Origin of the sequence: Mycobacterium sp. E1747 (assembly GCF_001667775.1) — a bacterium.
Classification (GTDB): Bacteria; Actinomycetota; Actinomycetes; order Mycobacteriales; family Mycobacteriaceae; genus Mycobacterium.
On the sequence record NZ_LZJI01000183.1, the window covers coordinates 57672 to 113541 of the forward strand.

Sequence of the window (55870 nt, forward strand, 5' to 3'; positions counted from 1 at the left end):
CTGCGCCTGACGGTATCGGCCTTGGACACACGTTGACGCGATCATGATCTTCACCGATTACGGCCGCAAGTTGCGCTAGCCGGGACCGAGCCGGCGGGCGCCAGGTGACGGGGGGATAACAATTCGCCCGTCAAGCTGGCGCGACGCGCTGAGCAAATCCCGGGGAAATCGCCGGGAAAATTTATGGTCACATCGTGCAACGACGAACGGCCCTCAAGCTGCCGCTTTTGCTGGCAGCAAGCACCGCGCTCACCCGGGTGCCACGCGCCTCGGCGGAGGAGGCGGGCCGATGGCCCGCCGAACGCGCCAACCGTTGGTATCAGGCGCAGGGCTTCCTGGTCGGGTCCAACTACATCACCTCGAACGCGATCAACCAGCTGGAGATGTTTCAGCCCGACACTTTCGATCCCCGGCGGATCGACGCCGAACTCGGCTGGGCCAGGTTCTACGGACACAACACCGCCCGGGTGTTCCTGCACGATCAGCTCTGGGCGCAGGATCAGCGGGGTTTTCAGACGCGGCTGGCTCAGTTCGTCGACATCGCCGCGCGGCATCGCATCAAGCCGCTGTTCGTCTTCTTCGATTCGTGTTGGGATCCGGCGCCGAGGGCGGGCCGGCAGCGCGCGCCGAGGCCCGGCGTGCACAACTCGGGCTGGGTACAAAGCCCGGGCGCCGAACGCCTCGGCGATCCCCGTTATGCGCCCGTCATGCGCGACTATGTCACCGGTGTGTTGACGCAGTTCCGCACCGACGACCGCATCCTGGGGTGGGACCTGTGGAACGAGCCCGACAATCCGGCGAAGGTGTACCGGAGCACCGAGCGCAGCGATAAGGAACAGCTCGTCGGTAACCTGCTCCCCCAGGTGTTCCGGTGGGCGCGCGCCGTCGATCCCAGCCAGCCACTTACCAGTGGTGTGTGGCGCGGCGACTGGGGACAACCCCAGGGGCGCAGCGCCATCAGCGACATCCAGCTCGCCAATTCCGACGTGGTCACGTTCCATTCCTATGCCGAACCCGGCGGCTTCGAGTCCCGAATCGGCGAGCTTGCCCCGCTGGGCAGGCCGATGCTGTGCACCGAGTACATGGCCAGGCCCCGGGGCAGCACCGTGGAGGGAATTCTGCCAATCGCCAAGCGCCACAACGTCGGCGCCATCAACTGGGGCCTGGTGGCAGGGAAAACCCAGACCTACTTCCCGTGGGAATCGTGGGACCACCCATACACCGCGATTCCGAAGGTCTGGTTCCACGACCTGCTCCGCCCCGACGGCCGGCCCTTCCAGGACACCGAAGCGCTGACGACACGGAAGCTTGCCGGGAGCCAGGCCTAGAGACTGGCGCCGTCGGGCCTAGCCGGATTTGTGGTTGACCGCCCCTTCTGCGTTAGTAGCGTTGAGCCGCAGAAGGGGGCGGCGATGACTCTGACTCATCTGAGCGAACCAGAGCTGATCGCCTCGGCTGGGGGCGACCCGTGGGCCATCAATATGAGCCTGCAGGCGGGTAGCCCGTTTCAAATCTCACGCCTGGCCGAAGCGTTTTATGCCGCGGGCCGACACACCGCCGAAGCCGACCATGCCTTCCAGATAGCCCAGAAGCGCTTCGGTGAGTCGTGGAACCACCAAAACGGCGACAACCCGATCAACGACTCTGCAGAAGTGCAGCGGCTGACGAAATCCCTTGGGGCGCAATCGGAGCAATTGCCCAAGATCGGCGCTGACTTGGAAAGCATCGCGGCCGCACTGGCCGACGCGCAGAAGCAGGGTGCCGCTGAGATCGCGACCTTGGACCATCAGTTGCATTGGCTCGACGAACTTTATGGCGCCGCGCAAGCGGACCTGCGGGATCCCACCCTGCAGCCGAAGGAGGTAGCGAAACTGCACATGATCATGGACGCTGCCCACGCCGACGCCGTGGACGACGTCCGCGACGCGGTGAAGCAGATGAATTCGATCCGCAACGCCTACTCCGACACCCTGCACAAAGCGCTGGGCTCTTTGCACACCGACGGGTACGACCCACCCCCGAACGTCGACGACACGTTGGAACAGCCATTACGCGGGTCGGTGAGGAATCTCGGCCCGATCGCCGGGACCGGAGCGATTCCGGGTATTCCGGGTACTGGGGCCGCGGATCTGGGGGAGGTCGTCGAGGTGCCGGGCCAGCCCGGAAGATTCCTTGCGATCTTCGGAGATTCGTTCACTGGCAACAAAGTCGGCGAGGGGCAGCATTACCGCTCCGTCGCCGTGCCGGTGACTTTCGACGCCGACGGACGCCCGCACTGCGGAGCCCCGCTGACCGGACCCAAAGACAGTGGTAACGAGCTCTTCCCCATCCCCAAAGAGGCGCAGGGCGTCACAGACACGCTGCCCGCGGGCACTATCACCGCGGGCGGCAAAACATACATGATGGTGACGGGCACCAAGGACAATCTTCAACCCGTAGCGTCGTGGCTGGTGGAGATCAATGGGGACCCGGGCAAGGGATGGAACATGGTGGGGGGCTCATACCGCTCGGCGGGAGACGCGCCCAGTCAGGTCAGCGGTTACAAGGGCTCAGACGGCAAGGTTTACATTGCCGCTGATTCCTTCGACCGCAGCCAAGGGGTCACCATGTACCGCGCAGATCCTGACCAAGTGTGGGATCGCAAGAGTTGGCAGCCGTGGACCGGGACTGATTGGGGAAAAGCCGGGGAAATCGCCACTACTACAGTTACCGGCCCGGCAACTCGGTTCGGCGAACTTAGTTTCCGCGAGATTGGTGGACAGCCGGTCTTCTCAGGGTTCAATGCGACTGCCGGTCCAGGAGCAGTCCAGCTCTACATGGGTGGGCCTGATGGGAATCCGACTGACATCTTCAACAATAGTCCGGTCACCGTCGCCCGTAACGACCTGAACCAAACTCCCATTTCGGTCTTCCAACCCTACGGAGGATACATCCTGCCGAATTCAACGTTGAACGGCGTCAACCTTTTCGTCAGCCAATGGAACACCGACTTAAACGTTCCGTACGATGTTCAGCAGGTCCAGGTCAATCCGGCGCCGTAGCCGACCTACACACAATGAACTCGCATGACAGGCTGCCCATGATCCCGAAAGTATTCGTCGCGTCGGCCGTAGTCACGGCGATGGTCAGCGCTTGCAACGCTCAAGCCGATCCGCCATCGTTTCCCGATTTAAGCGGCTACGCACCCGTTAACCCTGCCGACTATGCGATCACTTATCCGAACTCCGGCAGGCCGACGCCGATCCAGGTGGTCGCATTCCTAACCCCGGACGGCGTGGCATGTGCGTTCGGAAACCCGCTATCAGCAGGCTGCACTGGCAACAATCTTCCGGGCTTGCCCCCGGCGGCTCCCTCATCTAGCGGAGTGCCGCGACTCATTTCCATAAGTACCGGCTTGGCACCGCGACCGACGGGGACGCGCATCGATACGAATGGACAATCGCCGAGGACCTTACCGCCGTTTCACACCATTACGGTAAACGGCGTTATTTGCGGAGTGGATGACTCCGGGATGACCGCGTGCAAAGACCCGCAAGGACGCGGATTCGTGCTCTCTCCGCACGGGTCCGCCTGGCTGCCCCACGTGTAGGGGCAGATGGATCGAGGCATATGCGCCCCAAACCCGCACCGTGCAGATCATTTCGGCGACTCCGTCATCGCCGGTGTGGCTGGAATTTTCGCATTTATTGCGGGGCGCTGTCATGTGCTTACCCATCTCGGCCGCCGACTCGCCCACATTTCCCGACATCAACAGCTTCACGCCAGTCAATGTCGCAGACTACACAATAGGGCTCCCTAACACGGGCCGAACACCTCTCAACACCGTATATTTCCTGACGCCCGACGGTAGAACGTGTGACTTTTTCTCCGGCCAGGCTCAATGCACTGGTAACAATTTTCCCGGTGTACCGGCTGCCACCGAATCAGGCACGGTGAATGCAATTGGAACCACATCTGGGCTCAGTCAAACCAACGACCCGATTGCTGCTAACGGCCGCGTTTACGGGCATCCACTCAAGACGCTGCCGCCATTTCACTCCATCACTGTCGACGGTGTGATTTGCGGCGTCGACAATTCAGGGATGACCGCACGCAAAGACCCACAGGGGCGTGGCTTTGTGCTGTCGCCGAAGGGCTCCGGCTGGTTGCCGCATGTGTGAAGGGCCGGCGGATATCGGTTCTCATACGGCCTTGATCCTGCGAACCGTTTCGGCGACGAGCTCGTCGAGGGTGCTGAGCGGCAGGGGCGGCGTGTCCCCCTTGAACAGCCACCCGCCAGCGCTCGAGCTGCTGACGACGATCAGTCCCCGTACCTGGGTGACCCTCAGCGCCTCGACGCCCTCACCACACATGCCGTGTCCGCGGACGTCAACCTCGCGCATCCACCGGTGGGTTAACCGCACGGTGTCCTCGCCTTCGGCGAAAGCCGAATCCGCCTGGAGGGTTTGGCGGTTCTCCCGGTCCCCGCAGACTGCCGGCTTCTCTGCCAAATGCGCGGTGCACGTGTCGATTTCGCGCCGGAGATCGGCCAGGAAGTCGTCGCCGGCATGCGCCCGGCCGATCGTGACTTTGGGCCGGGGCGGTTTCCCCGGCGTGTCCCATTTTGACTGGTCGAAGTCCTGCCAGCCCGCCAGAGGGTCGTAGCGCGGGGCGGGGACGTGGCCACCGGAGGGGCAGAGCGACCACAACGCGCCGCCCGGCTCGTCGGTGAGGCGGCCGTTGCCAACGGATTCGGTATCGATGCCGGCCTCCGTGCGCAGCGCCGGAAGGAGCGCCGAGACTTGGGCCTGCGTCCAATCGGAAAGCAGCGGCGGCAACGCCGAGCGCGGGCGCGGTCGTCCTGCCGCGCCGATCAGTTGCGACAGAACGTGGTTACGCGAGGCCGCCGACGGATCGGGGCTGCTATACCACGCCTGCACGGTTACCCCGCTGGGAAGCAGCGTCGCTGCCATATTGACGATGGAGGGCCATTGCAGGCTGGTGTCGCCCGACTGATATTGCGTCAGCTTTTCGCGGGATGCCCCGATCAGCCAGCCTTGGATGCCGTCGCTGTCCATCGAGTTGGCAGTCGCCCACATGGGGCATCGACGAACCCAAGCGGCCATGGCAGCCGATATGTCGTCACCAGCGCTCGCGACGGCGAACCGCATCCGAACGAAATCTCCGCCGTTTCCGGCGAATTGACCGCTCGCGGAATGGCCATTGGCGCCTCTGGCAGGGCTGTATTCGACATCCAGTTCCGGCTTGTCAATCGCTCCAAACCTCGGGAGACGTTGGCACTCTTCGGGGGTGGACGCTCGACCCCAAAAGGGGGGCTCGGCCCCGAAGCCGGGACGGGGCTGGTAGACGGCGACGTCGCCGAAGGGGTTGTCCTGAACGTCGGCCAGCCCGGGGACGCAGCGCGCCAGCCGATCCGCTGCGCAATCCCCGCCTTCCGTCGGTGCGGCCGTGAGCGTCGCCCGACTCGAGGTCGAATCCCGCTTGTGGTGGATGCAGGCACTCGAGGCGGTCAGGAGCACCGCGACCACGCCAAGCCTCGCGGCGGCCCGAACGAAACCCCCAACAGCCGGCGCCACGGGCCGCACTTTACGTCACTGGTGTGGTCGAGACGGTCTGCCGCGCACGGCATGCTCATTCGGGGGATGGAACGCGCGGAGCGGCCCTCCCCCGCCGTAGCAGGTGAAGGTCTTTGGCGGTGGCGGAGGTGTGTGGTTTCAGGACATGCGAATAGGGTGTCTCATGAGATCGGAATAGGTTGATGGGCCGACGTTGGGCGGGTGTCCAAGGCTCGCCTGGTTATCACCGCAGTCATCGTCGAGGGTCGTAGCCAATCTGAGGTCTCACGCGAGTATGGGGTCTCGCAAGGGTGGATCTCGCGGCTGGTGGCGCGTTATCACCGCGAGGGCGAGGCGGCTTTCGCCCCGCGCTCACGTCGGCCGCACTCCAGCCCGACACGGTTGCCGCAGTCGACCATTGACTTGATCGTGGCGTTGCGTGGGCAACTCTTGGACCAAGGGCTCGACCACGGTCCGCACACCATCGCCTGGCACCTACACCACCACCACGCGCTGGCGGTGTCGGTGGCCTCGATCCACCGGCACCTACGCGCTGCCGGCCTGATCACCCCCACCCCGCAGAAGCGACCCAAATCCTCCTACCTACGCTTTGCCGCCGAACAACCCAACGAACGCTGGCAAGCCGACTTCACCCACTGGTGGCTCGCTGAGGGCACCCATGTCGAAATCCTCAACTGGCTCGACGACCACGCCCGCTACGCACTCTCTGTCACCGCACACCGCCGCGTCACCGGCCCCATCGTGGCCTCCACATTCCGCAAAGCCTGCGCCACCCACGGCATTCCGGCCTCCACCTTGACCGACAACGGCATGGTGTTCACCACCCGCTTCTCCGGCGGCAAAGGCGGACGCAACCACCTCGAACACGAACTACACAACCTCGGGGTCCTCCAGATCAACTCCACCCCAGGCCATCCGACCACCTGCGGAAAAGTGGAGCGCTTCCACCAGACCCTCAAGAAATGGCTCACCGGCCAACCCCGAGCCACCACCCTCAACCACCTGCAGACCCAACTCAACGCCTTCGTCGAGATCTACAACCGCCACCGCCCACACCGCGAACTACCCCACCGAGCCACCCCGGCCACCGCCTACAGCGCCCGCCCCAAAGCCACCCCCGGCAAACGCCTCGACACCCACAACCGGGTACGCACCGACCGCATCGACCAATTCGGAAAACTCACCCTGCGCCACGCCGGCCGACTCCACCACATCGGCATCGGCCGAACCCACGCCCGCACCCGCGTCCTGGTGCTCGTCCAAGACCTCAACATCAAAATCATCAACGCCGCCACCGGCGACACCCTCCGCCAGCTAACCCTCGACCCCACCAGGGACTACCAACCCCGCGGCACCCCCACCGGCCACCCAAAAAACAAGCCCGAACCCTAAACGAGGGTTCGGACCTATTCCGATGTCTTGAGACATCACATGGCGGTGGCGGAGGGATTTGAACCCTCGGACGGTGTTAGCCGTCACACGCTTTCGAGGCGTGCTCCTTAGGCCGCTCGGACACGCCACCGCGGAGCAGCTTACCGAACCGTCGGCCCCTTACCCCAATCGTTGGCGGGCGAAGAAGGCCTCCAGCGGTGCGGCGCACTCTTCGGCCAGTACGCCGCCGCGCACTTCCGGCCGATGGTTGAGCCGCCGATCGCGAACCACGTCCCACAGCGATCCGACCGCGCCCGTCTTGGGTTCCCACGCGCCGAACACCAGCCGGCGGACGCGGGCCAGGACCAACGCGCCTGCGCACATGGTGCAGGGTTCGACGGTGACGGCCAGGGTGGCGCCCTCCAGCCGCCAGCCGTCGCCGAGCGCGCCGGCCGCCGCCCGCAGCGCCAAGATCTCGGCGTGCGCGGTGGGATCGCCGAGGGCCTCCCGGGCGTTGACCGCGCGGGCCAGTTCGGTTCCGTCGGCGTCGATGACCACCGCGCCGATGGGCACGTCGCGAGGTCCCGCCGTGGCGGCCACCGCCAACGCGGCGCGGATCAGGGCCTCGTCAGCGATCACCGGCGCCTCCGATGGCGGCGACCCGCAGCGCCCGGCAGCCTCATTAGTGGCGACCCGCAGCGCCCGACTCCGCGATCGCCACGGCCGCGCTCGCGATCACCGACCGATGCGGTCGATCACGGCCGACAGCTGGTCGGCGAAGCCCATCTCCCGGGCGATGCGGCCGAGCTGCTCGTCCGCGTACAGGTCGGCCTCGTCGAGGATGACGCCCAGCACCGCCTCCGGCAGCCCGATGTCGGACAGCAACCCCAGGTCGCCCTCCTCGAACGGGTCGGAATCTTCCAGGTCTTCTGGGTCGATGTCGGCGTCCAGCTTGTCGAGCACTTCGGCGGCGATGTCGTAGTCCAGGGCGGCGGTGGCGTCCGACAGCAGCAGCCGGGTCCCCGACGGCGCGGGCCGCACGATCACGAAGAACTCGTCATCCACGTCGAGGAGCCCGAACACGGCGCCGGCGCTGCGCAATTCCCGCAGCTCCGTCTCGGCGGCCTTGAGGCTCATCAGGGATTTACGCGCCATCGGAGAACACCGCCACTGGCCCTCTTCGCGCACGACCGCCACGCCGAAACCGTCCGGCGTGTCGGCCGACAGGCCTTGGGCTGGGGCCCGTTGTGCTCCCATGGCCGCTTACGGTAGTCGCAGACCAGGCCGCCTGACCAGACGGAGCCCGACGCGCCATCATCTGGACGCACCGCCGCCGCCGGATTGTGCCAACCTTGGTCTGTGGCTAGCCCTCTTTCTCAAACACCGGTCTGTGTGCTCGGTCTGGGGCTGATCGGGGGCTCGATCATGCGGGCCGCCACGGCGGCGGGCCGGGAAGTGTTCGGCTACAACCGGTCGGTGGAGGGCGCAAAGATGGCCGCCGCCGACGGGTTCGACGCCACCACCGATCTCACCGCGACGCTGACTCGCGCCGCGGACACCGGGGCGCTGATCGTCCTGGCGGTGCCCATGCCGGCGATGGCCGGCATGCTGGCCCACATCGGCGAACTGGCCGCGGGCTGCCCGTTGACCGACGTCACCAGCGTCAAACGGGCGGTGCTCGACGAGGTCGTCGCGGCCGGTCTGCAGGAACGTTTCGTCGGGGGCCACCCGATGGCGGGCACCGCCCACTCGGGGTGGGCCGCCGGCGACCCCGGCCTGTTCGCCAGGGCGCCGTGGGTGGTCAGCGTGGACGACGACGTCGACCCCGGGGTGTGGTCGCTGGTGATGACGCTGGCGCTGGACTGCGGCGCGGTGGTGGTGCCGGCCAAGTCCGACGACCACGACGCCGCGGCCGCCGCCATCTCGCACCTGCCGCACCTGCTCGCCGAGGCCCTGGCGGTCATCGCCGGGGAGGTGCCGCTGGCATTCGCGCTGGCCGCCGGGTCTTTTAGGGACGGGACGCGGGTGGCGGCGACCGCCCCCGACCTGGTACGGGCGATGTGCGAGAGCAACACCGACCAGCTGATACCGGCGGCCGACCGCGTGATCGAGCTCCTGAGCCGGGCCCGCGAGTCGCTGGTCGCGAACAATACGGTGGCCGAACTCGTCGAGGCCGGCCACGCCGCCCGCACGCGCTACGACAGCTTCCCGCGTTCGGACATCTTCCATGTCGTCATCGGCGCCGAGAACTGGCGCGAGGAATTGGCCGCCGCCGGCCGGGCGGGCGGGGTGATCAGATCCGCTCTGCCAAGCCTGGATAGTCGACGATGAACCCCTCTTCGTCGACACTGACGACGGTGTCGGCGACCGGCGAGCGCAGCTTGATGCCTTCGAGGCTGCCGGAGCTGGTGTAGCTCACGATGTCCGGCGTGATGGACATGTCGGGCAGGTTGACATAGACCACCGGCAACGTCACCGAGTCCGCCTGTTCGTGCAGGCTGCGCCGCCGGATGGGCAACGCGTTGAAGAACGGGCTGAACACCACGTCGCAGTCGAGTGCACCGTTGTACGCCGCGCGGTGCTCACCCTGATGGTCGGTGACCAGCCACATGTTCTCTTCGTCGCGGGCGATGGACAACACCCGTTCGCGTTCGGCCAGCGTGACCGTCATGCCGAGGCGCTTGGTGGCGCCGGTCTCGTCGGTCTGCAGGTCGTAATACGCGCCGAACGCCGGGTTGGTTTCGGTGGCTGCCGCGACGATGCGGCCGTTGGCCTTGATCCTCTTGCCGGACACCTGGACTCGTACCGATTCCATCCGCGATACGTCCTGTGCACGCCAAGTGAGCATCGCCTGCCACACGCGCCGAGTCGAATCAGAGGAATCTGCGTTCACTCACCTACCGTAAATCGTGCCGGCGAAGCGCGATGAAAGTGTCCGATAAGTGTGGCGCAGTCGACCGCTGCCCGGCACCGAGACCCACACTGCCCACGCCAACAGCCCGTCGAGCGCGAGCGCCAAGGCGGCCACCATCAAGGCGCCGACCAGGGCGAGGTGGAATTCGCGCTCCTTGATGCCGTCGATGAGGTAGCGGCCCAGCCCGCCGAGGCTGGCGTAGGCCGCGACGGTTGCGGTGGCGACCACCTGCAGCGTCGCGTTGCGCAGGCCGCCCAGGATCAGGGGCAGCGCGTTGCGCGTCTCCACCCACAGCACCTGGGCCTCCGTCATGCCCATCGCGCGGGCGGCGTCGACCACGATCGGCTCGACGTTGGCGATGCCCGCGTAGGTGCCGGCCAGCAGCGCCGGCACACCCAGCAGCATCAGGGCGACCAGAGGCGGACCGATGCCCAACCCGAACAGCAGCGTGCCGAGCAGCAGCACGCCCAGCGTCGGCAGTGCGCGCAGGCCGTTGACCGCGCCCACCACCAGCAGCGTGCCGCGGCCGGTGTGCCCGATGATCAGCCCGACGGGGACGGCGATCAGGGCCGAGGCGCCGATCGCGACGACTGTGTACTCCAGATGCTCCAGGATGCGCGCCGCGAGCCCGACCGGCCCGGTCCAGTTCTCGGCGGTCAACAGAAACGAGACGGCCCGCGCCAGGAAGTTCATCGCGCGCCCCCCACGATCGGAGCGACCACCGACCGGCGGCGCGACGCCCGCCCGGCGCGTTCCCACGGCGTGATCAGCCGACCCGCCACCATGATCAGCGCGTCGATGACGACCGCCAGCACCAAGAGCGCGATGATGCCGGCCAGGATCTGGTCGCTCTTGTTGGTCTGATAGCCCTCGGTGAACCACGTACCCAGGCCGCCGATGCCGATCACCGAGCCCACCGAGACCATCGCGATGTTGGTGACCACCACCACCCGCAACCCGGCCACAAGAACCGGAACAGACAGCGGCAGTTCAACTTTCAGCAAGCGGCTCAGCGGCGCGTACCCGACCGCGGTGGCGGCGTCACGCACCTGCGCCGGCACCGCGTCGAGCGCCTCGAGGACCGCGCGCACCAACAGCGCGGCGGTGTAGGCCGACAGCGCGACGATGACGTTGGCCTCGTCGAGGATGCGGGTGCCGATGATCATCGGCAAGACCACGAACAAAGCGAGCGACGGGATGGTGAACACGACGCTCGCGGTCGCCGTCGTCAGCCGACGCGCACCCGGCGCACGCTGCACCCCCGCCCCCAGCGGGACGGCGATCGCCAATCCGATCAGCACCGGCACCAACGACAGCCGCAGATGAACGATGGTCAGGGCCCAGGCGTCGTCGAGGTGGGTGAGCAGGTAGTGCATGCGTCACTCCCGCCGCCGGGCTTCCGCCGCGGCAAATACGTCACCGGCCCGCACGCCGCCGATGACGCTGCCGGCGTCGTCCACGGCGAGGCCCACCCCCGACGGCGACGACAGCGCGGCATCCAGCGCGTGGCTGAGATTCCCACCCGGACGAAACAGTGAGCCGACGGCGCTCATGCTCTCCGACAACGACGCGCCGGCACGATGCCGGCGCAGGCCGTTGGTGTCGATCCAGCCCATCGGTGCGTGTGCGCTGTCCACCACCACCGCCCAACCGTCGGCAGGGGTCTCGGGCAGATCGGCCGCGGGGATGCACTGCACACCGTGCAGCGGCAGGCCGGCCGCGTCGATGAGTTGCAGCCATCGATAGCCGCGGCCGAGGCCGATGAACCTCGCGACGAAGTCGTTGGCAGGCCGCGACAGCAGGCGCGCGGGTTCGTCGTACTGCTGCAGCGTGCCGGCCCGGAAGACGGCTACCTGGTCGGCTAGCTTGAGCGCTTCGTCAATGTCGTGGGTGACGAACACGATCGTCTTGCGCAATTCGCTTTGCAGACGCAGGATTTCGTTCTGCAGGTCAAGGCGCACCACCGGGTCGACCGCCGAGAATGGCTCGTCCATCAACAAGATGGGCGGGTCGGCGGCCAGTGCACGCGCCACGCCGACGCGTTGTTGCTCACCGCCGGACAGTTGCGCGGGATAGCGGGTGGCGAGCTTGGTGTCCAGCCCGACGCGTTCGAGCACCCCGTAGGCGGCGTCCCGGGCCAACCGCCGGGGCTTCCCCTTCAGCACCGGAACCGTTGCGACGTTGTCGATCACCCGCAGATGCGGCATCAGGCCGGCGTGCTGCATCACATAGCCGATTCCGAGGCGCAGCCGCACCGGGTCCAGGGTGGACACGTCCACCCCGTCCACGGTGATGGCGCCGGAAGTCGGCTCGATCATGCGGTTGACCATGCGCAGGGCGGTGGTTTTACCGCTGCCCGACGAACCGACGAACACGGTCAGCTTTCCGGTGGGGATCACCAGGCTGAGCTGGTCCACCGCGGTGGTTCCGTCGGCGAATGCCTTGCTGACGTTATCGAAGACGATCATTGTCCGACCGGATGGTTGAAGCCATTGTCCCGCAACCAGTTCCGCGCGGCCTGGTCGGGGTCGATCCCGGCGTTTCCCGACACCGCGGCGTTGAGGCCGGCCACCCCCGTGGTGGTCAGCTTCGCCGACACCGCGTCCAGCACCTGCTTGAGCCGATCCGACTTCTTCTGCGAATTGACCAGCGGCACAATGTTGCCGGCGATGAAATTGTGTTCCGGATCCTCGAGCACCACCAGATGGTTTTGCGGGATTGCGGGGGATGTGGTGAACACGTTGGCGGCGTTGACCCTTCCTTCCACCAGAGCGCGCACCGTCACCGCGCCGCCACCGTCGTTGATCGCGACGAAGCTACCAGGCCTGATGTCGAGGCCGTATTTCTGCCGCAGCCCCGGCAGGCCGGCCGGTCGGCTGGCGAACGCGGACGGCGCCCCGAACCTCACGTCCGACGAGTGCGCCGCCAGGTCGGCGATTGTCTTCAGCTTCCACGAATTAGCGGTCCCGTCGGTCACGGTCACCGTGTCGGTGTCGGCGGCGGGTGACGGGGTGAGGATGGCGAGGTCGCCGGGAAGTTTGCGGTCGAGCTCCAACTCGACGGCATCGAGCACGGTCGCCGGCGACTCCGGCTCGAAGTAGAGCAGCAGGTTGCCGATGTACTCCGGCACCAGGTCGATGGAATGGTCTTTGAGCGCGGGGATATAGGTCTCCCGGCTGCCGATGCCCATCCGTCGGCCGACCTCGAAACCGTTGGCCTGCAATGCTTGTGCGTATATCTCGGCGATGATGTGTGATTCCGGGAAGTCGCCGGATCCCACCACGATGGATTTCGGGCTGCCGACCTCGGCACCCAGCGGGTCGGAGCTGCTACACGCGGCGAGAACACCGATCGCCGTGAGCAACACCGCCGCTTGGACGGTCGCGCGGTGCGTGCGCGACGGCATCCTCATACCGCCGACAGTAACGTCAGAATCCGTCCTGCGCTGGAACCAATCGGGCCGGTTGCGCTGCGTGGTTTCATTCTGTGCCGGATCGGACAAAGATGACCCTATGAGCAGCCCCAACCCTGCCTCGCCCGGCCAGCCGCCCGCCAAGTCCGCCGCGGTGCCCAGGCCCGGCGCGACGCCCAAGGAACCGGCCATCGGGTTCACCCGCGCCGGTGCGCTGTGGTCGTCCCTGATCGCCGGATTCCTGATCCTGATCTTGTTGCTGATTTTCATCACCCAGAACACGACATCGACGCCGTTCCAGTTCTTAGGCTGGCACTGGACCTTGCCGCTGGGGGTCGCCATTTTGCTGGCCGCGGTGGTCGGCGGGCTGATCACGGTGGCCGTAGGCACCGCTCGCATCCTGCAACTGCGCCGGGCCGCCAAGAAGCACCACGCCGCTTCGCTAAACGACTAGCCGGTCCATCGAGTGTGCACCCCGGGTTTCGGGTGTGCGTCCTGGGCTTCGCGTGTGCGCCCACGGCTGTGAGTGTGCATCCTCGGCTTTGACTGTGCGTCCTGGGCGGGAAAACGCGGGTTTTCGCGCCGTCAGCGCACGCACGACGCCGTCAGCGCACGCTCGAAGCCGTCAGCTCACCCGGGGCGCCGTGGTCGCACGCTCAACCGGGCAGCCTGGCCAGCTCCGCCAACCCGCGCGAAATGAGCGGCGCGACGACCTCCGGCATGTTGTCGGAGTCCACCCCACGCGCCTGATCCGACATCCGCCTGCGGAAATCGATCCCGGCCGCGATGATGGCGAGCTTGAAGTAGGCCAGCGCCATGTAGAACTCCCAATGCGCCAGCGGCAGACCGGCGACCAGCGAATAGCGATCGGCCAGCTCGTCGGCCGTCGGCAGCAGGGGTGACGTCCAGGCGGCCTGCGCGTTGACGATCAGGTCGAGCGCGGGGTCGCGGTACACGCACATCAGGGCCGCGTCGGAGAGCGGGTCCCCGAGGGTGGACAGCTCCCAGTCGACGACGGCACGCACCTTCGTCGGGTCGTCGGCGTCCAGGATCGTGTTGTCGATCCGGTAGTCGCCGTGCACGATCGACGTCCGGCTCTGCTGCGGGATGGCGTCCTGCAGACCGGAATGCAGGCGCTCGACGTCGGCGTCGCGGCGGTCGTCGGGCAGCCGCACCAGTGCCCATTGCGAACCCCACCGCCGCACCTGGCGCTCCAGGTAACCGTGGGGCTTGCCGAAGTCGGCCAGGCCAACGGCCGCGGGGTCGACGGAGTGCAGGTCGACGAGGACCCGGATCAGCGAGTCGACGCAGCCTTCGATCACGGTGTGGCTCAACGCTTCCAGCTGGGCGCGGCGGCGCACCACCTGGCCGGCGACGAATTCGACGATTTGGAAGGGCGCCCCCAGCACCGAGTCGTCCTGGCACAACGCGATTGCACGCGCCACCGGAACGGGCGTGTCCCGCAGCGCGGCGACGACCCGGTACTCGCGGGCCATGTCATGCGCCGACGGGGTCAGCCCGTGCAGCGGCGGGCGCCGCACCAGCCAGCTGGTCGCGTCGTCGTAGACGCGGAACGTGAGATTGGAACGGCCACCGGAGATGAAATCCGCGCGCAACTCGCCGACACGTCCGATATCCAGCGAACGCAGGTAGGAGTCCAGCGAGGCCAGGTCTAGCCCCTCGAGTTGGTCAGCTGAAGTCACCGGACCTGTTTACCACCTCTGATTTCGCGGCAGCAGGTCCCACACGTGCTCGACGCCGTTGACCCCCGCGACCGTCGCCTGACCGGATCGCGAGAACAGCAGCCGGGTGACCGAGGCGTAGTCGACGGGAAACGACAACAGCCGGGACGTGCCCAGGATCTGATGTAGCAGCACGTTGATCACCCCGCCGTGGCTGAACACCGCGACGGTGTCCTCGGGATCGGCGGAGGCGACGAGATCGTCCACCGCCGCGCGCACCCGGGCGAGGAACGCATCCTCGTCGACCGCGCTGGGCAGATGCCCCTGCGCCAGGCGTGCCCACTCTTCGGGCATCTCCTCACGGATCTGCTCGACGGGGATGTACAGCGGAAGGTCGCGGTCGTATTCGGCGAATCGGTCATCGATTTCGACGGTCAGCTCGCGCGCCGCTGCGACCGGCTCGGCGGTCTGGATGGCACGCCGCTGCGGGCTGCTGACCACCCGGGAAATCGGAAACCTGTCCAGCGCCTTGGGTAGTCGCTCGATCTGCGCCAATCCCTCATCCGACAGGTCCGGGTCGGAGCCCTCGCCGTGTTCGCTGCGCAGCGGCAGCGCGTGCCGGACCAGAAGCAATTGCATGAGTTTGTTCCTGTCTATGGTTCAGCGCGACGTGTTCATTCAAAGCATGCAGACCTGCCCCCGCAAAATAGGGGTGAGGCAAGGCCGATCTCGAGGAGGACGAATGACCGAGCCGAGCATGGATTGGGACGCCGCCTACCGGCAGGAAACACCACCGCCGTGGAGCATCGGCCGACCGCAACCCGAGCTGGCGGCCCTGATCGACGACGGCAGGATTCGAAGCGACGTGCTGGACGCCGGGTGCGGCCACGCCGCCCTGTCGCTGGCCCTGGCCGAGCGGGGCTACACCGTCGTCGGCCTGGACAGCAGCGCGACCGCGATCGAGGCCGCTTCGGTGGCGGCCTCCGAACGCGGCCTGACGACGGCGACCTTCGCGCAGGCCGACGTCACGAATTTCCGCGGCTATGACGGCCGCTTCTCAACCGTCCTGGATAGCGGGCTGCTGCACGCGCTGCCGCCGGAGAAGCGTCAGGACTACCTGCAGTCGACCCTTCGGGCGGCCGCCCCCGGCGCATCGCTCTACATCCTGGCCTTTGCGGCCGGCGCGCTCGGCGACGCCGACAACGGCGGGCCGCGCGGCTTTGCCGAGGCCGAGCTGCGCGACGCCGTCTCGGCGGTCTGGCACGTCGACGATCTGCGCCCGGCCAAGGTCTACGGCAACGCCTCTCCCGATTTCCCGCTGCCACACCTGGAGCACGACGGCGAAGGACACTTCATGGCGCCCGGGTTTCTGGTCAGCGCCCACAAGCCGGCCTGAGCCGATCGACCCGCACCGCTGCGCGGAGAATAACATTCTCCGCGCAGAGAGTGGGGTGTGCGAATGGCAACGGCAGGTCAGACCCAACTGGATGCGGGTGTCCTGGCCCGCTGGCTGGACTCCAACGGCACCCCGGGAAACGGTGCGGAATCGCGCGTAGAGCAGCTGAAGGGCGGTTCGCAGAACGCGCTGTACCTGCTCGACCGCGGCGGCGAGCGGATGGTGTTGCGGATGCCCGGCGCCCGCGCCGACGCCGCCCGCATCGACGGGCTGCTGCGCGAGATCCGCTTGGTCCGCGCGCTGTCCGGCACCGACGTCCCGCATGCGGCGCTGATCGCCGCTGACGACACCGGCACCGTGCTCGGCATGCCGTTCTACGTCATGCAGGCCATCGACGGGTGGAGCCCGATGGACGGCGGGTGGCAGCCACCGTTCGACACCGACTTGACGGCCCGGCGCGGGCTGGCTTTCGAGCTCGTCGAGGGCGCGGCCAAGCTGGGCCGGGTGGATTGGCGGACCCGGGGCCTCGACGGCTTCGGCCGCCCGGACGGGTTCCACGAGCGCCAGGTCGACCGCTGGCTGGCCTTCCTCGACGCCCACAAGGTGCGCGAGTTGCCCGGACTCGACGAGGCCGCCGACTGGCTACGCAACAACCGGCCCGCGCAGTACCGGCCCGGGATCATGCACGGCGACTACCAGTTCGCCAACGTGATGTTCGCGCACGGGGCGCCGGCGCGACTGGCCGCGATCGTGGACTGGGAGATGACGACAGTCGGCGACCCACTGCTCGATCTTGCTTGGTGTCTGCTGGGCTACGACGGCGAAGAACCCAGGGCAGACGGGTTCTACCTGGACATGGCCGGCATGCCCACGCGCAGTGACCTGCTGGCGCACTACGAGGCGATCAGCGGCCTGTCCACCGAAAACATCGACTACTACCTGGTCCTGGCCAACTGGAAGCTCGGCATCGTGCTGGAAAAGACTTACGCTGCCGGAGTGCGCACCGGAAAGGTGGATTCCAAGATCCAGGACGCCTTCGGGGCGATGATCCCGCAGCTGATCGCCACGGCCGCCAGGCTCGCGCGGTCACTGCCATCGGGGAGTCGCTGAAATGGGTTACGCCGACCGGCTTTTCGACCTCACCGACCGGGTCGTGCTGGTCACCGGCGGCAGCCGCGGGCTGGGTCGCGAGATGGCCTTCGCGGCCGCCCGCTGTGGCGCCGATGTGGTGATCGCCAGCCGCAACATGGACAACTGCGTGGCGACGGCCAAGGACATCGAGGCCGAAACCGGGCGCACGGCTTTGCCGCATCAGGTGCACGTCGGTCGTTGGGATCAGCTCGACGGATTGGTCGAGGCGACCTACGACCGGTTCGGGAAGGTCGACACGCTGATCAACAACGCCGGAATGTCACCGCTGTACGACAAGCTGACCGACGTCACGGAGAAACTGTTCGACGCCGTGGTCAACCTGAACCTCAAGGGCCCGTTCCGGTTGTCGGCCTTGGTGGGCGAGCGGATGGTGGCGGCCGGCCGTGGATCGATCATCAACGTGAGCACGGCCGGCTCGTTGCGCCCGACACCCGACATCATTCCCTACGCCGCCGCCAAAGCCGGGCTCAACGCCATGACCGAGGCGCTGGCGAAGGCGTTCGGGCCGTCGGTGCGGGTCAACACCTTGATGGCCGGGCCGTTCCTGACGGATGTGAGCAAGGCATGGAACCTCGACGCCGCCCCCGGCAAGCCGTTCGGGCACCTGGCCCTGCAGCGCGCCGGCGACCCGAGCGAAATCGTCGGCGCCGCACTGTTTCTCGCGTCGGACGCGTCCAGCTTCACCACCGGCTCCATCCTGCGCGCCGACGGTGGAATTCCCTAGGGCGGCGAGCGCCGTCCACAACGAGTAGGAGCATTCGAATGTCGTGGGACTTCTCCACCGAACCGGAATTTCAGGAGAAAATCGACTGGGTCCGCGAGTTCGTCCACCACGAAGTGGAACCCCTCGAGGTGCTCTTCCCCGGTTGCGAGTTCCTGCCACTGGGCGACGAGCGCCGCCGCATCGTCGATCCGCTCAAGCAACAGGTCCGCGACCGCGGACTGTGGGCACCGCATCTAGGCCCCGAGCTGGGCGGGCAGGGATTCGGCGCGGTGAAGCTGACCTTGATCAACGAGATCCTGGGCCGCAGCCCGTGGGCGCCGATCGTCTTCGGCACGCAGGCGCCCGACACCGGCAACGCCGAGATCATCGCGCGCTTCGGGACCCATGAGCAGAAGGACCGCTATCTGGCGGGACTGCTGTCCGGGGAGATCTTCTCGTGCTTCTCGATGACGGAGCCACAGGGCGGCGCCGATCCGCGCGTCTTTCGAACACGCGCCTTCCGCGACGGTGACGACTGGGTGATCACCGGGCGAAAGTACTTCTCCTCCAACGCCTCCGTCGCATCCTTTTTCATCGTCGTCGCGATCACCGACCCGGACGTGCCGGTCCATCGCGGCGCTTCGACGTTCCTGGTGCCCGCCGACACCGACGGCCTCACCATCGAAGCCACCCATCACCTGGTCGGCGCGCTGCCGCACGAGCCCGGGCACTCCCTGGTCCACTACGACGGTGTCCGAGTGCCGGCGGACGCGATGCTGGGCGAACCCGGCCAGGGCTTCATGATCCTGCAGACTCGACTCGCCGGCGGACGGCTGCATCACGCGATGCGCTCGATCGGGGTGGCTCAACGGGCGGTGGAGATGATGGCCCGCCGCGCGAAAAGCCGTTTCACACAAGGAAGTTCATTGGCCGATAAGCAACTGGTGCAGGCTTTCATCGCCGATTCGTACACCGAGCTGATGCCGTTCCGGCTGGCGGTCCTGCACGCGGCCTGGCTCATCGACACCGCCGGGGAACACGCGGCCCGCGCCGAGATCGGCGCCTGCAAGATCCTTGCCTCACAGGTGCTCAAATCCATTGGCTTGCGCGCGATCCAGGTACACGGCGCGCTCGGCACCACCGATCAGCTGCCGCTCGTCAACGTGCTGCTCGGCGGCGTGGCGCTCGGCCTGGCCGACGGACCGACCGAAGCCCATAAGGTGAACCTGGCCCGGCTGCTGCTCAAGGGATACGAGGCCGAGGATGCCGAGTGGCCGAGCGAACTGCTCGACATCCGCCGGGAGGCCGCGCGCACCAAGTACGGCGACCTGATCGATCGGGTTCCGGCACTGCCCGATTCGCCATGAGCGGCAGGGTGACGGCGGCCGTCCAACGGGCGCTCGACGAGCGCCAGCGCGAGGCGACCGAAGAGGTAGAGCGGATCCTGGCCGCCGCGGTCCGCGTCATGGAACGGGTTGCGCCCGAACCGCCGCGGGTGAGCGACATCGTCACCGAGGCCGGCTCGTCGAACAAGGCGTTCTACCGCTATTTCGCCGGTAAGGACGACCTCATCCTGGCCGTCATGGAGCGCGGCGTCGCCATCGTCGTGTCCTACCTCGAGCACCAGATGGCCAAGGAGCGAGAGCCCCGCGGCCAGGTCGCCCGCTGGATCGAAGGCACGCTCGCGCAGGTGGCCGACCCGCACCTGATCAGCATGAGCCGGGCGGCCGCGGGGCAGATGTCGGCCGGCGCGAATTGGCGAGCGACGGATCAGGAGATGCTGCGGCCGCTGCGCGATCTGCTCGTCGAACCCGTTGCGGCTCTGGGCAGTACGGACGTCGAGCGCGACGTCGAGGCCGTCTTCAGTTGCACCGCGGCGACCATGCGCCGCTACGTGGGGTCTGCCGAGCGGCCCGGGTCGGCGGACATCACACACCTGGTGGAGTTCTGTCTACGCGGTCTGGGGGTTTGATGCGCGCCATCGTCTGTCGTTCCTACGGCACTCCGGAAGATCTGGTTCTCGAGGATGTCGACGAGCCAGTGCCGGGGCCCGGGCAGCTGCTGGTACGGGTGCACGCCGCGGCGGTCAACTTTCCCGATGTCCTGTTCATCGCCGGCAAGTACCAGATCAAGATTCCGCCACCGTTCGTCCCGGGCAACGAGATCGCCGGCGAGGTGATCGCCGCCGGTGAGGGCACCCGATTCGAACCGGGACAGCGGGTGTCCGGCACCACCTTTGGAGCGTTCGCCGAGCAGGCGCTATTGGACGCCAGCCAGGCGGTGCCGATACCCGACGACGTAGACTTTGCGTCGGCCGCCGCCTTCGGAGTAACCTACCGCACCGCCTACCACGCGCTGCGTTCGACGGCCGCAGTGGCAGAAGGGGATTGGGTCGTCGTGCTGGGCGCCGCGGGCGGCGTCGGGCTGGCCGCCGTCGACTTGGCCGTCGCCATGAAGGCGCGGGTACTGGCAGCGGCGTCCAGCCGCGAGAAACTCGAGTTGTGCCGGCAACGGGGCGCCGAAGCGACCGTCGACTACGACCGGGAGGACCTCAAGTCACGCATCCGCGAGTTGACCGGCGACAGCGCGCGGGCGGTCCTCGACCCCGTCGGCGGGCCATACGCGGAACCCGCGCTGCGTGCGTTGGCGCGCGGCGGCACCTTCGTCACCCTGGGCTACGCCGCGGGAACGATCCCGGCGATTCCGCTCAACCTCATTCTGCTCAAGGACATCTGCGTGCGCGGCATGGAGATCCGGACCTTCGCGACCGACCACCCCGACGAGTCGGCCCGCGACTTGCGGGAGCTGTCGGAGCTGTTCGCCGCCGGCACGATCCGGCCATACATCGGGGCACGGTTCCCGCTGGCCGAAACGGCGGCGGCGTTACGGTACGTGGCCGACCGCAAGGTGTTGGGCAAGGTCGTCATCGACATCTGACCGTCACGGCGTGACGATGTCGAAGCTCGGGTCCGGCTGATCGAGCACCCCGAGGAGGGCCTGCAGCGCCGCCTGATTGCCCGATACCCGCAACCCGGGCGAGGAGAAGTCACCCATCGCCGCGGATAGGAGCCGAAACTTGCTGTCCAGCTGGACCGTGACCGATGCCGTCGCCGGTTCGGCCGGCACCTTGCGGTAGACGAGCACCCCGTTGCGCAGGGTGAGCCGGTAGTTGGTGGCCAGATCGGCGAAGGCGAGGTCGATGGCCAGGTCGAGATCCCAGCTGCGTGGACCGTCGACCCGGATGGCGAGGCTGTCGAAGATCTGCTCGGGAGTCAGCTGGGAGAGCATGGTGGGCGAGGCGACCTGCGCCGCCGTGCCGAAGTTTCCGCCCCGCAATTCCGTTGCGCCACTGAGGAAGAAGTTGCGCCAAGTGGCGTTCTCGGCGCCATAGGCCAGCTGCTCCAGCGTTTCGGCGTACAGCGTGCGGGCGCCCTCGTGCGCACTGTCGGTGAACATCGCATGATCGAGTAGCGTCGCCGCCCAACGGAAGTCGCCCGAGTCAAAGGCCGATTGGGCCAGGCCGACAACCCGTTCGATGCCGCCCATCGCCTCGACGTAGCGAGGTGCGAGGGCTTCCGGGGGATGCGGCCACAACCGCGCCGGGTTGCCGTCGAACCAGCCCATGTAGCGCTGATAGACGGCCTTCACGTTGTGGCTGACCGACCCGTAGTACCCGTGGGTGTGCCACGCACGCTCGAGCGCCGGCGGCATCCGGAACATCTCCGCGATCTCGATCCCGGTGTAGCCCTGGTTGAGCAAGCGCAGCGTCTGGTCGTGCAAATAGGCGTACATGTCGCGCTGCAGCGACAGGAACCCGACGATGTTCTCCCGCCCCCAGGTGGGCCAGTGGTGAGAGGCGAACACCACGTCGGCGCGGTCGGCGAAGGTGTCGATCGCCTCGGTGAGATAGCCCGACCATGCGTGCGGGTCCCGCACCAGCGCTCCGCGCAGGGTCAGGAGGTTGTGCAGGTTGTGGGTGGCGTTCTCGGCCATGCACAGCGCGCGAAACCGCGGGAAGTAGAAGTGCATTTCGGCGGGCGCCTCGGTGCCGGGCGCCATCTGGAACTCGATGTCCACCCCGTCGATGGTGTGCTTCTCACCGGTCTCGCGGATGTCGACGGTCGGCACAATGATCGCCACCTCCCCGGTCGACGGGGCCTGGCCCAGGCCGCAGCCCACCTGGTCGCGGGGTCCGCGGGACAGCATGCTGCCGTACATGTACGTCGCCCGCCGCGTCATGGCCGGGCCCGCATACACGTTCTCCCGGACCGCATGCTCGACGAAGCCGTCCGGCGCCAAGACGGCCACGGCGCCGGCGTCGACCTCCGCCTGCGAGGTGACGCCGAGAACGCCACCAAAGTGGTCGACATGGCTGTGGGTGTAGATCACCGCGACGACGGGCCGGTCACCCCCGCGGTGGGTGCGATACAGCCCCAGCGCGGCGGCCGCGACCTCGGTGGACACCAGCGGGTCGATGACGATGATCCCGGTGTCGGTCTCGACGAATGTGACGTTGGAAATGTCGAGGCCACGGACCTGGTAAATCCCCGGGACCACTTCATAGAGGCCCTGTTTGGCGGTCAGCGTCGACTGCCGCCACAGGCTGGGGTGCACGGATGTCGGCGCTGGACCGCCGAGGAAGGAGTAGGCGTCGTTGTCCCACACCACCCGCCCGTCGGCCGCCTTGATGACGCACGGGGACAGCGCGGCGATGAATCCGCGATCGGCGTTGTGAAAGTCCGTGTCGTCACCGAATGGCAGCGCGTGTGCGCGATGCGCCGCCTCGATGGCTTCGGTGGGGGGTTTGCGTTGCACCGGCAATACATTGCCACCGATGCGGCCCCGAACGGCCGGAGAATTTTTGATCAATCTTGGCCTACACCGCCCGGCAAACACGCATACTGCCTTGACGGCCCTCAACGACGAGGGCCGCAACGATCGGGTGAAGGAGAACAGGTGAAGCGTGGACTGACTGTTGCGGCGACAGGAGCGGCAATTCTGGCCGCCGCACTATCGGGGTGTTCGAGCAACAAGTCGGGTGGCGTTTCGACGTCAGTGCCGGGAGGCTCGGTGTCGGCCGGCGGCAACAACTCGACGAAGGTCATCATCGACGGCAAAGACCAAAACGTCCAGGGCACCACAATCTGCACCAAGGCCGGCGGTGACATCTCGATCGCGGTCGGCGGCAACACCACCGGCATTAGCGTCGTGCTCGGCGACGCCAACCCGCTCACCGTCAAGGCGGTCCAACTCGGCAACGTCAACGGCGTGACCCTGCAGTACGCGCAGGGCGGTCAGGGCAACGCGTCGGTGTCCAAGGACGGCAATACCTACAAGGTCACCGGCACGGCCACCGGCATCGACATGGCCAACCCGATGCAGCCGGTGAACAAGCCGTTCGAAATCGACGCGACTTGCTCCTGACTCGATGAGTTAAGAGGTCCGTGCGGGCGGTTGCCACCCGTTGAGTGGCAACCGCACCGTGAACTCGGTATGGCCGGGTGAGCTGTCCACGGTGATCGTGCCGTGGTGGGCCTTGACCACCGCGGACACGATCGCCAGCCCCAGCCCGGTGCTGCCGCCCTTGCGGGACCGTGAGGTGTCGCCGCGGGCGAAGCGCTCGAACACTTCGGATTGAAGCGGCGCCGGGATCCCGGGCCCATTGTCGACGACCTGCAGCACGGTGTGCGCCGGCTCGGTGCTTAATCGTGTGGTCACGACCGTGCCCGCGCCGGTGTGTAGGCGAGCGTTGGCGAGCAGGTTGGCCAGGACCTGGTGCAGGCGGGCCGCGTCGCCCGTGACCATCACGGGCTCCTCGGGCAGGTCGAGTTCCCACTGATGGTCCGGCCCGGCGACATGCGCGTCGTTGACGGCGTCGACCGCGACCCGCGACAGATCGACCGGTTCGCGTTCCAAGGGCCGGCCGGAGTCCAGCCGGGCCAGCAGCAGCAAGTCCTCCACCAGGCGCGTCATCCGTTCGGTCTCGGAGGCCACCCGGCTCATCGCGTGCGCCATTGCCTCCCGGTCCCCCCCTTCTCGGTCCATGCGCTGGGTGAGTTCGGTGTAGCCGCGGATCGCGGCGAGCGGCGTGCGCAGTTCGTGACTGGCGTCGGCGACGAACTGGCGGACCCGGGTCTCGCTGGCCTGCCGGGCTGACAGCGCGGCCGCGATGTGGTCGAGCATCCGGTTGAGAGCCGAGCCCAGCTGGCCCACCTCGGTTGCGGGATTCGCGTCGGATTCGCCGACCCGGAGCGGCAGCTCGACCTCACCGCGATCCAGCGGTAGGTCGGCCACCCTGCTGGCAGTCTGCGCGACGCGGCGCAGCGGCGCCAGCGCGCGCCGGATGATGATGGCCCCGGCGATCGTCGCGGCGGCAAGCGCGACCGCGGTGACGATCGCGAAAATCACCAGCATCCGGATCAGGGTGGCGTCGACGTTGGCCATCGAGAGGCCGGTGACGATCGTGTCGCCCCCATTGCGGCTCGGGGCCGCCACCACCCGGTACCGGCCGAGCCCGTCCAGGTTCACGGTGACCGGTGCGCGGCTGCCCGCGATTTGCTCCAGTTGCGCCTGGGCGGTCGGGGTCAGCGCGGCCCTGGTGCCGCTGCTGGTCAGATAGCCGGCGTCGACGGTCTTGCCGTGGTTGACCACGGCGGCCACCATGCCCGCCGGCTGACCCGGGGCGTCCAGGAAGCGCGGGCCCGGGCCGGGGCGGGGATAGAACGAGTGCTCGCGCCGCGGGCGATTTGGCTCGGGGTACATCAGCGCCGAGCGGAAAGAGGTGCCGGCGAGTTGCCCGTCGAGTTGCTTCACCAGGTGGTGATTGAGCGCCAGCTCGGTCACCGCGGTGATGCCGACGCACACGATGGCCAACACGACGATCTGCCCGACCAACAGCCGCAGCCGCAGGGACCAGGCCCGCCGTGCGCTGGCCAACGGTCGCGACCCGCAGCGCCCGGCTTCGCCGCGCTTGCGATCGCTCCTACCCACCAGTCGCGACCCGCAGCGCCCGGCTTCGCCGCGCTTGCGATCGCTCCTAGCGCGCCGGCTTGAGGACATAACCCGCGCCACGCAGCGTGTGGATCATGGGGTCGCGACCGCTGTCGATCTTCTTGCGCAGATACGAGATGTAGAGCTCGACGATGTTGGATCGGCCGCCGAAGTCATAGCTCCACACCCGGTCGAGGATTTGCGCCTTGCTCAGCACACGCTTGGAGTTGCGCATCATGAACCGCAGCAATTCGAACTCGGTGGACGTCAACGAGATCGGCTCGCCGCCGCGGGTGACCTCGTGACTGTCCTCATCGAGGACCAGATCGCCGACCACCAGTTGCGCGCCGCTGTCCAGCGTCGTCACTCCGGTGCGCCGCAGCAATGCCCGCAGGCGCAGCACCACCTCTTCGATGCTGAACGGTTTGGTGACGTAGTCGTCGCCGCCGGCGGTCAGCCCGGCGATCCGATCCTCCACGGCATCCTTGGCCGTCAAAAGCAGCACCGGCAGCTGGGGGTTTTCCTCGCGCAACTTGTGCAGGACGTCGAGCCCGCTCATGTCGGGAAGCATCACATCGAGGACGACCACGTCCGGACGCTGGGAGCGGGCGGCGGCGATGGCCGATGCACCGTCGCTGGCCGTCGCGATGTTCCAGCCCTCGTAGCGCAGCGCCATCGATACCATCTCGGCCAGGACTGACTCGTCGTCCACGACCAACACATTGATCGGATTGCCGTCAGCTCGACACATGATTACCCGCTCGACGGACGCTCGAGGCTGGGTCACACGTTCCAGTATGCGCACCGCGCTGAGCCGCCGCTATGGCCTAGCTTTGCGTGCCCTGTGAAAGGGATCGCGCGACTGCTGAGCAGTCGCGCGATCTTCTCCCGGCGAAGTGGTTAATACCAGTAGCGCCGGCCGGCGACCGGGCGGCCAATCGAGCCCATGATCCACAACACGGCGCCGATAACGAGTACGACGACGCCGATCTCCCACAGCAATGGGATGCTGAACACAAAGCCGAGAATAAGCAGGATTACGCCGAGGGCAATCATGACGACTCCTTTAGGTAAGGGGCACTAGGACACCAGGCATTGAACTGGGTTGCGGAACATGGCAGTCCTTGACTTTCGGGTTAACGCCCCCGTAATTCAAAGGCCCCGCGATGACGGTCAACGCGATGTTTCCCGCCGTGACACAACTGGTTGAGTCACCCTTGAAGTAATCGCGTTGCCATGCCGCGAAAACCCCAATGAGCAGCCATACCAGGGCAATCGTGCCGATGATTCCGCTGCCACGCATGGTGCCCTCCAATGTGGTCGAGAAAAATTTCTCGTGGACGATAGTTACCCATTCGACTTGTGTCTAAACATTGCGCGCGGGCGAATTCGACGCTGCGCCAGGACAGCCCGTCGCACTAAGACCGGCCGGCGAGCCACACCGATGCCCGCCTCTTCGACGCCCGGGAAATCCACGCGTCTTGGATCAGCTCGGTCAACTCCGACTTGCCGATTTCCGACAATCGGGCGGCCCGCACCAGCACCGATGGATGCCCGTCGAAATGGTCGGTGGTGAAGAACGGCGAACCGGGATCCTGGGTCAGCGCCAGCTTGTCACTCTCCGATTCCACCCAGAGCATGATCACGTCGGCATAGCGCTCGCCGGTTTCCGGATCCGAGGCGTCCGGCTGGGGCGTACGGAAGAACACGAACGACTTGCCGCCCACCTGATAGATGGCGTTGCCCTTCGGCCCCTCCAGACGCTGGACGTGCGGCATCGATGCGGCGATCTCGTGCACGTCGCTCACTCGGGCGGGTCGATCAGCCACACCGGCGAGCGTAGCGACCTTGCGGGCGTTGGCGATTCAGCGGTCGAGCGCCCTGAGCATGAGCGGCGACCGACCAGCGGGTCGTGTTCTAGCCGCGTCGCTGCGCGGAGATGTAGAGAGTGGGCGGCATCATGCCGTCGGCCTCCTGCGGAATGCTGCGTCCGTAGCGGGCCATCAACTCGGCGAACGTCGCGGTGGTGACGTCCCAGCCGTGTTCGCGCAGCCACCCGTCGACCGCGATGCGCTCTTCGGGGTACCAGAGGTCGTCGAAATCGGTGATCTCCGAGTCGACCAGCTTGGCGGCCGCGGCACGCATGCGCTGCATGTCCTCCCGCTGGCGCCGGACGATCTCGGGATCGTTGAAACCGGCAGCCGGCACGTTCGAGGCCAGCCAACTCCCGTCCGCGCTCAGCGCATGGATCCGCTCGAACAGCAGGTCCTGCGCCTGCGCCGGCAGGTACCGCACCAAACCCTCGGCCGACCACGCGGCCGGCTTCGACGGGTCGAAGCCCGCCTCCTGCAGCGCCTTCGGCCAATCCTGGCGCAGGTCTATCGGCACGTTGATCAGGCGCGCCTTTGGCTCGGCCCCGTGCTCGTGCAGCGTGTTGGACTTGAATTCCAGAACCCTGGGCTGGTCCAGCTCGTAGACGACCGTGCCGTCGGGCCACGGCAGCCGCCAGGCGCGAGCGTCCAGGCCGGCGGCCAGAATCACCACCTGCCGCACACCGGAGTCGGCTGCACCCAGGAAGAACTCGTCGAAAAACGCTGTCCGCGTGGCCATGAAGTCGACCATCAGCTGGATCCGCGTGCTCACCGCGGGCTCCAGCTCTACAGCCTTGGCCAGCAGTGCGGGATCGGCGTAGATGCTCCACATGCCTTCACCGGCCGCGTCGACGAACACCCGCGCGAACGGGTCGTTGATGAGGGGGTCGGCGCTCTCTGTCTCGGCGGCGCGCGCCGCTGCCACGCCGAGCGCGGTGGCTCCCACGCTTTGGGTGATGTCCCAGGAATCGTTGTCGGTACGCGGCATCGCCAGTCCCTTTCGAGGGCAGGTCAGTTAGTTGCGCACACTATTCTTCCAGGCCTCCGCCGGCCAGAGCCGCTTCCAAGCGGTCACCTACGCTTTTCCCAGACGCCCCACAGGGTTGCAGAGGAGCGCTGGCATGACCGAAGTGTTCGCCCGGATCGGTGCGGGTCGCGCGTGGACGCTGTGAACCTGGACGCCGTCGCGGCGTGGATGTCCGAGCAGGGACTCGGCGAGGGTCCGTTGGAGGACGTCTCCCCCGTCACCGGTGGCACCCAGAACGTCATGCTGCGGTTCACCCGGGCCGGCCGGCCTTACGTCTTGCGCCGCGGGCCGCGCCACCTGCGTCCGCGGAGCAACAACGTGATCCTGCGGGAGACGAAAGTACTTGCCGCCCTGGCCGGTTCCGATGTGCCGCACCCGCACCTGATCGCCGCCTGCGCGGACACCGGCGTGCTGGGTGACGCCGTCTTCTATCTGATGGACCCGGTCGACGGATTCAACGCCGGCGAGGGACTGCCGCCGTTGCATGCCGGCGATCCCGGGGTGCGGCACGGCATGGGCCTGTCGATGGCCGATGCGCTGGCCAGGCTGGGCGCCGTCGACCACGTCGCGGTGGGTCTCGCCAATTTCGGGAAGCCCGAGGGCTTCCTGGAACGCCAGGTGCCGCGCTGGCTTTCGGAGTTGGACTCCTACAGCGAGTACGCGGGCTACCCGGGGCCGGACATTCCCGGCATCGACGAGGTGGCGGGCTGGCTCCAACGCCACCGGCCGACCGCCTGGAGCCCGGGCATCATGCACGGCGACTACCACGCCGCCAACGTGATGTTCTCCCGGACCGGCCCGGACGTGGTCGCCATCGTCGACTGGGAGATGTGCACGGTCGGCGACCCGCTGCTGGACCTGGGCTGGCTGCTGGCCACGTGGCGCCAGCCCGACGGTTCCAGCGTGTTCAGCCACGCCCTCGGCGGGCAGGACGGGCTGGCCAGCACCGGCGAGCTGTTCGAGCGCTACGCGGCCAACACCACCCGCGACCTGACGCACATCGCCTGGTACACCGTGCTGGCCTGCTTCAAGCTGGGCATCGTCATCGAGGGGACGCTCGCCCGGGCCTGCGCGGGCAAGGCCGAAAAAGAGGTCGGCGATCAACTGCACGCGGCCACCGTCCACCTGTTCGAGCGCGCGCTGGGGCTCATCGCGGGCGCGCGCTGATCCACTACCATCCCCCTCGTGCCGCCTTATCCCGAGGAACCCGACTACTACTCCGAGCCCACCCAGGCCGCGTATGGCGGGTATTACGACGACCCGGCGCCCGAGCCCGAGCCGCCGACGCCGTGGTATCGCCGTCCGGCGGCGTTGGTGGCGGCCGGCGCGGTCGGGGCGATCGTGCTGGCGCTGGTGGCGTTCGCCGTCGTCAAGCTGGTGGGCGGTTCGCCCGCGCACAGCCCCGCGGCGACGACGACCACCACGACGACCACGATTCCGTCCACCGCCGTGACCACCACCACGACGGAGCCGCCCCGGCACCACGGCGGTGGCGGCGGCGCGCCGACCGAGACGGTCACCGAGACAGCGCCGCCACCGAGCACCGACACTGCCACGCCCACCACGACGGAGCCGCCGAGCACCGTCACGGTTTCGCCGAGCACCGAGACCAGCACCGTCACGCAAACCGTGACCGTCCCGCCGCGGCGCGGGCCGTTCGGCGGACGCTAGCGACCGGCGCGCGTCACAGTTTCGCGCTCAAGCCGGCGACCAGGTTGATGGTGACGGCCAGGATTACCGCGCCAAAAAGGTACGACAGCAGCGCATGGCGTAAGACCGTCGCCCGCAGCCGAGAGGCGTTGATCTCGGTGTCGGAAACCTGGAAGGTCATCCCGACGGTGAACGCTATGTAGGCGAAGTCGAGGTAGCGCGGCGGGTGTGGATCGTGGAAATCGATGCCCCCGACCTCGTCCGAGTAATAGAGGCGCGCGTAGTGCGCCGTGAAAAGCGTATGCACGGCGAACCACGAGGCCGCCACCGCCAGCACGCCGACGCCCGCCGCCGCGAGGGATTCCCTGCCCGAATGCGCGCCCGCGGCAACGACGTATCCCACACCGCCGAGACTGCTCAGGCTCGCCGAGATGACGACGATGTCGGCGAGCAATCGGGTGGCGTCCTCGCGTGTGGCGTGCCGAGCGGTGCGGTCGGCATCCATCGGGCCGATGATCAGCCAACTCCACGCGACGTACACCGCTGCGGCGACGATCCAGCCGAGGAGAGCGAACCTCCAACTGAGTGCACCGGCGATGACAACTGCCACCGCCATTCCGGCCAGTAAGGCGACGAAGAGCCGCACCGCGACTGTGTCGCGGACAAGGCGAACATAGGACGTCACAGCGTCGACTTTAAAGAGATGTCGACTTTGGAGAGATGAGGCAGCCGAACCGAGCTTTCAAGAGCGCGCCCGAAGGGATTCGACCCCCTAACCCGGGCGGATCGCGCGCGCAGACACGATACGAGTTCAATTGCCGTCTACGTGGTGTCTGGAAGCGTGACTGTCGCCGTCGTTGTCGTCGGAACGGTCATCAGCTCGCGCTATGGCGCCGGACGCACCGCGTGGCTCGGGGCGGGCAGAAGCAGGACAGGCAGATCCGATCGGGTATGGTTAACACACCGGTAATCTCGCCGGTCCTCAGGGAAGACCGTTGGAGGTTGGGCTTACGGCCCGCCACAATCCCGTCGCCTTCTGAGACTTCTCAGAGGATCTTATGTCTTCTCTCGCCTGCGGTACCCCTTCTCTCGGCGCGTCCGAACAGAGCGAGCGGATCCTCCCAGCGGCTCCCTTCGCGCTGCCTGGTGGTTCGACCGCGATCGTCTACTGCGAGGGCGTGTTCGGCGAACAGGACGGTAAGACCGCCAACGGCCTGGTCAGGCATTCGAAGAAGTACGAGATCCTCAGTGTCATCGACAGCATCCGGGCGGGAGTCGATGCCGGGAAGTTCCTCGACGGCATAGCGAACGGCATCCCGGTGCTGGCGTCGCTCGCCGAGTCCATCTCTCACGCCGGCCGCGTACCTGACTACCTGATCTGTGGGCTGGCGCCTGCCGACGGCCTACTGTCGGAGGAGCAGCGGGTCGTGATGCTCGAAGGCATCGCCCGCGGGATGCACATCATCAACGGCCTGCATGAGTTCCTCAACGACGACGCCGAGTTCGACGCGGCAGCCGCGGACGCCGGCGTCACCATCACCGATGTACGCCGACCGAAGGCCAAGCGCGACCTGCACCTGTTCTCCGGCCGGATCTTCGACGTCACATGTCCAAGGATCGCGATCCTGGGCACGGACGGGGCGATTGGGAAGCGCACCACCGCCACGTTGCTGGTCCAGGCGCTGAACGCACGCGGCGTCAAGGCGGTCATGGTCGGCACCGGTCAGACCACCTTGATCCAGGGCGGCAAGTACGGCGTCGCGCTGGATGCGCTGGTCCCCCAGTTCTGCTCGGGCGAGGTCGAGCATCAGGTCGTCGCCGCGTTCGAGGGTGAGGACCCTGACGTGATCGTGGTCGAGGGCCAGGGCGCGCTCAGCCACCCCGCGTACCTGACGTCAGCTCACATCCTGCGTGGCAGCCGCCCAGCCGGCGTGATCGTGCAGCACGCGCCGAAACGCGAAGTCCTCGGCGACTTTCCGATGGTCTCGATGCCGACCGCGGCCAGCGAGATCGCACTGATCGAGGCGTTCGCCGACACCCGCGTCATCGGGATCACGATCAACCACGAAGAGATGACCGAAGACGAGCTGACCAACGCGATCTCCGAGCATCATTCGCAGCTCGGCCTCCCGGTCACCGACCCGCTGACGCGCCCGGCGTCGGATCTGGTCGATATGGTGCTGGCGGCCTTCCCCTCCCTCGCGGTCGTGGCCGACACGTCCACCCCGGTGTGACGCTGCGGATCGCGACCGATCTCGACAAGGTCGAGCAGAACACACGGATCCTGGTTGACCGGCTTGCCTCAACGGGCATCCGAGTCACCGGGATAACCAAGGCCGTGTTGGGCTCGCCGGGAGTCGGCGCGGCGATGCTGCGCGGCGGCGCCGGCGGCCTCGGCGATTCCCGGGTGACGAACCTCGCTCGACTGGCCGGGCTCGACGGATCACGGTTACGCACGTTGATCCGCTCACCCATGCTCAGCCAGGTGGCACGGGTCGTTGAGTTCGCCGACGTCAGTTTGAACACTCAAGCCGTCGTCTTGGCGGCGCTCGATCAGGCCGCGTCCGAGCAGAAGCGCATGCACGCCGTCGTGCTTATGGTCGAGCTGGGCGACCTACGCGAGGGCATCGCGCTCGCCGACGTCGGCGAGGTCGCGCGGACTGTCCTCGGTTACTCTTTCCTCCGGCTGGTAGGGGTCGGCGCCAACCTCGCTTGTCAGAACGGTGTCACGCCCGACGACCGGAACATGGGCATCCTCTCCGGCCTCGCCAACGACATCGAGGCACTGCACGGGATCTCGCTCGACGTCGTCTCGGGTGGCAATTCGGCGAACCTGAACTGGGCTCTGCACACCCACGATGTAGGCCGGATCGACGAGCTCCGGCTCGGCGAAGCCATCCTTCTCGGCGTCGATCCGCTGTACCGCACACCGATCCCGGGCCTGCACACGGACGCCTTCACCTTGACCGCCGAAGTCATCGAGGTCGCCATGAAACCGGCTCAACCCTGGGGAGATCGTGCTCAGGCGGCCTTCGGCGAGGCGCCGGTCCGCACCGGCAGCGGGACCGTGCACCAAGCAATCCTGGCCCTCGGTCGCCAGGACGTGGACCCGGACGGTCTGCAGCCACCCGAGGGCATCACAGTCCTCGGGACGAGCAGCGATCACCTGATTGTTGACCTCGGCGATCACCCCGTCGCGGTCGGCGACGAGATCGACTTCGGTGTCGCCTACGGCGCACTCGTGCGGGCGATGACGTCGCCCTTCGTTACCAAGGTCGAGCACTTCCGCCGTTCCGTCACACCCGAGGTGACCCAGGTGCCAACACCGATCCAAGTGTCGACCCCCCGCTCAGCGCCGGACGCCCATGCCGGTGGCGACCTGCCTTACCTAGCTTGAGTGCCTGCTTGACAGCGACGAGCTCACTCGCTGTCCTGGGCGGGTGTTAGCGGGCAATTGATCGAAGAACGAATCCTAAAGAAGGAGGGCGGCCGCTACAGCCGACGTCATACATGAATTGAGCGCGCCCGAAGGGATTCGAACCCCTAACCTTCTGATCCGTAGTCAGATGCTCTATCCGTTGAGCTACGGGCGCCAGTCTTCAATTGTCTTGCGTCGTGTTCCTTGGCGGAGGCGAGAGGATTTGAACCTCCGGTCCCCTTTGAGGGGGACAACTCATTAGCAGTGAGCCCCATTCGGCCGCTCTGGCACGCCTCCCTTGGACTGTTTGAGGGTACCCGACCCCTTCCTGGTCTCACGGAACCGGCCATAGCGTACACATTTGCGGCATAAACTGTCGAAGTGACTGCTCGCTTGCGTCCCGAACTTGCCGGACTGCCAGTCTATGTGCCCGGCAAGAACGTGCCCGGCTCCATCAAACTGGCCAGCAACGAGACGGTGCACGGCCCGCTGCCCAGCGTGCACGCGGCGATCGAGCGCGCTGTTGCCGTCGTCAACCGCTACCCGGACAACGCCAGCGTCGACCTCAAGGCGGCGTTGGCCATGCACCTGGGATCCGACGTCGCCCCCGAGCACATCGCGGTCGGCAGCGGTTCGGTCACCCTGTGCCAGCAGCTGGTGCAAATCACCGCCGCTGCCGGCGACGAGGTGATGATGGGGTGGCGCAGCTTCGAGTGCTACCTGCCGATCGTTCAGGTGTCCGGCGCGATCGCGGTTAAGGTGCCGTTGACCGACCACACGCACGATCTCGGCGCGATGCTCGCGGCGGTCACCGATCGCACCCGGCTGATCTTCGTGTGCAACCCCAACAACCCGACGTCCACCGTCGTCGACCCCGACGACCTGGCCCGCTTCGTCGAGGCGGTGCCGCCGCACATTCTGATCGCGATCGACGAGGCCTACGTCGAATACATCCGTGACGGCATGCTGCCCAACAGCTTGGAGCTGGCACTGTCCCGCAGCAATGTCGTTGTGCTGCGGACATTTTCGAAGGCCTACGGGTTGGCGGGCCTGCGCGTCGGTTATGCGGTCGGCCACCCCGACCTGATCACCGCGCTGGACAAGGTCGTCATGCCGTTCGCGGTGACCAACGTCGGCCAGGCGGCCGCGATCGCGTCGCTGGAGGCGTCCGACGAATTGGCGGCCCGCACCGACGCGCTGGTCGCCGAGCGCACCCGCGTGAGCGCCGCGCTGCGCGATGCGGGGTTCACGCTGCCGCCGTCGCAGGCCAACTTCGTCTGGCTGCCGCTGGGCGCTCGCACCGAGGACTTCACCGAGCAGGCCGCCGACGCGCGCCTGGTGGTGCGGCCGTTCGCGGGCGAGGGTGTGCGCGTCACCATCGGTGCGGTGGAGGAGAATGACGCCCTGTTGCACTTCGCCTGCGACTGGATTTCCCGCACCGAACCATAGAGGAGTGGTCCGTTGGACTTGGCGCGCAAGCTGTTCACCGAGTTCAAGGAGCGCGGCGGCGAGATTCCCGATAGCGAGCTCGACGACTTCTGGGCCAGCCTGGAGCCGGCCACGATCGAGGGGATGCTGGGCGAGTGGAAGGGCGGCGAGTTCCGCACCGGCCACCGGATGAACGGCCAGCTCGAGAAGGCCGGCTGGTTCGGCAAGACGTTCTCCTCGCCCCGCGACGTTCAGCCGCTGGTCTGCCTCGACGCCGACGGCAACAAGTTCTCCAATGTCGAGATGGGCAAGGGCGAGGCCAGCCTGTGGCTCGAAGAGTTCCGCGGTGAGGTCACCGCGACGATGGTGTACGACGGCCAGCCCGTGCACGACCACTTCAAGAAGATCGACGACGACGCCGTCATGGGCATCATGAACGGCAAGGGCGTTCGCGATAACGGGCGGTATTACTACTTCTACCTCGAACGGGTCTAGCGGCACGCGCTTCGAGTGTGCGGCTGGCCGCGCACTCGACCAGTGTGCGCTGACGGCTTTGCGCGTGCGGCCAGGGCGGGAACACGGGCGCGGCCGCCATGGCCGCGCACTCGGCCGACAACCTAGGACCTAACGGGCCGGGTTGCGGCCGGTGAACGCGACCAACCGCTCGAGGGCGGCCGCATCCTCGGACACCTCCACCGGATCGTCGAACCCCGCACCACCGCGAAACTCCGGCCTGATGACCTCACGGGCGAGCCCCAACACGTACTCGGACAGCGGTTCGGGCGCGTCGATCTGGTGTTCGACGGCGGCGGCGTAATCCCAGGCGTGGACCAGGAATTCGATCGACAGGACGGCGCACGCGCTCTTGGCGGGCATCTCGCCCTTGCCGAACGGCACCGACCCGTCCAGGCCGTGCCGATGCCAGGCATCCAGCGCCGGCCGAGCCGCGGTGACCACCTGCCGTTCCACCGAATCGCCTTCGTCGCGCTCGGGAATCTCCGCGCCGACCATGCCGCCCAGCGCCGTGATCGAGCCCAGCAGGTGACCGGTCAACTGCGCGATGTCGAACTCCGTGCACGGCGTCTGCCGGGACAAGTCGTCGGCGGCGATCGTGTGCAACACCCGCTGCAACACCCCAAACGTGTCCTCGGCGCTGTGCAGCTCGTCGGTGGGCGGGGAATCGGGGCCGGGCCGCAAATCAGGAGCCATATTTGCCACGCTACGGTCTCGATATGGCGCAAGCATACGAATCCGTCACGGTGGAGACGAAAGATCACGTCGCGCAGGTGACGCTGATCGGACCGGGCAAGGGCAACGCGATGGGTCCGGCGTTCTGGTCCGAGATGCCCGAGCTGTTCGCGGCGCTGGACGCCGACCCCGAGGTGCGGGCGATCGTGCTCACCGGTTCGGGCAAGAACTTCAGTTACGGCCTGGACCTGCCCGCGATGGGCGGCTCGTTCACCCCGCTGTTGTCCGGGGATGCGCTGGCCGGCCCGCGAGCGGTCTTCCACCGCGAGGTCAAGCGCTTGCAGGGCGCGATCACCGCAGTCGCGGATTGCCGCACCCCGACCGTTGCGTCGGTGCACGGCTGGTGCGTCGGCGGCGGGGTCGACCTGATCTCCGCGGCAGACATCCGCTACGCGAGCGCCGACGCCAAATTCTCGGTGCGCGAGGTCAAGCTGGCCATCGTCGCCGACGTCGGCAGCCTGGCCCGCCTCCCGTACATCCTGAGCGACGGGCACCTGCGTGAACTCGCGCTGACCGGTAAGGACATCGACGCGGCCCGGGCCGAGAAGATCGGCCTGGTCAACGACGTGTACGACGACGCCGAGGCGACCTTGGCCGCCGCGCACGCCACCGCCGCCGAAATCGCCGCCAACCCGCCGCTGACCGTCCATGGGGTCAAGGACGTTCTCGACCAACAGCGCGTCGCCGCCGTCTCGGAGAGCCTGCGCTACGTCGCCGCGTGGAACGCCGCCTTCCTGCCGTCGAAGGACCTGACCGAGGGCATCGCGGCGACATTCGAGAAGCGGCCGCCGCAGTTCACGGGCGAGTGAGGCACGTACCCTCGCTGGGGTGACGACGACACCAGACGGCAGGATCCGCCTCCCGGCCGACTTGGACGCCGTGACGGCGATCGGTGCCGAAGACCACTCCGAATTCGACAGCGCCGCCGTCGACCGCATCTGGGCTGCCGCCCGGCACTGGTACCGGGGCGGCTTCCACCCCGCCATCCAGCTGTGCATCCGCCGACACGGGCGCGTCGTGCTCAACCGCGCGATCGGCCACGGCTGGGGCAACGCCCCGAGCGACCCGCCCGACGCCGAGAAGATCCCCGTCACGCCCGACACGCCGTTCTGCGTGTACTCGGCGGCCAAGGGCATGGCGGCGACCGTCATCCACATGCTCGTGGAGCGCGGCGTCTTCTCGCTCGACGACCGGGTGTGCGACTACATCCCCACGTTCACCAGTCACGGCAAGCACCGCATCACCATCCGGCACGTCATGACGCACAGCGCGGGACTGCCCTTCCCGACCGGCGCCAAGCCGGACGTCAAACGAGCCGACGACCACGAGTACGCACAGCAGAAGCTGGGCGAGCTGCGCCCGCTCTACCGGCCGGGACTGGTGCACATCTATCACGCGCTGACGTGGGGCCCGCTGGTGCGTGAGCTCGTTTATGCGGCCACCGGCAAGGAGATTCGCGAAATCCTCGCCACCGAGATTCTCGACCCACTCGGCTTTCGCTGGACCAACTTCGGCGTCTCCCATGAAGACCTGCCGTTGGTCGCGCCGAGCCACGCAACGGGCCGCCCGTTGCCACCGGTGGTCGCCCAGATCTTCCGCAAGGCGATCGGCGGAACCGTGCACGAGATGATTCCGATCACGAACACGCCGTTGTTTCTCACCACGATCATCCCGTCCTCCAACACGGTTTCGACCGCGCACGAGATGTCCCGGTTCGCCGAAATCTGGCGCCGCGGAGGCAATCTCGACGGGGTGCGGGTGATGAGCCCGGAGACGATGTACGGCGCCATCAGGCAATGCCGCCGACTGCGACCGGATTTCGCCGTCGGGTTGCAGCCCGCCCGGTGGGGCACCGGCTTCATCCTGGGAACCGACCGGTGGGGACCGTTCGGGCGCAACGCCCCCAACGCTTTCGGCAATCTCGGGCTGGTCAACATCGCGATCTGGGCCGACCCCGCCCGGGGTCTGGCGGCCGGCGTCGTCAGCAGCGGCAAACCCGGCCGTGACCCGGAAGCGAAGCGCTACACCGCCTTGATGGACACGATCACCGCCGAGATCCCCACCGATTGAGGGGGCCCTCGGGTGGGAACACTGCCCGCATGGCTACCTACCGAGTGCTCAACCCGAAGGGCGACGTCGTCGCGACCAAGGACATCGAAAGCGCCGACAAAGCGCACGCGTGGTTCGCCGACGAGGCGGTCGAGGGCAACGAACTGGGCTGGCGCCTGGAAGTCGAGGCCGACGGCGAGTGGCGCTTCTTCGACAACAGCGAAGGCGATCGCAGCTACTAGTGTTTTGACTCCCGATCGGCGGGGCACCCGAAAAGGCATGGACTCTGATCGCTTCCGCAAGTTGCTCGACGCCTCAGGCCCGTTCGCGTCGGTCTACTTCGACGACTCGCACGACACCCACGACGCCGAAGCTCAGCTCGAGCTCAAGTGGCGGGCGTTGAAGGAAGACCTCGAAAGGCACGGCGCCGCCGAGACGGTCATCGACGAGATCGGACGCGCGGTGACAGACCTGCGTCCGCCGATCGGGCGCAGCGGCCGCGCCATCGTGGCCGGCGCCGAGGGCGTGCTGCTGAACGAACACCTGCTGAGGTCGACGGCCCAACCGATCGTCCGGGTATCCGAATTGCCTTACATCGTCCCAATCGTCGAACACGGCTTTGACCACTCGGACTACCTGGTGGTGGAGGTCGACCACACGGGCGCAGACATCACCCGCCGGGTCGGTGGCGCGCTGCACTCGGAGACCGTCGACGGTGGCGGGTTCCCCGTCCACCACGCCGCGGGCGCCGAAACGGCCGGCTACGGCGACCCGCAACTGCGCAGCGACGAAGCCGCCCGCAAGAACATGCGCGCGGTCGCAGACCGGATCGCGGAGCTCGTCGATGCGGCGAACATCGACCTCGTCTTCGTTGTCGGCGAGGTCCGGTCGCGCTCGGACCTGCTCGCCGAACTGCCGGAGCGGATCACCGAACTGGTCGACGAGCTCAACGTCGGGGCGCGCCACAGCGGACACGACGCCGAAGAGTTGCAGCGCGCCATCGAGGCCGGCTTCCTGCGCCGGCATCTGAACGTGATCGACTCTGCCGCAGCGCGTTTCACCGCCGAGGTGGGCCGGCAATCCGGGCTGGCCGCCGAGGGACTGGACGCGGTGTGCTCGGCCCTGCGCCAGGGCGCGGTGGACACGTTGATCATCGGCGACCTCGGTGACGCCACCGTCGTCGCCGACGCCGAACTGACGACGGTGGCCCCCAACGAGAATGTGTTGTCGGAACAGGGCGCGGCCCCGGCCAAGACGCTGCGGGCCGACGAGGCGCTGCCGCAATTCGCGATTTCGGTCGGGGCGGCGCTGGTGCGCACCGACGAGCGGATCGCCCCCGCCGACGGTGTGGGTGCGCTGCTGCGCTACGCGCCGACGCTGCACTGAGAGTGCGGTGGCGGAGGGATTTGAACCCCCGGACGGTGTTAGCCGTCTCTCGCTTTCAAGGCGAGTGCATTAGGCCGCTCTGCCACGCCACCGCTGCTAAGGGTAACGGGGGTCGGTAGCGTGGCCACCATGCGCGCCATCGTCGCCGAATCCCCCGATCAGCTTTCCTGGCAAGAGGTGCCCGACGTGTCGGCCGGCCCCGGCGAGGTGCTGATCAAGGTCGCGGCGGCCGGTGTGAACCGGGCCGACGTGCTGCAGGCCGCGGGCAAGTATCCGCCGCCGGCGGGCGCGAGCCAAATCATCGGCATGGAGGTGTCCGGCGTCGTCGCCGCAACCGACGACGACGTGACGGGTTGGTCGGCGGGACAAGAGGTTTGCGCGCTGTTGGCCGGCGGTGGATACGCCGAATACGTCGCCGTGCCCGCCGGGCAGGTGATGCCGATTCCGGACGGCGTCGATCTGATCGACGCCGCCGGGCTGCCGGAGGTGGCCTGCACGGTGTGGTCGAACCTGGTGCTGACCGCGCACCTGGGCAAGGGGCAGCTGCTGCTGGTGCACGGCGGGGCGAGCGGCATCGGGAGCCACGCGATTCAGATCGCGCGGGCGCTGGGCGCACGGGTGGCCGTGACGGCCGGCTCTTCGGAAAAGCTGGAATTCTGCCGCGAGCTGGGCGCCGAGATCACGATCAACTACCGCGACGAGGACTTCGTCGAACGGCTGCGGGAAAGCGGCGGCGCCGACGTGATTTTCGACATCATGGGCGCCGCCTACCTGGACCGCAACATCGACGCCCTGGCCACCGACGGGCAGCTGGTCATCATCGGCATGCAGGGCGGCATCAAGGGCGAGCTCAACATCGGCAAGCTCTTGACGAAGCGCGCCCGGGTCATCGGCACCACGCTGCGCGCCCGGCCGGTCACTGGGCCCAACAGCAAGACGGAGATCGTGCAGGCGGTGATCGGGTCGGTGTGGCCGATGATCGCCGAGGGCCGCGTCCGACCGATCATCGGTGCCCGCCTGCCCATCCAGCAGGCCGGTGAGGCGCATCAACTGCTGACCGCGAGCAAGGTGACCGGGAAGGTCGTGCTGACGGTTTAGCGAAGCTACGCGGGCGTAAGCGGGCTGCGCTTTGTGGCCGGGACTTTCGCCGTGGGATTACGCTCGCGGATCCAAGGCCGGTCGCCGGCATAGGTCAGCCCAACGATGCGAGCGCCCGCACCAACTGGTCGACCTCGCCGGTCGTCGAGTAGTGCGCCAGCCCGATGGTGACGGCGCCGCCGACGTCGTTGACGCCCAGCACGTCGAGCGCGCGGGAGTTCTCGCACGTGACGGCCAGAATCCCGTTGTCGGCCAACCGCTGCACCACCCGCTCGGCGGGCACGCCGTTCAGGGCGAAGCTGAGCACGGGTATCCGCACCTCCGGACGGCCGATCACCATGACCAGCGGCAGCGAACGCAGCGCCACCATCAGGTAATCGAAGATCCGGTTCATGTACAAACCGGCCGATTGCATCGACACCGACAGGCGCTCGCGCCGGCCGCCGCGGGCGGACTCGTCAAGCGCCGCCAGATACTCGATGCTGGCGACCACCCCGGCGAGCAGACCGAACTGGTGCGCGCCGATCTCGAGCCGCGCCGCGCCGGTGGCCTTGGGGTCGGTCGAGATGGAGCCGAATGAATTGAGCAGCGCGGGATCGCGGAACACCACCGCGCCGATCGGCGGGCCGCCCCAGGCCAGGGCGTTCACCGCGACCACGTCGGCGTCGGTTTCCTTCACGTCGAGCAACCGGTAGGGCGCCGCCGCGGAATGGTCGACCACGACCAGCCCGCCGACGTCGTGCACCAGCTTGGTCATCGCCCGCAGGTCGGTGACCGTGCCCAGCGCGGCGGACGCCGAGGCGACGGCCACCAGCCGGGTCGACTTCCCGATCAGGCCCTCCCACTGCCAGGTCGGCAGCTCGCCGGTCTCGATGTCGATCTCGGCCCACTTCACCTTGGCGCCGTAGCGGTGCGCCGCCCGCAGCCACGGGGCGATGTTCGCTTCGTCGTCCAGGCGGCTGACGATCACCTCGTAGCCCAGCCCGGCCCGTGATGACGACGCCTCGGCCAGCGCCGACAGCAGGATCGCGCGGTCGGCCCCGAGCACCACACCCGCGGGGTCCACGTTGAACAGGTCGGCCACCGCCGCGCGCGCCGCCTCCAAGATGGCGGCGCTGCGCTGCGCCGACGGGTGCGCGCCCACCGTGGTGACGCTGGACCGCCGGAAGGCGGTGGAAACGGTGGTCGCGACGGAATCGGGGATGAGCATCCCGGTCGGCGCGTCGAAGTGCACCCACCCGTCACCCAGCGACGGATGCAGTCCGCGCACCCGGGCGACGTCGTAAGCCATGCCAGCCACCTTAGAGCTTGCGCATTTCCGCGAAATTGTGACCGTAGCGGGTGCCTTGAAAGGGTCCAAGCCGTTCCGGCCAACCGGTGGCTTCCCGAGGCAGGACACCCGGCCAGCCATACTAGTCGAGTGGGGCTTTGGTTCGGAACGCTGATCGCATTGTTCTTGCTGATAGCCCCCGGATCGATCATCGCGCGAATCAGTCAGCTGAGTTGGCCCATCGCGGTCGCGGTTGGCCCGGCGCTGACCTACGGCGCGGTCGCGCTGGCGATCATCCCGTTCGGCGCCCTCGGAATCCCTTGGAACGGCTGGACCGCGTTGGCCACGCTGGTCGCCGTGTGCCTGGTGATGGTCGTGCTGCAGCTGCTGCTCGGCCGCTACCGCGACACCGAGGCCGAAGCCCGCGGGATCGGCCGCTGGCCCGCGCTGACGGTGGCGGCCGGGGTGCTGCTCGGGGCGCTGCTGGTCATGTGGGCGGCATATCGCGGTCTGGCCGCCCACTGGCAGACCATCCCCAGCACCTGGGACGCCGTTTGGCACGCCAACGAGATCCGGTTCATCCTCGACACCGGCCAGGCATCGTCCACGCACATGGGTGAGCTGCGCAACGTCGAAACGCACCAGACGCTGTACTACCCCTCGGTGTTTCACGCCTTGGCCGCGGTGTTCTGTCAACTCACCGGAGCCGCGCCGACCACCGGCTACACGCTGAGCTCGGTGGCCGCCTCGGTCTGGCTCTTCCCGACCAGCGCGGCGATGCTGACCTGGAAGCTGCTGCGCCCCCATTGGGCGGAATGGCGCACCGCCGGCGCGGCCGCCACCGCCGCCGCGTTGTCGGTGTCGTTCACCGCCCTGCCCTACGTCGAGTTCGGCGTCGCCGCGATGCCCAACCTGGCCGCCTACGGGGTCGCCGTCCCGACGTTCACGCTGATCGCCTCGGCGCTGCGCCACCGCGACCGCATCCCGCTGGCGGTGCTCGCCTTCGTTGGGCTGATGTCCGTCCACCTGACCGGCGGGTTCATCGTCGTCCTGTTCCTGGCCGCCTGGTGGCTGCTGGATGTGTTGTGGCATCCGGTGCGCGGGCGACTTCCCGACGCGGTGACGCTCGCCGGCGTCACCGTCGCGACCGGGCTGATCCTGCTGCCGCAGTTCATCAGCGTCCGCCAGCAGGAAGACATCATCGCCGGACACTCCTTCCTGACCCACCTCAGCAAGAAGCGCGGGCTGTTCGACGCCGTCTTCCAGCATTCGCGGCACCTCAACGACTTCCCCTACCAATACGGACTCATGGCGCTGGCCATCGCCGGCGGCCTGGTCTTCGCCTACAAGAAGATCTGGTGGCCGCTCGCGGTCTGGCTGCTGCTCGTGCTCGTCAACCTCGACGCGGGCACACCGCTCGGCGGGCCGCTCGGCGCCCTGGCTGGCGCGTTCGGCGAGTTCTTCTACAAGGATCCGCGCCGGATCGCGGCCGCGATCACCCTGCTGCTAATGCCGATGGCGGGGCTCGCCCTCTTCCTGGTGGTGACGGTGGTGGTTGCTGCGGCCAAGCGGGTCGCCGACCGCGGGTTCAAGCCCCTGCCCGCGCGGGCCTGGACCGCGGCCACGGCCATCCTGCTGCTGGTGACGACGGTCTTCACCGCGCGGCACTACTTCTATCGGCACCTGGTCCTGTTCGGCGACAAGTACGACTCGGTGATGATCGACCAACGCGACCTGATGGCCATGGCGTACCTGGCCACGCTGCCCGGGGCGCACACCACCGTGATCGGCAACGCCAACACCGACGGCACGGCCTGGATGTACGCCGTCGCCGACCTGCACCCGCTGTGGACCCACTACGACTACCCGCAGCAGATGGGCCCAGGCCCCAACCGGTACATCTTCTGGGCCGGCGCCCGCAAAGGCGACGCCGATCCGCGGGTCGTCGAGGCGATTAAAGCGCTCAATATCCGGTACATCTACACCAGCACGCCGACGGTCCGGGGCTTCGCCGTACCCGACGGGCTAGTCTCACTGGATAAATCGAAGTCGTGGGCGCTGATCTACGACAACGGTGGAGCCCGAATCTACGAATGGCGCGGAATCGGCGCGGCGCCGCACTCTTAGTCCGCAAAGGATGGTGAAGGTTTGAGTACCCGCAACGACGACGATGGCATCGAGATCATCGGCGGCGTCGACCCGCGGATCACGGCGGTGGCGGACGACGACTCCGACGAGCGCTCCCTGACCGACCTGGTTGAGCAACCCGCCAAGGTGATGCGCATCGGGACGATGATCAAGCAACTGCTCGAGGAGGTGCGCGCCGCACCGCTCGACGAGGCCAGCCGCAACCGCCTGCGCGAGATCCACGCGACCAGCATCCGCGAGCTGGAAGAGGGCCTGGCGCCGGAACTGCGCGAGGAGCTGAACCGCCTCACCCTGCCGTTCAACGAGGACACGGCGCCTTCGGACGCCGAATTGCGGATCGCCCAGGCCCAGTTGGTCGGCTGGCTGGAGGGGTTGTTCCACGGCATCCAGACCGCGCTGTTCGCTCAGCAGATGGCCGCCCGAGCCCAGCTGGAGAACATGCGTCAGGGCGCGTTGCCCCCCGGCGTCGGCAAGCCGGGCGCGTCCGGACACGGTCAGTACCTCTAAGCGAAGCACGGTGGCGGGTCCTCACATCGAGACGCACAACGCGTGGGTGGAATTCCCCATTTTCGACGCGAAGTCGCGCTCCCTGAAGAAAGCCTTCCTGGGCAAGGCGGGCGGCACCATCGGCCGCAACAGCTCCAACGTGGTCGTCGTCGAGGCGCTGCGCGACATCACCATGTCGCTGGAGCTAGGTGACCGCGTCGGCCTGGTTGGCCACAACGGCGCGGGGAAATCGACTCTGCTGCGGCTGCTTTCGGGCATCTATGAACCCACCCGCGGCTGGGCGAAGGTCACCGGCCGCGTCGCGCCCATCTTCGATCTGGGTGTCGGCATGGACCCCGAGATCTCGGGCTACGAGAACATCATCATCCGCGGGCTGTTCCTGGGGCAGACACGCAAGCAGATGATGGCCAAGGTGGACGAGATCGCCGAGTTCACCGAGCTGGGCGATTACCTGTCGATGCCGCTGCGCACGTACTCCACCGGGATGCGGGTGCGGCTGGCCATGGGCGTGGTCACCAGCATCGACCCCGAAATCCTGTTACTGGACGAGGGTTTGGGCGCGGTCGACGCCGACTTCATGAAGAAGGCCCAGTCCAGGCTGCAAAGCCTGGTGGAGCGGTCCGGAATCCTGGTGTTCGCCAGCCATTCCAACGAATTCCTCGCCCGGCTGTGCAAGACGGCGATGTGGATCGACCACGGCGTGATCCGCATGTCCGGCGGCATCGAAGACGTGGTGCGCGCCTACGAAGGGGAGGACGCGGCCCGGCACGTGCGCGAGGTGCTCGCCGAGACGGCCGCAGACAATCCCCTGGCCCAAAGAGCATCCGGGGATGAGTGACTCCGTCGTCGCCGTCGTCGTCACCCACCGGCGCCCCGACGAACTGGCCAAGTCGCTGGGCGCCCTGAGCAGCCAAACCCGGGTGCCCGACCATCTCATCGTCGTCGACAATGACGGGTGCGGTGACGGCCGGGTCCGCGACCTGGTGACCGGCCAGCCGATCCCGGCCACCTACCTGCCCTCCCGCCGAAACCTCGGCGGCGCAGGCGGTTTCGCGCTTGGCATGCTGCACGCGCTGGCGCAGGGGGCCGACTGGGTCTGGCTGGCCGACGACGACGGGCGGCCGCAGGACTCGCACGTGCTGGCCACCCTGCTAGCGTGTGCCGAAAAGCACGCCCTGGCCGAGGTGTCACCAATGGTGTGCAACCTCGACGACCCGGAGCGGCTGGCGTTTCCACTGCGCCGCGGACTGGTATGGCGCAGGCTGGCAAGCGAATTGCGCACCGAGGCCGGACAGGACCTGCTACCCGGGATCGCGTCGCTGTTCAACGGCGCGTTGTTCCGGGCGGCCACCCTCGAGGCGATCGGTGTTCCCGACTTGCGGCTGTTCATCCGCGGCGACGAAGTCGAGATGCACCGGCGGCTGGTGCGGTCGGGCCTGGCGTTCGGCACCTGCCTGGACGCGATCTACCTGCACCCCTGCGGCTCGGCGGAATTCCGGCCAATCTTGGGCGGCCGCATGCACACCCAATATCCCGACGACCCCACCAAGCGGTTCTACACCTACCGCAACCGCGGCTACCTGCTGTCGCAGCCGGGCCTGCGCAAGCTGCAGCTTCAGGAGTGGGTTCGATTCGGGTGGTATTTCCTGGTGACCCGCCGCGACCCCAAGGGCCTGGCCGAGTGGATTCGGTTGCGCCGCTTGGGCCGCCGCGAGCAGTTCGGCACGCCTGGAGGAAACAAATGACGTTTCTGGACGCCGCCGCCCAGTCGCGGACCTTCACCCGCGCCCGCGGCGACCTGATCGCGGGCTTCCGCCGGCACGAGCTATGGCTGCACCTGGGCTGGCAGGACATCAAGCAGCGCTACCGCCGCTCGGTGCTGGGCCCGTTCTGGATCACCATCGCGACGGGCACCACCGCCGTCGCGATGGGCGGCCTGTACTCCAAGCTGTTTCACCTCGAGCTCGCCGTGCACCTGCCGTACGTCACGCTGGGCCTGATCGTCTGGAACCTGATCAACGCCGCCATCCTGGAGGGCGCCGACGTCTTCGTCGCCAACGAGGGACTGATCAAGCAACTACCGACGCCACTGTCCGTGCACGTGTACCGGCTGGTGTGGCGGCAGGTGATCTTGTTCGCGCACAACATCGTCATCTACGCCGTCATCGCGATGATCTATCCCAAGCCGTGGTCGTGGGCGGACCTGTCGGTCATTCCGGCGCTGGGCCTGATCGTGCTCAATTGCATCTGGGTGTCACTGTGTTTCGGCATCCTGGCCACCCGCTACCGCGACATCGGTCCGCTGCTGTTCTCGGTCGTGCAGTTGCTGTTCTTCATGACGCCGATCATCTGGAACGACGACACCTTGCGCCAGCAGGGTGCCGGACGCTGGTCGCGCATCGTCGAACTCAACCCGCTGCTGCACTATCTCGATATCGTCCGCGCCCCACTGCTGGGCGCCCACCAGGAGCTGCGGCACTGGGCCGTGGTGGCGGCGCTGACCGCCGTCGGTTGGGTGCTGGCGGCGTTGGCGATGCGCCAATACCGCGCCCGGGTTCCGTACTGGGTTTAGCCGGGCAATCGAGGTAGCTCACATCAGGGGCGGCAGCGGATTCAGCCAGTCCAACGAACCGTCAATCTGCCCTTTGTATTGCGGGCAATAGGCGGACACGGAAGCGCCGACGAAGAATCCGGCTTGTCGCGCCGAGAGACTGGCACCCTTCATCACCTTCATCGCCAGCACGCTGGACTTCTGGTTTCTGTCGAGTCCCGCGCACACACTCCGGGCCATCGAGATCGCGGCGCGCGGATCGCTCATCATGATCCCGTTGTCCGCAAGGGCGCCCAGGAAGGCGTCGTCGGACGGGTCGGCGACGGCCGGTGCCGCAGCAAGCAGCGCGACGACGGCCAGCATGGCCGCGGCGCTCGTCGACCTCGTTATGCGACCGACGTTCATAACCACCACGATAGGCCGCGATCACCCTCCAAGAATTCGTTGAGGATCCCGCAAGGCCGGCGCCGGACGCTCAGCCCATGCGTAACACCGCTTTCGCCGATGGGGCCCGCGTGGCCACCATCCACCGCGCCGACGCGCCGCTGGGCCGCACGGCCAGGTTCCACCTGCGCAGGTTGTTCGACAACCTGCCCTGCTGCCACCGCTCGTGGGCCAACCAGGGCAAGCGCTTCTTCCTGCACGGCTACGAGCGGGCCTTCGACATCGAGTTCGCCTGCGCCGAAACCGAAGCCGGCACCGACGCGGTGATCGACGAGAACACCCTGGACCGCGTCAAGACGGCGCTGCGGGGCCAGTTCGACCACACCACGCTGATCGCCGTCGACGACCCGCAGCGCGACCTGTTCGAGGTGCTGGCCGACCGGGGCGTCATCGACCTGCGGATCATGGACGACACCGGGATGGCGGGCACCGCCGCCTGGACGTTCGAGACGGTCGAAGGCATCGTCGCGCGGGCGACCGGCGGCCGCGTCTGGGTGTCCCGCATCAAGGCGCGGGAGAGCCGCAACAACGTCGTCACCCTCACGGCGGGACCCGTTTAAACGAAACACGACGTCGGCAATGCCGATGCGGCAGTATGCGTTCGTGAGCGACGCCTCGGCAATCGGCTGCGTTGGGACGTTGACCGTGGCAACCCGCGGCGACCATGGCGCCGGCGAGGTGCTGGTCAGCGTGCGGGGCGCCAAGGAAGCGTTTCTGGCGTGGTCCGACGATCCCCTGCCGAAGGGTGCTCAGGTGCTGGTGGTCGAGGTCAGGGGCGCCCGGACGGTGGTCGTCGAACCCTGGCACGGCCTCGCCTGATCTGAATTGACGACCCGGATTGGCCGGGATACAACAGCGAAACCAAAAGGAGACCCCATGCTCGGTTACAAAGTGCCCGCCCCCGACGAGGCGATGCTGGTCTCGGGCGGGCGAAGCAAGAGCAACGCCCCGTTCCGCGTCGTGACCGGCCACGGCGCCTTCATCATGCCGTTCTTCCGCAAGGCCCGCTTCCTCACGCTGGCGATGTGTGAGGCCGAGGTGGCCGAGAAATGCGTGACGCAGCAGGGCATCACGCTCAACGTCCGGGCGGTGATCGCCTTCAAGGTCGGCAACGACACCGAGAGCATCACCAGCGCCGCCCAGCGATTCCTGTCCGAACAGGATCAGATGTCCGTGCTGACCGGGCGCATCTTCGCCGGCCACCTGAGGTCGATCATCGGGTCGATGACCGTCGAGCAGATCATCCGGGAACGCCAGAAGCTGGCGACCGAGGTCCTCGACGGCTCCAAGGAGGAGATGGCCCGGATCGGCCTCACGGTCGACGCGCTGCAGATCCAGTCCATCGACGACGACGGCCTGGGCTACATCAACGCGATGTCGGCGCCGCACAACGCGGCCATCCAGCAGCAGGCGCAGATCGCCCAGGCCCAGGCCAATCAGGCGGCCGCCGAAGCCGAGCAGGAGTCGCAGCGCAAGCAGGCCGAATTCGCCCGCGAGACCGCGATCGTCAAGGCGCAGTACAAGGCCGAGGTCGACAAGGCGCAGGCGGAGGCGGCCCAGGCCGGCCCGCTGGCCGAGGCCGAGGCCCAGCGCGAGGTGCTGCAGATGCGCACCGAGCTGGCCCAGCGCGCCGCCGAGCTGCGCCAGCAGGAGCTGGTCGCCGAGGTGGTCAAGCCCGCCGAGGCCGAAGCCGAACGCGTGCGGATCCTGGCGGTGGCAGACGCGGAGAAGATGAAGATCCAGGCCGAGGCGGCGGCCTCGCACAACCGCGTCGCGCTGGACAAGGCACTGATCGATCAGCTGCCCGAGATCGTCGAGAAGGCGGCGCGGGGGCTCGCCAACGCGAACGTGACCGTCCTCAACGGCGCCGAGGGGCTCACCGAGGTGGCCAGCGGTCTGGTCGCCCAGGGCCGCGCGATCTTCGACGCCCTGCGAGGCACCGTCGACGACTACGACGACGAAAACGGCGCGCCGCCGCTCACCACCAACTCCGAATCGGGCTCGACCAGCCACTGAGCAAAATTGCCGCTTGTTCAATAACAGTGGCGGCCGCCCCCGTCGTGGTGCGACACTGGAACGCCACCCGAGCAAACTGGGCGAAAGGTCCGACGTGAGCAAGAAGGCGCAATCCGCTGCGGACGCGGCGCGGGAGAACCTGGCCGCGGAGCTGGAGCGGCTGCGGCAGCGGCGGGACCGCCTCGAGGTCGAGGTCCGCAACGACCGCGGCATGGTGGGCGATCACGGCGACGCCGCCGAGGCGATCCAGCGCGCCGAGGAGCTGGTGGGGCTCAGCGACCGGATCAACGAGCTGGACCGCCGGCTGCGGACCGGGCCGTCGGAGCCCGACGCATCATCCGAGACGCTGCCCGGTGGCACCGAGGTGACCCTGCGGTTCTCCGACGGTGAAGTGGTCACCATGCACGTGATCTCGATCGTGGAAGAGACTCCGGTGGGCCGGGAAGGTGAGACGCTGACCGCGCGCAGCCCCCTGGCCCAGGCCCTGGCCGGACACAAGGCGGGCGACACGGTGACCTACTCGACGCCGCAGGGCGAGGACCAGGTCGAGCTGATAGCGGTCAAGCTGCCCCGCTAAAGCGTCCCGTAGCGTCCCCGGCGCGGCCCATAGGCCCGGTTAGACTCCCCCCGATGGTTGCCCCGCCGCCCGATGCTGCTCCGCCCAGCCCGCAGCTGAGCCTGACGACACAGGTGGTGCGCTTCGTCGTCACCGGCGGCCTGGCGGGGATCGTGGACTTCAGCCTGTACCTGGCCCTGTACAAAGCGGTTGGCGTCCAGGTCGACCTGGCCAAGGCCGCCAGCTTCGTCGTCGGCACCATCACCGCCTACCTGATCAACCGCCGGTGGACGTTCCAGGCGGCCCCCAGCACCGCCCGCTTCGTCGCGGTCATGATCCTCTACGGCATCACCTTCGCCGTCCAGGTCGGGCTCAACCACCTGTGCCTGGCGCTTTTGCACTACCGCGGGTGGGCCATCCCCGTCGCGTTCGTGATCGCGCAGGGCACCGCGACGGTCATCAACTTCATCGTGCAGCGAGCCGTTATCTTCCGCATCCGCTGAGCCACTTGCGCAAGCGGTACCCTCTTTGACGATGTTGAGCACCGACGTTGGAACCACCACCACCCGGCTGATGGGCTTCGGCCGCACCGCGCCGTCGGTGGCCGAAGTGCTCTCCACCCGCGATCCCGAGGTGATCGCCAAGGCCGTCGCCCGGGTAGCCGAATCCGGTGGCCCACACGGGCGGGGCGTCATCGCGCGCGGCCTGGGCCGGTCCTACGGCGACAACGCCCAAAACGGCGGCGGCCTGGTGATCGACATGACGGGGCTGAATCGCATCCACTCGATCAGCGCCGACACCCGGCTGGTCGACGTCGACGCCGGGGTCAGCCTGGACCAGCTGATGAAGGCGGCGCTGCCGTTCGGGTTGTGGGTGCCGGTATTGCCGGGCACGCGCCAGGTCACGGTCGGCGGCGCGATCGCCTGCGACATCCACGGCAAGAACCACCACAGCGCGGGCAGCTTCGGCAACCACGTCCGCTCGATGGACCTGCTCATGGCCGACGGCACCGTCCGCACCATCACCCCAGACGGTGAGGACGCCGAACTGTTCTGGGTCACCGTCGGCGGCAACGGCCTGACCGGGATCGTGCTGCGCGCAACCATCGAGATGACGCCGACGGAGACGGCGTACTTCATCGCCGACGGCGTCGCCACCAAGGACCTCGACGAAACGGTCGCCATTCACCTCGACGGCAGCGAGGCCAACTACACCTACTCCAGCGCCTGGTTCGACTTGATCAGCCCGCCACCCAAACTCGGCCGGGCCGCGGTCAGCCGCGGCAGCCTGGCCAAGCTGGACCAACTGCCGGCGAAGCTGGCCAAGAATCCGCTGAAATTCGATGCCCCCCAGCTATTGACGGTGCCGAACATCTTTCCGGTCAGCGCGATGAACAAGCTCTCCTTCATGGCCATCGGCGAGGTGTACTACCGGCTGGGCGGGACCTACACCGGCAAGATCATGAACCTGTCGCAGTTCTACCACATGCTCGACCTGGTCAGCGGCTGGAACAATGCTTATGGCCCAACGGGTTTCGCGCAACACCAGTTCCTGGTCCCGCCGGACGCGATGGACGAGTTCAAGGCCATCATCCGCTGGATCCAGACCCGCGGCCATTACTCGGCGTTGAACGTGTTCAAACTCTTCGGCCCGGGCAACCGCGCGCCGCTGAGCTTCCCGATGGCCGGATGGAACGTCGCGATGGACTTCCCCAACAAGCCCGGCATCAACGAGTTTCTCAACGAACTCGACCGGCGCGTACTGGAATTCGGCGGCCGGGTGTATACCGCCAAGGATTCCCGCGCGAGCGCCGAGACCTTCCACGCCATGTACCCGCGCATCGACGAATGGATCGCGGTGCGCCGCAAGGTGGATCCCGCCGGGGTATTCGCCTCCGACATGGCCCGACGTTTGGAGCTGTTGTAAATGGTGCTGGACGCCGTGGGAAATCCGCAGACCATCCTGCTGCTCGGCGGTACCTCCGAGATCGGGCTGGCCATCTGTGAGCGCTACCTGCAGAACGCGCACGCCCGTATCGTGCTGGCCGCCATGCCCGGTGACCCGGGTCGCGACGCGGCCGTCGCCCAGATGAAGGCGGCCGGCGCGCGGTCGGTGGAGCTGATCGACTTCGAGGCCACCGACGCCGACAGCCATCCCAAGACGATCGATGCGGCCTTCGCCCACGGTGACGTCGACGTGGCGATCGTCGCCTTCGGCATCCTCGGGGACGCCGAGGAGCTGTGGCAGGATCAGCGCAAGGCCGTCCTGGCCGCCGAAATCAACTACACCGCAGCGGTTTCGGTGGGGGTTCTACTCGGCGAAAAGATGCGCGCGCAGGGCTTCGGCCAAATCATCGCGATGAGCTCGGCCGCCGGGGAGCGGGTGCGGCGGTCCAACTTCGTCTACGGCTCCACGAAGGCGGGGCTGGACGGCTTCTATCTGGGTCTCGGAGAAGCGTTGCGCGAGTACGGGGTTCGCGTCCTGGTGATCCGCCCGGGCCAGGTCCGCACCCGGATGAGCGCGCACGTCAAGGAAGCGCCGCTGACCGTCGACAAGGAGTACGTCGCCAACCTTGCGGTCACCTCGGCCGCTAAGGGTAAGGAATTGGTTTGGGCGCCAGGAGCATTTCGATACGTGATGATGGTGTTGCGACACATCCCCCGGCCCATCTTCCGCAAGCTGCCCATTTGATCATGCGTAACGCACTGGCCAGCCTCGGCCAGATGTTCGTGGCGGTGGCGGTGGCCGTCGTCGTCGCGGCGGTCTCGCTCGTCGCCATCTCCGGCGTCCAGTGGCCGGCCTTCCCGTCGTCGAATCAGCTGCACGCGCTGACCACCGTGGGCCAGGTCGGCTGCCTGGCCGGCCTGATCGCCGCGGGTTGGGCGTGGCGGCGGTGGCGGTGGCCGGCGCGGCTGGGCGGGCTGGTGTTCGTGTCGGCGTTCACCGTCGTGACCCTGGGCATGCCGCTGGGCGCGACCAAGCTGTATCTGTTCGGCATCTCCGTCGACCAGCAGTTCCGCACCGAGTACCTGACCCGGCTGGCCGACAGCCCCGCCCTGCGCGACATGACCTACCTTGGACTGCCGCCGTTCTACCCGCCGGGCTGGTTCTGGATCGGCGGGCGGGCCGCGACGCTGAGCGGGACGCCGGCCTGGGAGATCTACAAGCCGTGGGCCGTCACCTCCATCACGATCGCCGTGGCCGTCGCCCTGGTGTTGTGGTGGCGGATGGTCCGGTTCGAGTACGCGCTGATCGTCACCACCGCGACGGCGGCGGCGACGCTGGCCTACGGCTCGCCCGAACCGTACGCGGCGATGATCACCGTGCTGCTGCCGCCGGTGCTGGTGCTGGCCTGGTCGGGCCTGCGTGCCGGCGAGCGCGAGCGTCACGCCAGCGTGACGCAAGGCGCCGACGGGCACGCTGGCGTGACGCTCGACGGGCAAGAGACACCATCGCCCGACGCCAGAAGCGGGTGGGCCGCCGTCATCGCCGCCGGACTCTTCCTGGGGTTCACCGCCACCTGGTACCTGCTGCTGTTCGGCTTCATCGCCTTCACGTTCGCGGTGATGGGCCTCGCCCTGGCCGGGGCGCGCTGGCGACAAGGAGGGTTCGGGGCGGCGCTCGACCCGCTGCGCCGGCTGGCCGTGATCGCCGTCATCGCCGCCGCCATCGGCAGCACCACCTGGCTTCCTTTCCTGTTGCGGGCGGTCCGCAGCCCGGTCAGCAACTCCGGCAGCGCGGCGCACTACCTGCCGTCCGACGGCGCCGTCCTGACCTTCCCGATGCTGCAGTTCTCGCTGCTGGGCGCGATCTGCCTGCTGGGTGCGCTGTGGCTGGTGGTGCGTGCCCGGTCGTCGGTGCGGGCCGGTGCCCTGGCCATCGGCGTGCTGGCCATCTACCTGTGGTCGCTGCTGTCGATGCTGACCACGCTGGCGCGCACCACGCTGCTGTCGTTCCGGCTGCAACCCACCCTGACCGTGCTGCTGGTCGCCGCGGGGGCGTTCGGCTTCGTCGAGGCGGTGCGCGCGCTCTCCGCGCGCGGACGGGCCGTCCTGCCCCTCGCCGGCGCCGTCGGGCTGGCCGCCGCGATCGCGTTCAGCCAGGACATCCCCGACGTGCTGCGCCCGGACCTCACCGTCGCCTACACCGACACCGACGGCAACGGCCAGCGCGGCGACCGGCGACCGCCCAGCTCGGAGAAGTTCTACCCCGACATCGACCACGCCATCGTGACCGTGACCGGCCGGCCCCGCGACCAGACGGTCGTGATGACCGCCGACTACAGCTTCCTGTCCTTCTATCCCTATTGGGGATTCCAGGGATTGACGTCGCATTACGCCAACCCGCTGGCGCAGTTCGACCTGCGGGCCGCCCAGATCGACAAGTGGTCCAAACTCAAGTCCGCCGACGAGCTGCTGCGCGCGCTGGACACCTGCCCCTGGCCGCCGCCCACGGTGTTCCTGATGCGCCGCGGCGCGAACGGCAACTACACGCTGCGGCTCGCCGAGGACGTGTATCCCAACCAGCCCAACGTCCGCCGCTACACCGTTGACCTGCGGGCCGCCCTTTTCGACAGCCCGCAGTTCGTCGTCCAAACTGCCGGCCCGTTCGTGCTGGCCATCCGCAAGCCGGTGCCGGGCCGCTGATGAGCACCGACACCGTGCCTCAAAAGGGGCCGCCCCACGTCGAAGAACTAGCATCTAGCACCGTGACCGACACGGGAGCGAACCACCGGATCGCTCGGTGGGTTGCTATCGTCGCCGGGCTGCTCGGGGCTTTACTGGCCATCGCCACCCCACTGCTGCCGGTCAACCAGACCACCGCCCAGCTGAACTGGCCGCAAAACGGCACGTTCGAAAGCGTCGACGCCCCCCTGATCGGTTACGTGGCGACCGACTTGAACATCACCGTGCCGTGTCAGGCCGCCGCCGGGCTGGCCGGCCCGCGGAACGCCGGCAAGACGGTGCTGTTGTCCACCGTGCCCAAGCAGGCCCCCAAGGCCGTCGACCGCGGGCTGCTCATCCAGCGCGCCAACGACTACCTGGTGGTGGTGGTGCGCAACGTCGCGGTGGTGACCGCCCCGCTGAGCCAGGTGCTCAGCCCGGCCTGCCAGCGGCTCACCTTCACCGCGCACGCCGAGAAGGTCACCGCCGAATTCGTCGGCCTGACGCAGGGACCCAACGCCGAGCACCCCGGCTCGCCGCTGCGTGGCGAGAAGAGCGGCTATGACTTCCGTCCGCAGATCGTTGGCGTCTTCACCGACCTGAGCGGGCCGACGCCGCCCGGCCTGAGCTTCTCGGCGACCATCGATACGCGCTACAGCAGCAGCCCTACCGAATTGAAGATGGCGGCGATGATCCTCGGGGTCGTGCTGACGGCCGCCGCCCTGGCCGCGCTGCACCTGCTCGACACCGCGGACGGCACCCGGCATCGCCGCTTCCTGCCGTCGCGTTGGTGGTCGATCGGCGGGCTGGACGCCTTGGTCATCGCCGTCCTGGTGTGCTGGCAATTCGTCGGCGCCAACACCTCCGACGACGGCTACATCCTGACCATGGCCCGGGTATCCGAGCACGCCGGCTACATGGCCAACTACTACCGCTGGTTCGGCACGCCGGAGGCGCCCTTCGGCTGGTACTACGACCTGCTCGCGGTGTGGGCGCATGTCAGCACCGCCAGCATCTGGATGCGGTTGCCCACCCTGGCCATGGCGCTGACCTGCTGGTGGGTGATCAGCCGTGAGGTGATGCCCCGCTTGGGGCACGCCGTCAAACAGAACCGCGGCGCGGCGTGGACCGCGGCCGGCATGTTCCTGGCCGTGTGGTTGCCGCTCAACAACGGGCTGCGCCCCGAGCCGATCATCGCGCTGGGCATCCTGCTGACCTGGTGCTCGGTGGAGCGCGCGGTGGCCACCAGCCGGCTGCTGCCGGTCGCGGTCGCCTGCATCATCGGCGCCCTGACGCTGTTCTCCGGGCCGACCGGCATCGCCTCGATCGGCGCCCTGCTGGTG

60 protein-coding genes and 4 tRNA genes (1 of these 64 running past the window's edge) are annotated in these 55870 nt (G+C 67.5%); 39 read left to right on the forward strand and 25 right to left on the reverse strand.

What is annotated here, in order from left to right; genetic code table 11:
- Positions 1 to 194: 194 nt before the first annotated feature.
- The 4 genes from A5695_RS17350 to A5695_RS28690 all read left to right on the forward strand — a co-directional run bounded on the left by A5695_RS17350 (position 195) and on the right by A5695_RS28690 (position 4160).
- Positions 195 to 1328, forward strand: coding sequence for a 1,4-beta-xylanase (locus tag A5695_RS17350; protein ID WP_068084591.1), 1134 nt, complete (start codon positions 195 to 197; stop codon positions 1326 to 1328).
- An 84-nt stretch (positions 1329 to 1412) separates the two neighbouring features.
- Positions 1413 to 3041 carry a DUF4185 domain-containing protein gene (locus A5695_RS17355; protein WP_068084594.1) on the forward strand — a complete coding sequence of 543 codons (1629 nt, stop codon included), beginning with the start codon at positions 1413 to 1415 and terminating at the stop codon, positions 3039 to 3041.
- A gap of 80 nt (positions 3042 to 3121) precedes the next feature.
- Positions 3122 to 3589 (forward strand): hypothetical protein, encoded by a 468-nt coding sequence (locus tag A5695_RS30335; RefSeq protein WP_369830205.1) that lies wholly within the window; start codon positions 3122 to 3124, stop codon positions 3587 to 3589.
- 40 nt (positions 3590 to 3629) lie between these two features.
- Positions 3630 to 4160 (forward strand): hypothetical protein, encoded by a 531-nt coding sequence (locus tag A5695_RS28690; RefSeq protein ID WP_156749715.1) that lies wholly within the window; start codon positions 3630 to 3632, stop codon positions 4158 to 4160.
- 21 nt (positions 4161 to 4181) lie between these two features.
- Here A5695_RS28690 and A5695_RS17360 read toward each other — a convergent pair whose 3' ends face one another.
- Entirely contained in the window at positions 4182 to 5528 is a 1347-nt protein-coding gene (locus tag A5695_RS17360) for a hypothetical protein (RefSeq protein WP_231974882.1), read from the reverse strand.
- 249 nt (positions 5529 to 5777) lie between these two features.
- On the opposite strand from A5695_RS17360, the gene A5695_RS17365 reads away from it, so the two are divergent.
- Positions 5778 to 6968: an integrase core domain-containing protein gene (locus tag A5695_RS17365; protein ID WP_068084602.1), complete on the forward strand. Its 1191-nt coding sequence runs from the start codon at positions 5778 to 5780 to the stop codon at positions 6966 to 6968.
- A gap of 40 nt (positions 6969 to 7008) precedes the next feature.
- Here A5695_RS17365 and A5695_RS17370 read toward each other — a convergent pair.
- The 3 genes from A5695_RS17370 to A5695_RS17380 form a co-directional block, all read right to left on the reverse strand.
- Positions 7009 to 7098, reverse strand: a tRNA-Ser gene (locus A5695_RS17370).
- 29 nt (positions 7099 to 7127) lie between these two features.
- Positions 7128 to 7586 (reverse strand): nucleoside deaminase, encoded by a 459-nt coding sequence (locus A5695_RS17375; protein WP_068084605.1) that lies wholly within the window; start codon positions 7584 to 7586, stop codon positions 7128 to 7130.
- A 96-nt stretch (positions 7587 to 7682) separates the two neighbouring features.
- Positions 7683 to 8204: a tRNA adenosine deaminase-associated protein gene (locus tag A5695_RS17380; RefSeq protein ID WP_067748783.1), complete on the reverse strand. Its 522-nt coding sequence runs from the start codon at positions 8202 to 8204 to the stop codon at positions 7683 to 7685.
- A gap of 135 nt (positions 8205 to 8339) precedes the next feature.
- On the opposite strand from A5695_RS17380, the gene A5695_RS17385 reads away from it, so the two are divergent.
- On the forward strand, positions 8340 to 9278 hold the full coding sequence (locus A5695_RS17385; protein WP_068084608.1) for a prephenate dehydrogenase: 939 nt from the start codon (positions 8340 to 8342) through the stop codon (positions 9276 to 9278).
- Here the strand turns inward: A5695_RS17385 and A5695_RS17390 are convergent.
- From A5695_RS17390 to A5695_RS17410, 5 genes are read right to left on the reverse strand one after another with little or no spacing between them, the layout of a single operon-like run.
- Positions 9241 to 9840, reverse strand: a complete 600-nt coding sequence (locus A5695_RS17390) for a putative glycolipid-binding domain-containing protein (protein WP_156749716.1) — start codon at positions 9838 to 9840, stop codon at positions 9241 to 9243. The two genes, A5695_RS17385 and A5695_RS17390, sit on opposite strands and share 38 nt — an antisense overlap.
- On the reverse strand, positions 9841 to 10554 hold the full coding sequence (locus A5695_RS17395; protein WP_068084611.1) for an ABC transporter permease: 714 nt from the start codon (positions 10552 to 10554) through the stop codon (positions 9841 to 9843).
- Complete coding sequence (locus A5695_RS17400) at positions 10551 to 11237, reverse strand: ABC transporter permease (RefSeq protein ID WP_068084614.1); 687 nt, start codon at positions 11235 to 11237, stop codon at positions 10551 to 10553. Before A5695_RS17400 ends, A5695_RS17395 begins: the two co-directional genes overlap by 4 nt.
- Before the next feature lie 3 nt (positions 11238 to 11240).
- On the reverse strand, positions 11241 to 12329 hold the full coding sequence (locus A5695_RS17405; RefSeq protein ID WP_068084616.1) for an ABC transporter ATP-binding protein: 1089 nt from the start codon (positions 12327 to 12329) through the stop codon (positions 11241 to 11243).
- Positions 12326 to 13273 (reverse strand): ABC transporter substrate-binding protein, encoded by a 948-nt coding sequence (locus A5695_RS17410; RefSeq protein ID WP_068084618.1) that lies wholly within the window; start codon positions 13271 to 13273, stop codon positions 12326 to 12328. The genes A5695_RS17405 and A5695_RS17410 overlap by 4 nt, the downstream gene beginning before the upstream one ends.
- Before the next feature lie 100 nt (positions 13274 to 13373).
- Between A5695_RS17410 and A5695_RS17415 the strand changes: the two genes are divergently transcribed.
- Positions 13374 to 13727 (forward strand): lipopolysaccharide assembly LapA domain-containing protein, encoded by a 354-nt coding sequence (locus A5695_RS17415; RefSeq protein WP_068084621.1) that lies wholly within the window; start codon positions 13374 to 13376, stop codon positions 13725 to 13727.
- A 202-nt stretch (positions 13728 to 13929) separates the two neighbouring features.
- Here A5695_RS17415 and A5695_RS17420 read toward each other — a convergent pair whose 3' ends face one another.
- Positions 13930 to 14976 (reverse strand): phosphotransferase family protein, encoded by a 1047-nt coding sequence (locus A5695_RS17420; RefSeq protein ID WP_068084623.1) that lies wholly within the window; start codon positions 14974 to 14976, stop codon positions 13930 to 13932.
- A 9-nt stretch (positions 14977 to 14985) separates the two neighbouring features.
- Entirely contained in the window at positions 14986 to 15594 is a 609-nt protein-coding gene (locus A5695_RS17425; protein WP_068084625.1) for a histidine phosphatase family protein, read from the reverse strand.
- Between the two features lie 103 nt (positions 15595 to 15697).
- Between A5695_RS17425 and A5695_RS17430 the strand changes: the two genes are divergently transcribed.
- From A5695_RS17430 to A5695_RS17455, 6 genes are all read left to right on the forward strand, one after another.
- A complete protein-coding gene (locus A5695_RS17430; RefSeq protein WP_068084628.1) occupies positions 15698 to 16351 on the forward strand; it encodes a class I SAM-dependent methyltransferase in 654 nt (217 codons plus the stop codon).
- A gap of 63 nt (positions 16352 to 16414) precedes the next feature.
- Positions 16415 to 17461, forward strand: a complete 1047-nt coding sequence (locus tag A5695_RS17435; RefSeq protein WP_068084631.1) for a phosphotransferase family protein — start codon at positions 16415 to 16417, stop codon at positions 17459 to 17461.
- 1 nt (position 17462) lies between these two features.
- Complete coding sequence (locus tag A5695_RS17440; RefSeq protein WP_068084634.1) at positions 17463 to 18227, forward strand: SDR family NAD(P)-dependent oxidoreductase; 765 nt, start codon at positions 17463 to 17465, stop codon at positions 18225 to 18227.
- 38 nt (positions 18228 to 18265) lie between these two features.
- Positions 18266 to 19573, forward strand: coding sequence for an acyl-CoA dehydrogenase family protein (locus A5695_RS17445; protein ID WP_068084637.1), 1308 nt, complete (start codon positions 18266 to 18268; stop codon positions 19571 to 19573).
- Positions 19570 to 20178, forward strand: a complete 609-nt coding sequence (locus A5695_RS17450; protein ID WP_068084639.1) for a TetR/AcrR family transcriptional regulator — start codon at positions 19570 to 19572, stop codon at positions 20176 to 20178. Before A5695_RS17445 ends, A5695_RS17450 begins: the two co-directional genes overlap by 4 nt.
- Positions 20178 to 21143: an NADPH:quinone oxidoreductase family protein gene (locus tag A5695_RS17455; RefSeq protein ID WP_068084643.1), complete on the forward strand. Its 966-nt coding sequence runs from the start codon at positions 20178 to 20180 to the stop codon at positions 21141 to 21143. The genes A5695_RS17450 and A5695_RS17455 overlap by 1 nt, the downstream gene beginning before the upstream one ends.
- Before the next feature lie 3 nt (positions 21144 to 21146).
- On the opposite strand, the gene A5695_RS17460 is transcribed toward A5695_RS17455, so the two are convergent.
- Entirely contained in the window at positions 21147 to 23027 is a 1881-nt protein-coding gene (locus tag A5695_RS17460; protein WP_068084862.1) for an alkyl/aryl-sulfatase, read from the reverse strand.
- A gap of 135 nt (positions 23028 to 23162) precedes the next feature.
- Between A5695_RS17460 and A5695_RS17465 the strand changes: the two genes are divergently transcribed.
- Positions 23163 to 23630 (forward strand): lipoprotein LpqH, encoded by a 468-nt coding sequence (locus tag A5695_RS17465; protein ID WP_068084646.1) that lies wholly within the window; start codon positions 23163 to 23165, stop codon positions 23628 to 23630.
- A 9-nt stretch (positions 23631 to 23639) separates the two neighbouring features.
- Here the strand turns inward: A5695_RS17465 and A5695_RS17470 are convergent, their stop codons facing one another.
- The 6 genes from A5695_RS17470 to A5695_RS17485 all read right to left on the reverse strand — a co-directional run bounded on the left by A5695_RS17470 (position 23640) and on the right by A5695_RS17485 (position 28055).
- Positions 23640 to 25142, reverse strand: coding sequence for a cell wall metabolism sensor histidine kinase WalK (locus A5695_RS17470; protein ID WP_068084650.1), 1503 nt, complete (start codon positions 25140 to 25142; stop codon positions 23640 to 23642).
- Between the two features lie 100 nt (positions 25143 to 25242).
- Positions 25243 to 25947 (reverse strand): response regulator transcription factor, encoded by a 705-nt coding sequence (locus A5695_RS17475; RefSeq protein ID WP_068084651.1) that lies wholly within the window; start codon positions 25945 to 25947, stop codon positions 25243 to 25245.
- Positions 25948 to 26096: 149 nt separating this feature from the next.
- Positions 26097 to 26252 (reverse strand): DUF6131 family protein, encoded by a 156-nt coding sequence (locus tag A5695_RS29155; protein ID WP_197515531.1) that lies wholly within the window; start codon positions 26250 to 26252, stop codon positions 26097 to 26099.
- Between the two features lie 10 nt (positions 26253 to 26262).
- Entirely contained in the window at positions 26263 to 26511 is a 249-nt protein-coding gene (locus A5695_RS29755; protein ID WP_082946151.1) for a hypothetical protein, read from the reverse strand.
- A 103-nt stretch (positions 26512 to 26614) separates the two neighbouring features.
- Positions 26615 to 27025, reverse strand: a complete 411-nt coding sequence (locus tag A5695_RS17480) for an MmcQ/YjbR family DNA-binding protein (protein ID WP_068084652.1) — start codon at positions 27023 to 27025, stop codon at positions 26615 to 26617.
- Positions 27026 to 27113: 88 nt separating this feature from the next.
- Positions 27114 to 28055, reverse strand: a complete 942-nt coding sequence (locus A5695_RS17485; RefSeq protein ID WP_068084663.1) for a class I SAM-dependent methyltransferase — start codon at positions 28053 to 28055, stop codon at positions 27114 to 27116.
- A 207-nt stretch (positions 28056 to 28262) separates the two neighbouring features.
- Between A5695_RS17485 and A5695_RS17490 the strand changes: the two genes are divergently transcribed.
- Positions 28263 to 29261, forward strand: coding sequence for a phosphotransferase family protein (locus A5695_RS17490; RefSeq protein WP_231974886.1), 999 nt, complete (start codon positions 28263 to 28265; stop codon positions 29259 to 29261).
- An 18-nt stretch (positions 29262 to 29279) separates the two neighbouring features.
- On the forward strand, positions 29280 to 29765 hold the full coding sequence (locus A5695_RS17495) for a hypothetical protein (protein WP_068084669.1): 486 nt from the start codon (positions 29280 to 29282) through the stop codon (positions 29763 to 29765).
- A 13-nt stretch (positions 29766 to 29778) separates the two neighbouring features.
- Here A5695_RS17495 and A5695_RS17500 read toward each other — a convergent pair whose 3' ends face one another.
- Positions 29779 to 30429 carry a DUF1345 domain-containing protein gene (locus A5695_RS17500; RefSeq protein WP_068084673.1) on the reverse strand — a complete coding sequence of 217 codons (651 nt, stop codon included), beginning with the start codon at positions 30427 to 30429 and terminating at the stop codon, positions 29779 to 29781.
- 373 nt (positions 30430 to 30802) lie between these two features.
- On the opposite strand from A5695_RS17500, the gene A5695_RS17505 reads away from it, so the two are divergent.
- Together A5695_RS17505 and A5695_RS17510 are read left to right on the forward strand one after the other, a co-directional pair.
- Positions 30803 to 31978 carry a DUF1611 domain-containing protein gene (locus A5695_RS17505; RefSeq protein ID WP_082946152.1) on the forward strand — a complete coding sequence of 392 codons (1176 nt, stop codon included), beginning with the start codon at positions 30803 to 30805 and terminating at the stop codon, positions 31976 to 31978.
- Complete coding sequence (locus tag A5695_RS17510; protein WP_068084675.1) at positions 31975 to 33141, forward strand: alanine/ornithine racemase family PLP-dependent enzyme; 1167 nt, start codon at positions 31975 to 31977, stop codon at positions 33139 to 33141. Before A5695_RS17505 ends, A5695_RS17510 begins: the two co-directional genes overlap by 4 nt.
- Before the next feature lie 123 nt (positions 33142 to 33264).
- Here the strand turns inward: A5695_RS17510 and A5695_RS17515 are convergent.
- A tRNA-Arg gene (locus tag A5695_RS17515) sits at positions 33265 to 33337 on the reverse strand.
- 30 nt (positions 33338 to 33367) lie between these two features.
- A tRNA-Ser gene (locus A5695_RS17520) sits at positions 33368 to 33459 on the reverse strand.
- Between the two features lie 84 nt (positions 33460 to 33543).
- Between A5695_RS17520 and A5695_RS17525 the strand changes: the two genes are divergently transcribed.
- Both A5695_RS17525 and A5695_RS17530 read left to right on the forward strand, forming a co-directional pair.
- A complete protein-coding gene (locus tag A5695_RS17525) occupies positions 33544 to 34611 on the forward strand; it encodes a pyridoxal phosphate-dependent aminotransferase (RefSeq protein ID WP_068084678.1) in 1068 nt (355 codons plus the stop codon).
- A gap of 12 nt (positions 34612 to 34623) precedes the next feature.
- Entirely contained in the window at positions 34624 to 35085 is a 462-nt protein-coding gene (locus A5695_RS17530; protein ID WP_068084682.1) for a DUF4334 domain-containing protein, read from the forward strand.
- A 129-nt stretch (positions 35086 to 35214) separates the two neighbouring features.
- On the opposite strand, the gene A5695_RS17535 is transcribed toward A5695_RS17530, so the two are convergent.
- Complete coding sequence (locus A5695_RS17535) at positions 35215 to 35799, reverse strand: TIGR03086 family metal-binding protein (protein ID WP_197515532.1); 585 nt, start codon at positions 35797 to 35799, stop codon at positions 35215 to 35217.
- Between the two features lie 23 nt (positions 35800 to 35822).
- On the opposite strand from A5695_RS17535, the gene A5695_RS17540 reads away from it, so the two are divergent.
- From A5695_RS17540 to A5695_RS17555, 4 genes are read left to right on the forward strand one after another with little or no spacing between them, the layout of a single operon-like run.
- Positions 35823 to 36647 (forward strand): crotonase/enoyl-CoA hydratase family protein, encoded by an 825-nt coding sequence (locus tag A5695_RS17540; protein ID WP_068084687.1) that lies wholly within the window; start codon positions 35823 to 35825, stop codon positions 36645 to 36647.
- Positions 36648 to 36666: 19 nt separating this feature from the next.
- Complete coding sequence (gene lipE, locus A5695_RS17545) at positions 36667 to 37908, forward strand: lipase LipE (protein WP_068084690.1); 1242 nt, start codon at positions 36667 to 36669, stop codon at positions 37906 to 37908.
- 29 nt (positions 37909 to 37937) lie between these two features.
- Positions 37938 to 38129, forward strand: coding sequence for a hypothetical protein (locus tag A5695_RS17550; RefSeq protein WP_068084693.1), 192 nt, complete (start codon positions 37938 to 37940; stop codon positions 38127 to 38129).
- A gap of 37 nt (positions 38130 to 38166) precedes the next feature.
- Positions 38167 to 39273, forward strand: a complete 1107-nt coding sequence (locus A5695_RS17555; RefSeq protein WP_068084697.1) for a hypothetical protein — start codon at positions 38167 to 38169, stop codon at positions 39271 to 39273.
- A 5-nt stretch (positions 39274 to 39278) separates the two neighbouring features.
- Here the strand turns inward: A5695_RS17555 and A5695_RS17560 are convergent.
- Positions 39279 to 39365: transfer RNA gene (locus A5695_RS17560), tRNA-Ser, on the reverse strand.
- 37 nt (positions 39366 to 39402) lie between these two features.
- On the opposite strand from A5695_RS17560, the gene A5695_RS17565 reads away from it, so the two are divergent.
- Complete coding sequence (locus tag A5695_RS17565; protein ID WP_068084867.1) at positions 39403 to 40371, forward strand: NAD(P)H-quinone oxidoreductase; 969 nt, start codon at positions 39403 to 39405, stop codon at positions 40369 to 40371.
- Between the two features lie 94 nt (positions 40372 to 40465).
- On the opposite strand, the gene A5695_RS17570 is transcribed toward A5695_RS17565, so the two are convergent.
- Complete coding sequence (locus tag A5695_RS17570; protein ID WP_068084700.1) at positions 40466 to 41662, reverse strand: cysteine desulfurase-like protein; 1197 nt, start codon at positions 41660 to 41662, stop codon at positions 40466 to 40468.
- A gap of 129 nt (positions 41663 to 41791) precedes the next feature.
- On the opposite strand from A5695_RS17570, the gene A5695_RS17575 reads away from it, so the two are divergent.
- The 5 genes from A5695_RS17575 to A5695_RS17595 are packed head-to-tail and all read left to right on the forward strand — an operon-like array spanning position 41792 to position 46868.
- Entirely contained in the window at positions 41792 to 43768 is a 1977-nt protein-coding gene (locus tag A5695_RS17575) for a DUF6541 family protein (protein ID WP_068084703.1), read from the forward strand.
- 21 nt (positions 43769 to 43789) lie between these two features.
- A complete protein-coding gene (locus A5695_RS17580) occupies positions 43790 to 44296 on the forward strand; it encodes a bacterial proteasome activator family protein (RefSeq protein ID WP_068084706.1) in 507 nt (168 codons plus the stop codon).
- Positions 44297 to 44306: 10 nt separating this feature from the next.
- Entirely contained in the window at positions 44307 to 45134 is an 828-nt protein-coding gene (locus A5695_RS17585; RefSeq protein WP_067268672.1) for an ABC transporter ATP-binding protein, read from the forward strand.
- Positions 45127 to 46041, forward strand: a complete 915-nt coding sequence (locus A5695_RS17590; protein ID WP_068084712.1) for a glycosyltransferase — start codon at positions 45127 to 45129, stop codon at positions 46039 to 46041. Before A5695_RS17585 ends, A5695_RS17590 begins: the two co-directional genes overlap by 8 nt.
- Positions 46038 to 46868: an ABC transporter permease gene (locus A5695_RS17595; RefSeq protein ID WP_068084715.1), complete on the forward strand. Its 831-nt coding sequence runs from the start codon at positions 46038 to 46040 to the stop codon at positions 46866 to 46868. The genes A5695_RS17590 and A5695_RS17595 overlap by 4 nt, the downstream gene beginning before the upstream one ends.
- 18 nt (positions 46869 to 46886) lie before the next feature.
- On the opposite strand, the gene A5695_RS17600 is transcribed toward A5695_RS17595, so the two are convergent.
- Entirely contained in the window at positions 46887 to 47210 is a 324-nt protein-coding gene (locus A5695_RS17600) for a DUF732 domain-containing protein (RefSeq protein ID WP_231974883.1), read from the reverse strand.
- Between the two features lie 119 nt (positions 47211 to 47329).
- On the opposite strand from A5695_RS17600, the gene A5695_RS17605 reads away from it, so the two are divergent.
- The 9 genes from A5695_RS17605 to A5695_RS17645 all read left to right on the forward strand — a co-directional run.
- Positions 47330 to 47851 (forward strand): 6-carboxytetrahydropterin synthase, encoded by a 522-nt coding sequence (locus tag A5695_RS17605; RefSeq protein ID WP_068084720.1) that lies wholly within the window; start codon positions 47330 to 47332, stop codon positions 47849 to 47851.
- Positions 47852 to 47894: 43 nt separating this feature from the next.
- Positions 47895 to 48110, forward strand: coding sequence for a hypothetical protein (locus A5695_RS17610; protein WP_082946156.1), 216 nt, complete (start codon positions 47895 to 47897; stop codon positions 48108 to 48110).
- Between the two features lie 57 nt (positions 48111 to 48167).
- On the forward strand, positions 48168 to 49307 hold the full coding sequence (locus A5695_RS17615) for a flotillin family protein (protein WP_068084722.1): 1140 nt from the start codon (positions 48168 to 48170) through the stop codon (positions 49305 to 49307).
- Between the two features lie 94 nt (positions 49308 to 49401).
- Positions 49402 to 49884 (forward strand): GreA/GreB family elongation factor, encoded by a 483-nt coding sequence (locus A5695_RS17620; protein ID WP_068084726.1) that lies wholly within the window; start codon positions 49402 to 49404, stop codon positions 49882 to 49884.
- Between the two features lie 116 nt (positions 49885 to 50000).
- Complete coding sequence (locus tag A5695_RS17625; protein ID WP_156749721.1) at positions 50001 to 50366, forward strand: GtrA family protein; 366 nt, start codon at positions 50001 to 50003, stop codon at positions 50364 to 50366.
- Positions 50367 to 50397: 31 nt separating this feature from the next.
- Positions 50398 to 51789: an FAD-binding oxidoreductase gene (locus A5695_RS17630; RefSeq protein WP_068084731.1), complete on the forward strand. Its 1392-nt coding sequence runs from the start codon at positions 50398 to 50400 to the stop codon at positions 51787 to 51789.
- Positions 51790 to 52554, forward strand: a complete 765-nt coding sequence (locus A5695_RS17635) for a decaprenylphospho-beta-D-erythro-pentofuranosid-2-ulose 2-reductase (protein ID WP_068084735.1) — start codon at positions 51790 to 51792, stop codon at positions 52552 to 52554.
- A 2-nt stretch (positions 52555 to 52556) separates the two neighbouring features.
- Positions 52557 to 54509 carry a galactan 5-O-arabinofuranosyltransferase gene (locus A5695_RS17640; protein ID WP_068084737.1) on the forward strand — a complete coding sequence of 651 codons (1953 nt, stop codon included), beginning with the start codon at positions 52557 to 52559 and terminating at the stop codon, positions 54507 to 54509.
- Positions 54509 to 55870, forward strand: partial view of an arabinosyltransferase domain-containing protein gene (locus A5695_RS17645; RefSeq protein WP_156749718.1) — the 5' portion only. Its footprint extends 1917 nt past the window's final position; only the first 1362 of its 3279 coding nucleotides appear in the window; its start codon is at positions 54509 to 54511; its stop codon lies beyond the right edge, outside the window. The genes A5695_RS17640 and A5695_RS17645 overlap by 1 nt, the downstream gene beginning before the upstream one ends.

What these genes read in the sequence shown, in the direction of transcription:
- A5695_RS17415 (WP_068084621.1), top strand. Translation starts at nt 13,374, where the DNA reads ATGAGCAGCCCCAACCCTGCCTCGCCCGGCCAGCCGCCCGCCAAGTCC.
- A5695_RS17450 (WP_068084639.1), top strand. Translation starts at nt 19,570, where the DNA reads ATGAGCGGCAGGGTGACGGCGGCCGTCCAACGGGCGCTCGACGAGCGC.
- A5695_RS17380 (WP_067748783.1), bottom strand. Translation starts at nt 8,204, where the DNA reads ATGGGAGCACAACGGGCCCCAGCCCAAGGCCTGTCGGCCGACACGCCG.
- A5695_RS17540 (WP_068084687.1), top strand. Translation starts at nt 35,823, where the DNA reads ATGGCGCAAGCATACGAATCCGTCACGGTGGAGACGAAAGATCACGTC.
- A5695_RS17485 (WP_068084663.1), bottom strand. Translation starts at nt 28,055, where the DNA reads ATGCCGCGTACCGACAACGATTCCTGGGACATCACCCAAAGCGTGGGA.
- A5695_RS17505 (WP_082946152.1), top strand. Translation starts at nt 30,803, where the DNA reads ATGTCTTCTCTCGCCTGCGGTACCCCTTCTCTCGGCGCGTCCGAACAG.
- A5695_RS17535 (WP_197515532.1), bottom strand. Translation starts at nt 35,799, where the DNA reads ATGGCTCCTGATTTGCGGCCCGGCCCCGATTCCCCGCCCACCGACGAG.
- A5695_RS17475 (WP_068084651.1), bottom strand. Translation starts at nt 25,947, where the DNA reads ATGTGTCGAGCTGACGGCAATCCGATCAATGTGTTGGTCGTGGACGAC.
- A5695_RS17550 (WP_068084693.1), top strand. Translation starts at nt 37,938, where the DNA reads ATGGCTACCTACCGAGTGCTCAACCCGAAGGGCGACGTCGTCGCGACC.
- A5695_RS17635 (WP_068084735.1), top strand. Translation starts at nt 51,790, where the DNA reads ATGGTGCTGGACGCCGTGGGAAATCCGCAGACCATCCTGCTGCTCGGC.
- A5695_RS17600 (WP_231974883.1), bottom strand. Translation starts at nt 47,210, where the DNA reads ATGCTGGCCGTCGTCGCGCTGCTTGCTGCGGCACCGGCCGTCGCCGAC.
- A5695_RS17615 (WP_068084722.1), top strand. Translation starts at nt 48,168, where the DNA reads ATGCTCGGTTACAAAGTGCCCGCCCCCGACGAGGCGATGCTGGTCTCG.
- A5695_RS17570 (WP_068084700.1), bottom strand. Translation starts at nt 41,662, where the DNA reads ATGGCTTACGACGTCGCCCGGGTGCGCGGACTGCATCCGTCGCTGGGT.
- A5695_RS17430 (WP_068084628.1), top strand. Translation starts at nt 15,698, where the DNA reads ATGACCGAGCCGAGCATGGATTGGGACGCCGCCTACCGGCAGGAAACA.
- A5695_RS17565 (WP_068084867.1), top strand. Translation starts at nt 39,403, where the DNA reads ATGCGCGCCATCGTCGCCGAATCCCCCGATCAGCTTTCCTGGCAAGAG.
- A5695_RS17555 (WP_068084697.1), top strand. Translation starts at nt 38,167, where the DNA reads ATGGACTCTGATCGCTTCCGCAAGTTGCTCGACGCCTCAGGCCCGTTC.
- A5695_RS17640 (WP_068084737.1), top strand. Translation starts at nt 52,557, where the DNA reads ATGCGTAACGCACTGGCCAGCCTCGGCCAGATGTTCGTGGCGGTGGCG.
- A5695_RS17425 (WP_068084625.1), bottom strand. Translation starts at nt 15,594, where the DNA reads ATGCAATTGCTTCTGGTCCGGCACGCGCTGCCGCTGCGCAGCGAACAC.
- A5695_RS17490 (WP_231974886.1), top strand. Translation starts at nt 28,263, where the DNA reads ATGTCCGAGCAGGGACTCGGCGAGGGTCCGTTGGAGGACGTCTCCCCC.
- A5695_RS17395 (WP_068084611.1), bottom strand. Translation starts at nt 10,554, where the DNA reads ATGAACTTCCTGGCGCGGGCCGTCTCGTTTCTGTTGACCGCCGAGAAC.
- A5695_RS30335 (WP_369830205.1), top strand. Translation starts at nt 3,122, where the DNA reads ATGGTCAGCGCTTGCAACGCTCAAGCCGATCCGCCATCGTTTCCCGAT.
- A5695_RS17400 (WP_068084614.1), bottom strand. Translation starts at nt 11,237, where the DNA reads ATGCACTACCTGCTCACCCACCTCGACGACGCCTGGGCCCTGACCATC.
- A5695_RS17455 (WP_068084643.1), top strand. Translation starts at nt 20,178, where the DNA reads ATGCGCGCCATCGTCTGTCGTTCCTACGGCACTCCGGAAGATCTGGTT.
- A5695_RS17440 (WP_068084634.1), top strand. Translation starts at nt 17,463, where the DNA reads ATGGGTTACGCCGACCGGCTTTTCGACCTCACCGACCGGGTCGTGCTG.
- A5695_RS17445 (WP_068084637.1), top strand. Translation starts at nt 18,266, where the DNA reads ATGTCGTGGGACTTCTCCACCGAACCGGAATTTCAGGAGAAAATCGAC.
- A5695_RS17405 (WP_068084616.1), bottom strand. Translation starts at nt 12,329, where the DNA reads ATGATCGTCTTCGATAACGTCAGCAAGGCATTCGCCGACGGAACCACC.
- A5695_RS17590 (WP_068084712.1), top strand. Translation starts at nt 45,127, where the DNA reads ATGAGTGACTCCGTCGTCGCCGTCGTCGTCACCCACCGGCGCCCCGAC.
- A5695_RS17435 (WP_068084631.1), top strand. Translation starts at nt 16,415, where the DNA reads ATGGCAACGGCAGGTCAGACCCAACTGGATGCGGGTGTCCTGGCCCGC.
- A5695_RS17410 (WP_068084618.1), bottom strand. Translation starts at nt 13,273, where the DNA reads ATGAGGATGCCGTCGCGCACGCACCGCGCGACCGTCCAAGCGGCGGTG.
- A5695_RS17605 (WP_068084720.1), top strand. Translation starts at nt 47,330, where the DNA reads ATGCGTAACACCGCTTTCGCCGATGGGGCCCGCGTGGCCACCATCCAC.
- A5695_RS17595 (WP_068084715.1), top strand. Translation starts at nt 46,038, where the DNA reads ATGACGTTTCTGGACGCCGCCGCCCAGTCGCGGACCTTCACCCGCGCC.
- A5695_RS17630 (WP_068084731.1), top strand. Translation starts at nt 50,398, where the DNA reads ATGTTGAGCACCGACGTTGGAACCACCACCACCCGGCTGATGGGCTTC.
- A5695_RS29155 (WP_197515531.1), bottom strand. Translation starts at nt 26,252, where the DNA reads ATGATTGCCCTCGGCGTAATCCTGCTTATTCTCGGCTTTGTGTTCAGC.
- A5695_RS17355 (WP_068084594.1), top strand. Translation starts at nt 1,413, where the DNA reads ATGACTCTGACTCATCTGAGCGAACCAGAGCTGATCGCCTCGGCTGGG.